This is a genomic window from Sorangiineae bacterium MSr11367 (genome assembly GCA_037157805.1).
GTDB classification, from domain to species: domain Bacteria; phylum Myxococcota_A; class Polyangia; order Polyangiales; family Polyangiaceae; genus Pendulispora; species Pendulispora rubella.
This window is the reverse complement of the sequence record CP089983.1, coordinates 6,168,806-6,226,163: the sequence shown is the minus strand read 5'-3', so window position 1 is coordinate 6,226,163 and position 57,358 is coordinate 6,168,806. Positions and strand designations below refer to the sequence as shown.

50 protein-coding genes (2 of these 50 cut by a window edge) are annotated in these 57,358 nt (G+C 65.4%); 26 read left to right on the top strand and 24 right to left on the bottom strand.

Annotated elements, in window-relative coordinates; translation table 11 throughout:
* Both LVJ94_23805 and LVJ94_23800 read left to right on the top strand, forming a co-directional pair.
* On the top strand, positions 1–434 hold the 3' portion of the coding sequence (locus LVJ94_23805; protein WXB10241.1) for a PspA/IM30 family protein. The gene continues 277 nt to the left of window position 1, outside the view; 434 of the gene's 711 nt are visible here — the last part of the coding sequence; its start codon lies beyond the left edge, outside the window; the stop codon is at positions 432–434.
* Positions 434–1,513, top strand: coding sequence for a hypothetical protein (locus LVJ94_23800; GenBank protein WXB10240.1), 1,080 nt, complete (start codon positions 434–436; stop codon positions 1,511–1,513). The genes LVJ94_23805 and LVJ94_23800 overlap by 1 nt, the downstream gene beginning before the upstream one ends.
* Positions 1,514–1,749: 236 nt before the next feature.
* Here LVJ94_23800 and LVJ94_23795 read toward each other — a convergent pair whose 3' ends face one another.
* Both LVJ94_23795 and obgE read right to left on the bottom strand, forming a co-directional pair.
* Positions 1,750–2,760 (bottom strand): EscU/YscU/HrcU family type III secretion system export apparatus switch protein, encoded by a 1,011-nt coding sequence (locus LVJ94_23795; GenBank protein ID WXB10239.1) that lies wholly within the window; start codon positions 2,758–2,760, stop codon positions 1,750–1,752.
* A 7-nt stretch (positions 2,761–2,767) separates the two neighbouring features.
* Positions 2,768–3,778, bottom strand: coding sequence for a GTPase ObgE (gene obgE / locus LVJ94_23790; protein WXB10238.1), 1,011 nt, complete (start codon positions 3,776–3,778; stop codon positions 2,768–2,770).
* A gap of 455 nt (positions 3,779–4,233) precedes the next feature.
* On the opposite strand from obgE, the gene LVJ94_23785 reads away from it, so the two are divergent.
* The 3 genes from LVJ94_23785 to LVJ94_23775 all read left to right on the top strand — a co-directional run bounded on the left by LVJ94_23785 (position 4,234) and on the right by LVJ94_23775 (position 7,950).
* Positions 4,234–4,773, top strand: coding sequence for a hypothetical protein (locus LVJ94_23785; GenBank protein ID WXB10237.1), 540 nt, complete (start codon positions 4,234–4,236; stop codon positions 4,771–4,773).
* A 51-nt stretch (positions 4,774–4,824) separates the two neighbouring features.
* A complete protein-coding gene (locus tag LVJ94_23780) occupies positions 4,825–5,091 on the top strand; it encodes a GlsB/YeaQ/YmgE family stress response membrane protein (protein WXB10236.1) in 267 nt (88 codons plus the stop codon).
* 267 nt (positions 5,092–5,358) lie between these two features.
* Positions 5,359–7,950, top strand: a complete 2,592-nt coding sequence (locus LVJ94_23775) for a sodium-translocating pyrophosphatase (GenBank protein WXB10235.1) — start codon at positions 5,359–5,361, stop codon at positions 7,948–7,950.
* 228 nt (positions 7,951–8,178) lie between these two features.
* On the opposite strand, the gene LVJ94_23770 is transcribed toward LVJ94_23775, so the two are convergent.
* Both LVJ94_23770 and pheA read right to left on the bottom strand, forming a co-directional pair.
* Positions 8,179–8,634, bottom strand: a complete 456-nt coding sequence (locus LVJ94_23770; GenBank protein ID WXB10234.1) for a hypothetical protein — start codon at positions 8,632–8,634, stop codon at positions 8,179–8,181.
* A gap of 129 nt (positions 8,635–8,763) precedes the next feature.
* Positions 8,764–9,888: a prephenate dehydratase gene (pheA, locus tag LVJ94_23765; protein WXB10233.1), complete on the bottom strand. Its 1,125-nt coding sequence runs from the start codon at positions 9,886–9,888 to the stop codon at positions 8,764–8,766.
* Positions 9,889–10,147: 259 nt separating this feature from the next.
* On the opposite strand from pheA, the gene LVJ94_23760 reads away from it, so the two are divergent.
* The 8 genes from LVJ94_23760 to LVJ94_23725 are packed head-to-tail and all read left to right on the top strand — an operon-like array spanning position 10,148 to position 16,797.
* Positions 10,148–11,236: a thiamine pyrophosphate-dependent dehydrogenase E1 component subunit alpha gene (locus LVJ94_23760; protein WXB10232.1), complete on the top strand. Its 1,089-nt coding sequence runs from the start codon at positions 10,148–10,150 to the stop codon at positions 11,234–11,236.
* On the top strand, positions 11,237–12,295 hold the full coding sequence (locus LVJ94_23755) for an alpha-ketoacid dehydrogenase subunit beta (protein WXB10231.1): 1,059 nt from the start codon (positions 11,237–11,239) through the stop codon (positions 12,293–12,295).
* Positions 12,296–12,333: 38 nt separating this feature from the next.
* A complete protein-coding gene (locus tag LVJ94_23750) occupies positions 12,334–13,443 on the top strand; it encodes a serine/threonine protein kinase (protein ID WXB10230.1) in 1,110 nt (369 codons plus the stop codon).
* A 21-nt stretch (positions 13,444–13,464) separates the two neighbouring features.
* Positions 13,465–13,794: a BolA family transcriptional regulator gene (locus tag LVJ94_23745; GenBank protein WXB10229.1), complete on the top strand. Its 330-nt coding sequence runs from the start codon at positions 13,465–13,467 to the stop codon at positions 13,792–13,794.
* Positions 13,795–13,806: 12 nt separating this feature from the next.
* Complete coding sequence (locus tag LVJ94_23740) at positions 13,807–14,721, top strand: serine/threonine protein kinase (protein ID WXB10228.1); 915 nt, start codon at positions 13,807–13,809, stop codon at positions 14,719–14,721.
* Between the two features lie 14 nt (positions 14,722–14,735).
* Complete coding sequence (locus tag LVJ94_23735; GenBank protein ID WXB10227.1) at positions 14,736–15,578, top strand: thymidylate synthase; 843 nt, start codon at positions 14,736–14,738, stop codon at positions 15,576–15,578.
* Positions 15,578–16,060, top strand: a complete 483-nt coding sequence (locus tag LVJ94_23730) for a dihydrofolate reductase (protein WXB10226.1) — start codon at positions 15,578–15,580, stop codon at positions 16,058–16,060. The genes LVJ94_23735 and LVJ94_23730 overlap by 1 nt, the downstream gene beginning before the upstream one ends.
* Positions 16,061–16,071: 11 nt before the next feature.
* Positions 16,072–16,797 carry a DUF72 domain-containing protein gene (locus LVJ94_23725; protein WXB10225.1) on the top strand — a complete coding sequence of 242 codons (726 nt, stop codon included), beginning with the start codon at positions 16,072–16,074 and terminating at the stop codon, positions 16,795–16,797.
* A 4-nt stretch (positions 16,798–16,801) separates the two neighbouring features.
* Here the strand turns inward: LVJ94_23725 and LVJ94_23720 are convergent, their stop codons facing one another.
* Positions 16,802–17,419, bottom strand: a complete 618-nt coding sequence (locus LVJ94_23720; GenBank protein WXB10224.1) for a Uma2 family endonuclease — start codon at positions 17,417–17,419, stop codon at positions 16,802–16,804.
* Positions 17,420–17,461: 42 nt separating this feature from the next.
* A complete protein-coding gene (ligD, locus tag LVJ94_23715) occupies positions 17,462–20,119 on the bottom strand; it encodes a DNA ligase D (protein ID WXB10223.1) in 2,658 nt (885 codons plus the stop codon).
* Positions 20,120–20,193: 74 nt separating this feature from the next.
* Between ligD and LVJ94_23710 the strand changes: the two genes are divergently transcribed.
* Positions 20,194–21,087, top strand: coding sequence for a Ku protein (locus LVJ94_23710; GenBank protein WXB10222.1), 894 nt, complete (start codon positions 20,194–20,196; stop codon positions 21,085–21,087).
* A gap of 65 nt (positions 21,088–21,152) precedes the next feature.
* Complete coding sequence (kbl, locus tag LVJ94_23705; GenBank protein WXB10221.1) at positions 21,153–22,349, top strand: glycine C-acetyltransferase; 1,197 nt, start codon at positions 21,153–21,155, stop codon at positions 22,347–22,349.
* A gap of 134 nt (positions 22,350–22,483) precedes the next feature.
* On the opposite strand, the gene LVJ94_23700 is transcribed toward kbl, so the two are convergent.
* Positions 22,484–23,683: an NAD(P)-binding domain-containing protein gene (locus LVJ94_23700; GenBank protein WXB10220.1), complete on the bottom strand. Its 1,200-nt coding sequence runs from the start codon at positions 23,681–23,683 to the stop codon at positions 22,484–22,486.
* 85 nt (positions 23,684–23,768) lie between these two features.
* On the opposite strand from LVJ94_23700, the gene LVJ94_23695 reads away from it, so the two are divergent.
* Together LVJ94_23695 and LVJ94_23690 are read left to right on the top strand one after the other, a co-directional pair.
* Positions 23,769–24,398, top strand: a complete 630-nt coding sequence (locus LVJ94_23695) for a hypothetical protein (GenBank protein ID WXB10219.1) — start codon at positions 23,769–23,771, stop codon at positions 24,396–24,398.
* A 46-nt stretch (positions 24,399–24,444) separates the two neighbouring features.
* Positions 24,445–26,145, top strand: a complete 1,701-nt coding sequence (locus tag LVJ94_23690; GenBank protein WXB10218.1) for a M20/M25/M40 family metallo-hydrolase — start codon at positions 24,445–24,447, stop codon at positions 26,143–26,145.
* A gap of 3 nt (positions 26,146–26,148) precedes the next feature.
* Here the strand turns inward: LVJ94_23690 and LVJ94_23685 are convergent, their stop codons facing one another.
* Positions 26,149–26,739, bottom strand: coding sequence for a GNAT family N-acetyltransferase (locus tag LVJ94_23685; GenBank protein WXB10217.1), 591 nt, complete (start codon positions 26,737–26,739; stop codon positions 26,149–26,151).
* A gap of 12 nt (positions 26,740–26,751) precedes the next feature.
* Between LVJ94_23685 and LVJ94_23680 the strand changes: the two genes are divergently transcribed.
* Entirely contained in the window at positions 26,752–30,066 is a 3,315-nt protein-coding gene (locus tag LVJ94_23680) for a PD-(D/E)XK nuclease family protein (GenBank protein WXB10216.1), read from the top strand.
* The gene (locus LVJ94_23675) at positions 30,063–33,569 is read left to right on the top strand and encodes a UvrD-helicase domain-containing protein (protein WXB10215.1); all 3,507 of its coding nucleotides are present in this window, start codon (positions 30,063–30,065) and stop codon (positions 33,567–33,569) included. Before LVJ94_23680 ends, LVJ94_23675 begins: the two co-directional genes overlap by 4 nt.
* A 4-nt stretch (positions 33,570–33,573) precedes the next feature.
* Here LVJ94_23675 and LVJ94_23670 read toward each other — a convergent pair whose 3' ends face one another.
* Positions 33,574–34,041, bottom strand: coding sequence for a DoxX family protein (locus LVJ94_23670; GenBank protein ID WXB10214.1), 468 nt, complete (start codon positions 34,039–34,041; stop codon positions 33,574–33,576).
* A 217-nt stretch (positions 34,042–34,258) separates the two neighbouring features.
* Here LVJ94_23670 and LVJ94_23665 point away from each other — a divergent pair, with 217 nt between their 5' ends.
* The gene (locus tag LVJ94_23665; protein ID WXB10213.1) at positions 34,259–34,558 is read left to right on the top strand and encodes an SEC-C domain-containing protein; all 300 of its coding nucleotides are present in this window, start codon (positions 34,259–34,261) and stop codon (positions 34,556–34,558) included.
* 16 nt (positions 34,559–34,574) lie between these two features.
* Here LVJ94_23665 and LVJ94_23660 read toward each other — a convergent pair whose 3' ends face one another.
* From LVJ94_23660 to LVJ94_23630, 7 genes are all read right to left on the bottom strand, one after another.
* A complete protein-coding gene (locus LVJ94_23660) occupies positions 34,575–36,437 on the bottom strand; it encodes a hypothetical protein (protein WXB10212.1) in 1,863 nt (620 codons plus the stop codon).
* 31 nt (positions 36,438–36,468) lie between these two features.
* The gene (locus LVJ94_23655) at positions 36,469–38,037 is read right to left on the bottom strand and encodes an ABC transporter substrate-binding protein (GenBank protein WXB10211.1); all 1,569 of its coding nucleotides are present in this window, start codon (positions 38,035–38,037) and stop codon (positions 36,469–36,471) included.
* Between the two features lie 6 nt (positions 38,038–38,043).
* Positions 38,044–39,108, bottom strand: coding sequence for a PEGA domain-containing protein (locus LVJ94_23650; protein WXB10210.1), 1,065 nt, complete (start codon positions 39,106–39,108; stop codon positions 38,044–38,046).
* Entirely contained in the window at positions 39,108–40,643 is a 1,536-nt protein-coding gene (locus LVJ94_23645; protein WXB10209.1) for a protein kinase, read from the bottom strand. The genes LVJ94_23650 and LVJ94_23645 overlap by 1 nt, the downstream gene beginning before the upstream one ends.
* A 14-nt stretch (positions 40,644–40,657) precedes the next feature.
* Entirely contained in the window at positions 40,658–41,596 is a 939-nt protein-coding gene (locus tag LVJ94_23640) for an SDR family oxidoreductase (GenBank protein ID WXB10208.1), read from the bottom strand.
* Positions 41,593–42,432 carry an acyltransferase family protein gene (locus LVJ94_23635; protein ID WXB10207.1) on the bottom strand — a complete coding sequence of 280 codons (840 nt, stop codon included), beginning with the start codon at positions 42,430–42,432 and terminating at the stop codon, positions 41,593–41,595. The genes LVJ94_23640 and LVJ94_23635 overlap by 4 nt, the downstream gene beginning before the upstream one ends.
* Before the next feature lie 69 nt (positions 42,433–42,501).
* Positions 42,502–43,242 carry a HAMP domain-containing histidine kinase gene (locus LVJ94_23630; protein ID WXB10206.1) on the bottom strand — a complete coding sequence of 247 codons (741 nt, stop codon included), beginning with the start codon at positions 43,240–43,242 and terminating at the stop codon, positions 42,502–42,504.
* Between LVJ94_23630 and LVJ94_23625 the strand changes: the two genes are divergently transcribed.
* Positions 43,241–43,699 carry an OB-fold putative lipoprotein gene (locus tag LVJ94_23625; protein WXB10205.1) on the top strand — a complete coding sequence of 153 codons (459 nt, stop codon included), beginning with the start codon at positions 43,241–43,243 and terminating at the stop codon, positions 43,697–43,699. The two genes, LVJ94_23630 and LVJ94_23625, sit on opposite strands and share 2 nt — an antisense overlap.
* A 17-nt stretch (positions 43,700–43,716) precedes the next feature.
* Here the strand turns inward: LVJ94_23625 and LVJ94_23620 are convergent, their stop codons facing one another.
* Positions 43,717–44,250: a hypothetical protein gene (locus tag LVJ94_23620; GenBank protein ID WXB10204.1), complete on the bottom strand. Its 534-nt coding sequence runs from the start codon at positions 44,248–44,250 to the stop codon at positions 43,717–43,719.
* A 233-nt stretch (positions 44,251–44,483) separates the two neighbouring features.
* On the opposite strand from LVJ94_23620, the gene LVJ94_23615 reads away from it, so the two are divergent.
* The 3 genes from LVJ94_23615 to LVJ94_23605 all read left to right on the top strand — a co-directional run bounded on the left by LVJ94_23615 (position 44,484) and on the right by LVJ94_23605 (position 50,165).
* Positions 44,484–47,480: a beta-propeller domain-containing protein gene (locus LVJ94_23615; protein WXB10203.1), complete on the top strand. Its 2,997-nt coding sequence runs from the start codon at positions 44,484–44,486 to the stop codon at positions 47,478–47,480.
* A 135-nt stretch (positions 47,481–47,615) separates the two neighbouring features.
* Positions 47,616–49,073 (top strand): serine/threonine protein kinase, encoded by a 1,458-nt coding sequence (locus LVJ94_23610; GenBank protein WXB10202.1) that lies wholly within the window; start codon positions 47,616–47,618, stop codon positions 49,071–49,073.
* Positions 49,074–49,133: 60 nt separating this feature from the next.
* On the top strand, positions 49,134–50,165 hold the full coding sequence (locus tag LVJ94_23605; protein WXB10201.1) for a ketoacyl-ACP synthase III: 1,032 nt from the start codon (positions 49,134–49,136) through the stop codon (positions 50,163–50,165).
* On the opposite strand, the gene LVJ94_23600 is transcribed toward LVJ94_23605, so the two are convergent.
* Together LVJ94_23600 and LVJ94_23595 are read right to left on the bottom strand one after the other, a co-directional pair.
* On the bottom strand, positions 50,134–51,207 hold the full coding sequence (locus LVJ94_23600) for an AI-2E family transporter (protein WXB10200.1): 1,074 nt from the start codon (positions 51,205–51,207) through the stop codon (positions 50,134–50,136). The two genes, LVJ94_23605 and LVJ94_23600, sit on opposite strands and share 32 nt — an antisense overlap.
* 33 nt (positions 51,208–51,240) lie before the next feature.
* Positions 51,241–51,882 (bottom strand): hypothetical protein, encoded by a 642-nt coding sequence (locus LVJ94_23595; GenBank protein ID WXB10199.1) that lies wholly within the window; start codon positions 51,880–51,882, stop codon positions 51,241–51,243.
* 78 nt (positions 51,883–51,960) lie between these two features.
* Between LVJ94_23595 and LVJ94_23590 the strand changes: the two genes are divergently transcribed.
* Positions 51,961–52,359: a nuclear transport factor 2 family protein gene (locus tag LVJ94_23590; GenBank protein WXB10198.1), complete on the top strand. Its 399-nt coding sequence runs from the start codon at positions 51,961–51,963 to the stop codon at positions 52,357–52,359.
* Positions 52,356–52,628, top strand: coding sequence for a hypothetical protein (locus LVJ94_23585; GenBank protein WXB10197.1), 273 nt, complete (start codon positions 52,356–52,358; stop codon positions 52,626–52,628). The genes LVJ94_23590 and LVJ94_23585 overlap by 4 nt, the downstream gene beginning before the upstream one ends.
* On the opposite strand, the gene LVJ94_23580 is transcribed toward LVJ94_23585, so the two are convergent.
* The 5 genes in view from LVJ94_23580 to LVJ94_23560 are tightly spaced (at most 60 nt apart) and all read right to left on the bottom strand, a layout consistent with a single transcriptional unit that may run on beyond the window.
* Positions 52,609–53,379, bottom strand: a complete 771-nt coding sequence (locus LVJ94_23580; protein WXB10196.1) for an alpha/beta hydrolase — start codon at positions 53,377–53,379, stop codon at positions 52,609–52,611. The two genes, LVJ94_23585 and LVJ94_23580, sit on opposite strands and share 20 nt — an antisense overlap.
* A gap of 4 nt (positions 53,380–53,383) precedes the next feature.
* Positions 53,384–55,945 carry a DUF3516 domain-containing protein gene (locus tag LVJ94_23575; protein ID WXB10195.1) on the bottom strand — a complete coding sequence of 854 codons (2,562 nt, stop codon included), beginning with the start codon at positions 55,943–55,945 and terminating at the stop codon, positions 53,384–53,386.
* On the bottom strand, positions 55,932–56,669 hold the full coding sequence (locus tag LVJ94_23570; protein WXB10194.1) for an SGNH/GDSL hydrolase family protein: 738 nt from the start codon (positions 56,667–56,669) through the stop codon (positions 55,932–55,934). Before LVJ94_23570 ends, LVJ94_23575 begins: the two co-directional genes overlap by 14 nt.
* A 33-nt stretch (positions 56,670–56,702) precedes the next feature.
* The gene (gene msrB / locus LVJ94_23565) at positions 56,703–57,095 is read right to left on the bottom strand and encodes a peptide-methionine (R)-S-oxide reductase MsrB (protein WXB10193.1); all 393 of its coding nucleotides are present in this window, start codon (positions 57,093–57,095) and stop codon (positions 56,703–56,705) included.
* 60 nt (positions 57,096–57,155) lie between these two features.
* Positions 57,156–57,358: the end of a DUF2804 domain-containing protein gene (locus tag LVJ94_23560; GenBank protein ID WXB10192.1), read on the bottom strand. Its footprint extends 787 nt past the window's final position; 203 of the gene's 990 nt are visible here — the last part of the coding sequence; its start codon lies off the right edge, out of view; it ends in the stop codon at positions 57,156–57,158.

Sequence of the window (57,358 nt, the reverse complement as noted above, 5' to 3'; positions counted from 1 at the left end):
AGAAGAAGCGCGTCACCGGCGAAGCGGAAAACGTCGAGAGGTCTCGGCAGGAGCAGCAAAATCACGCGCTGGACATGAAGGCCGAGCTCGAGCGGATGGAGCAGAAGCTCGAAGAGATCAAGATGCGCAAGTCGACCATCGCGACGCGCGCCGAGCAGGCACGCTCCGGCACCGAGGGGCTGGGCGCCCGCGGCGGGTCGAACGCCTTCGAGAACTTCCGCCGCATGGAGGAGAAGATCGAGGGGCGCGAGGCGCAGAACAGCGCGATGGCCGAGGTGGAGGAAGCCCTCGGTAACCCGGAGAAAACGCGCGATCTCGAGGCGCGGTTCCGAGACTTGGAGCGATCGGGCGGGGGCGGCGGAAGCGGCGACGGTGCAGGTAAATCCGACATCGACGACGAGCTGGCCGCGTTGAAGAAGCGCATTCGGGTTTGATGTCGGAAAAAATCGTCATTTGCTACCGCATGTCCGCGGTGGGGGCCCGCGTGTACCTTGCGCGTGCGCGCGAGCTGATGCAGCGCGCGGAAGCGCTGGGGGCGACGTTGGTTTCATGGGCGGCGCTCAGCCTTGCCTTCGCGTGGGATTCGGACGCGATCGAAGAGGCGATTCACCTGGCCATCACCGCCGACGAGGACACGGCGCCCGAAGAGGAGACGTGGGCGTGCGGCATCGCGCAAGGCGCGATGGAGCCGCTCGCCGGCTCGTCGTCGAGTGCGCAGCGGTCAGGCCTCGCCTGGGGCGAGCCCCTGGTGATCGCGCTGGCGCTCTCGCGGACCGCGCGGGGAGGGGAGGTGCTCCTGCATGCGAGCGTGCGCGCGGCGCTCGAGGGCCTTTTGAACACGCAGGAACCGAGGCTCGCCACCGAGGCGGGGGTCGAGGTGCTGGGGGTGCCGCTCGATATGGACAACCCGTGGAAACGCGGGAAGGGCGGACAGGTCCCGCCGTCGCGCAGCATGCGCGCGGTGCTGCCGCTGGTGATCCCGCCGGTGACCACGCCGCTTCCGCGATCGGTCCGCGAGGCCGAGCCCGAGGAAATCGAGACCGCCGATGCCGAGTCGCTGGCCGCGCGCTTGACGCAGCTCGCGAAGGAAGCGCTGCTCGGAGGCGATGCGCAGTCGCTCGAGCGATGGAGCGCAGGCCTCAAGGCCACCGGCGAGCGTGATTCGCTGGCGAACCGCATGCACGCGATGGCGCGCCTTTCGCGCGGCAAGGTGGGCGATGCGCTGCGTACGCTCAAACAAGCGCGCCGCGATGCCGACGGTGCCACGCCGCCAACCCCGCAGAAGCGATGCCAGGCGGCGCTCGCCCTGGGCGTGGGCCTCTCGTTCGCGGGGCGCTTCGACGATGCACTGCTCGAGGGGCTCGACGCGCTCGCCCGCGCCCGCGAGACGGACGACGACGAAGCCGTGCGGGCATGCCTCGCGTTTCTGGCGAAGCTGTTTGCACGCGTGAACCGCAGCGACGAAGCGGCGCTCTTCCGCGACTCCGTGCGGGCCTCTCGCCCGGCGATCTAACGCAAAAGTCGATTGAACGTGGCAGATCGACGATTGCCTCGCAGTCGAGCAGCGGCAGCGGGACAACCTCGGCGGGGCCGGCGCCTTGGTCCGTCTCCAAGGAGAGGATCGCCAGGCGGAGTGGCGATCCCGGCGTTCAGCCCCGACACGTCGCGCCGGTTCCGCCGGTTTCCTCTCGCTGCCGCGGTCCCAGCACCAGGCAGGTTCGAGCCTGACACATTCAATCGACCGTTGCCTTAGCGCGTGCGCGCTTGGTGGATCACTTCGGCGGCGGCGTCGTAGAGCGATGCGGGGATCTCGTCGCCCACGGCGACGCTCGACAGGGCGGCTGCGAGCGTGGCTTCCTCGATGACGGGGACGCCGAGTTCGTGCGCGGTCTGGGCGACGGCGTGGGCGCGGGCTCCTTCTTCGCGCGCGATGAGAACCGGGGCGCGGTCCCCTTCGCGGTAGCGCAGGGCCACGGCGAGGGTGCGCCCGACGACGAGCACCGCGGCATCGCGCAGTTCGGCGCGGGTGGCCTGCACCATGCGCTCGTGGTGGGCGCGTGCGCGAGCGGCTTTCCACTCGGGATCGCCCTCGCTTTCCCTGCGTTCGCGGTCGACTTCCGCCTTGGTCATGCGAAGGCGCGAGAGCCAGAGACGCCGGCGCACCACCAAGTCGAGCGCGCCCACGGCGAGGCCCAGGATGGCCGCACTCCGCGCGAGGCGAAGCGCGATGATCGCTCCCGCCGGTGCGATGTGCGGCACGCGCCCCGCCAAGGCGGCGATGTCCGCCGTGTGTGCGCGCAGCCCGGCGTACGCAAACGTCGCAATGAGCGCCGCCGAGAAAAAGGCGCGGCCGACGGTGAAGGCGTGCTCGCGTGAGAAAAGCTGACGCGCCCCCTCGAGCACGTTGATGCGCCGCAGCTCCGGGGCGACCCGCTTCGCGGTGATGACACCTCCGGTCTGAACGACGGTGGCCGTGACCACGGTCCCTGCGGCTGCCGCCAAAAGGGGCACCGCATAGAGGAGCACCGGCCGACCGATCGCCCATGCGTCGAGCGACACCTGCGGATCGAGCTCGCCGGCGCGGCCAATGGCCAGGCGAAGCGCCTCCGCGGCCCAATCTTTCAAGGCGTACGCCGCCGCGGGAACGGTGAGCACCGCGGCCAAAAAGCCTAGGGATCCCGCGGCGTAGGAGCTCGCCCCGCTGTCACCTTCCGCGCGCGCTTTGCGCAGGCGTCTCGGGGTGGGCTCCTCCGTCTTCATTCCACCGTCACTCCGGTTTGATGTCTTTCACCAGCCTGTGCAGCGCAATGAGCACCTCGCGAACACCCTCGCCGGTGGCGGCCGAAACAGGCAGCAAATCGATATTTCGCTCACGGAAATGCTCTTTGGCCGGCCCGAAGGCCTCCTGGACGTGGGGCAAATCCATTTTGCTCATGGCGACGACTGTCGGCCGCTCGGCCAATTCCGGATCGAATTGACGCAATTCATGAAGCAGCGCATCGTAATCCGAAATAGGGTCGCGCCCCTCACCGGGGTCGACGCTAATGAGGTGCAGCAGAGCGCGTGTGCGCTCCACGTGCTTCAAAAAGCGCACCCCGAGCCCGGCACCCTGGGCGGCGCCGGGAATCAAACCGGGAATGTCGGCAATGACGAAATTGGCGTCTTCGCCGATGGACACGACACCCAAGTGGGGCACCAACGTCGTAAAGGGGTAGTCCGACACCTTGGGCCGGGCCCGTGAGCAGGCGCGGATGAACGTCGACTTTCCGACGTTGGGAAAGCCCAAAAGGCCAGCATCTGCGAGGACTTTGAGCTCCAAACGCAGCTCGCGTTCCTCGCCCTCGCCGCCCGGTTCGGCGCGACGCGGCGCACGATCCTGGGGCGTCGTAAAATGGATATTGCCCCGTCCCCCGCGTCCGCCTTTGACAATGACGGTGTGCGTTTGCGGTGTATCCAAATCGAAAAGGCGCTCGCCGGTGACCTTGTCGTAGACCTCGGTCCCCACGGGGACGCGGACGATGAGGTCTTCTCCCCCCCGCCCGTAGCAGTCTTTGCCCTGGCCGTGCTCGCCGTCGTCCGCCTTTAACGTGCGGGCGTAGATCAAGTCGAGCAGGGTCGACAGGCCTTCGTCCGTGACGAACACCACGTCGCCACCCTTGCCGCCGTCGCCGCCCGACGGACCGCCAAACGGGACGAACTTTTCACGACGAAACGCGACGCAGCCATTTCCCCCACGGCCGGCCACCACTTTGACTTCGCAACTATCGACGAACTTCACGCGCGTATACCTAGTCCATGCTGGGGGAAAAGCCCCGTGCCAACCGCGATAGCGCCCATTTTCCCTGATGGATTGCCGCGATGGGGCCCCCGATATGGAGCGCCGGCCGCCTATGGATCGCCGGCATCTTGCCGGCGGTACGCCACCCTCTTGGTGGCCGCCCCCATCGACGAGCCGGCTGACGCCGACTCCTCGAAAACTCGGCTCTTCCCATCGAGGCCGACCGGTCGCTCGTTGCAGTTTTGAAGCATAAACACATACATAAGACTACGCCGACTGTGGACTCCGGAGCTTATGGGTGGTCTCGCCCCCAACCCGGGAGGATCCCTATCAAACCGTCCCCGACCGATCGGCGGACATGATGGCGTCAGTGGAATGATGTACAGCCTGAACGGATCGAACTGCTCGCACAGCCCTCTTTTTCTCGGGGAGGCGGGGCTTATTAATGCGCCCCTATGACAATCGACGCCTTAGCCGCTTGGCTCGTAACGGCGATGACCGCGTGGAATCCTCCCGCGGAACATCGTGAGGGGGAACAGGCCGCTACCGAACGCTACGCCAGTATTGCGCACGACGTAGCCGAGGTGGTTCTCGATTCAAATGAACAGCCGCTGTTCGACGGTCCTCAAGGCCGTGCCCAGACAGCGCTCTTGCTTGCCGCGGTCGCCTCGTACGAATCCGGATTTCGTCGAGAGGTGGACTTGGGAACCATCCGCGGCGACAACGGTCGAAGTTGGTGCATTTTGCAGGTGCAGGTCTTTGGTCGAACCGCCGAACAATGGACGGGCAAAGAGTTGGTGGAGGATCGCACGCGTTGCCTGCGGGCGGGACTGCACAAAATGCATGATTCGTTCGAAGCTTGTAAGAAGCTGCCTCAAGTCCAACGACTATCCGGCTACACGCGTGGCCATTGTGGACCGGATCCCAAAGCCGAGTGGCGTATGCGGCGTGCCCTGAACTGGTGGAAGGCGCACCCGCTGACTGCGGATACCTGAGGCATTGAAGTTGCTCATGACTGGCTCCCCCTTCTGAAAAAGGAGTCGGTCATGAGCATTCTCCTATTTCTGATTTTCGGTTTTATCGTCGGATTACTCGCCCGAGCCATCATGCCTGGCGAGCAAAAGTTGAGCATCTTGATGACCACGCTCGTCGGCGTGGTGGGCTCATTCATAGGAGGCTTCGTCGGAAGCCTGCTCCACGGCGGCGGCGATATGTTCCAATTGCGCACGTCCGGAATCATCGGAAGCGTCATTGGCGCGCTGCTGATTCTCGCGCTGCTCGGCTACATCGGCCGACGCCGCCTCGCACACTGAAAATCGGCGTCTCAACCATGCGGAGACGGCTGAAGCGCATTCGTATATGAAATGAAGGCGCATTTACTTCGAGGTAGCCAACTGGTAATCTTCAAAGGCTACCTCGGTCTGCCGGGGCACCTCGGACAGAGCGAGGCAGACGAGGCGTGCTGAAGCGTCTGAAAGACAGGTCAGACGGCCAACCCCTCGAGAACGAGGCATGTCTTCGACTTTGCTCACGCCCATTGGCGCGTGCCGGGTCAAGCGGCCTTCCCTCGGAGGTTCTGCATGAAATCCGCATGGTTCTCGAAGGATGCGCTGACGAAGGCGCTATCCACGATTAGTGCCGTAGTCACGTTTCTCGCATTACTTTGCAGTTCACCGCTTGCGCTCGCAGCCGCGCAAGAAGGTTCAGCTCCGCAACCATCTCATCATGGTGGCGGTGAAGCGAACCTCATCGTTCCTCGATTGGACGATGTGCACATCGCTTCCTTCTTCGGTTTATCCGGGGCGAGTTTGCTCGCCGTCGGTGTGGGGGTGGCCATCCTTGGCCTGGTCTTTGGTCTGATCGTTTTTACGCAGCTCAAGAATGCAGATGTCCATGTCTCGATGAGGGACATCTCGGAGCTCATCTACGAGACGTGCAAGACGTACCTCATCACGCAGATGAAGTTCATCCTCATCCTCGAGGCCTTCATCGGCGCGATCATCGTCGTCTACTTCGGCGTCATGCAGAACTACTTCGCCGACGGGAAGACGCTGCAGGTCCTCGTTATCCTGCTGTTTTCCATCGTCGGCATTGCGGGTAGCTCGGCCGTTGCATGGTTCGGCATCCGGGTGAACACCTTCGCCAACTCGCGCACGGCCTTCGCGGCGCTGCGCGGCAAGCCGTTTCCCTGCTACGCCATTCCGCTCAAGGCCGGCATGAGCATCGGCATGTTGCTCATCAGTGTCGAGCTTCTGATCATGCTCGGCATCCTCCTGGTCATCCCGGGGGACTACGCCGGCCCATGTTTCATCGGCTTCGCCATCGGTGAATCGCTCGGCGCCTCGGCGCTCCGCATCGCCGGCGGCATTTTCACGAAAATTGCCGACATCGGTTCGGACTTGATGAAGATCGTCTTCAAGATCAAAGAAGACGACGCGCGCAATCCCGGCGTCATCGCCGACTGCACAGGCGACAACGCAGGCGACTCGGTCGGTCCCAGCGCCGACGGCTTCGAGACCTACGGCGTCACCGGCGTCGCGCTCATCTCGTTCATCCTCCTCGCCGTCAAAGACCCGACCGGCCAGCATGCGAACGTGCCCGTTCAAGTGCAGCTCTTGGTGTGGATCTTCGCCATGCGCATCGTCATGGTCGTGGCCAGCGTGGTGTCGTACTTCATCAACGACGCCATCGCCAAAGGGCGCTACGCCACCGCCGACAAGATGAACTTCGAGCATCCGTTGACCATGTTGGTGTGGATCACCTCCATCGTCAGCGTGCTTCTCACCTTCGTCGTGTCAAACGCGCTCATCCCGAACTTGGGCGATGGGACGTTGTGGTGGAAGCTTTCGATCATCATCACGTGCGGCACGCTCGCCGGCGCCATCATTCCGGAGTTCGTGAAGGTCTTCACGTCGACGGAATCGGGGCACGTGCGCGAGGTGGTGACGGCATCCCGCGAGGGTGGCCCGTCGCTCAACATCCTGGCGGGTCTCACGGCGGGTAACTACAGCGCATACTGGCTCGGGTTCGTGTTGGTCGCGCTCATGGGCACGGCCTGGTGGGTCAGCATGCAGGGCCTCGGTGCGCTCATGACCATCGGCGCGGTGGATGCGTCGGCGGTCTTCGCGTTCGGGCTCGTGGCCTTCGGCTTCTTGGGCATGGGGCCGGTCACCATCGCGGTCGACTCGTACGGTCCGGTGACGGACAACGCGCAGTCGGTCTACGAGCTGTCGGTCATCGAGCAGATTCCGGACATCCAAGACGAAGTGAAGAAGAAGTTCGGGTTCGACGTTCAATTCGAGAAGGCCAAGCACTTCCTCGAGGAGAACGATGGCGCGGGCAACACCTTCAAGGCGACGGCCAAGCCCGTGCTCATCGGCACAGCGGTGGTCGGTGCCACGACGATGATCTTCTCCGTCGTCGTGGTCCTCACGACGAACGTCACCACGGGCGTCCCGCTGTCGGCGAATCTGGACAAGCTTTCGCTGCTGCACCCCCCGTTCTTGCTCGGGCTCATCGCCGGCGGCGCGATGATCTACTGGTTCACCGGCGCGTCCACGCAGGCGGTGACCACGGGCGCGTACCGCGCGGTGGAGTTCATCAAGGCGAACATCAAGCTAGAAGGTGTCGAGAAAGCCTCGATCACCGATAGCAAGAAGGTCGTCGAGATTTGCACGGTGTACGCGCAGAAAGGCATGTTCAACATCTTCTTGACCGTGTTCTTCGGCACCCTGGCGTTTGCCTGCGCCGAGTCGTTCTTCTTCATCGGGTATCTGATCTCGATTGCGCTCTTCGGTTTGTTCCAAGCGCTCTTCATGGCCAATGCCGGCGGCGCCTGGGACAATGCCAAGAAGGTGGTCGAGGTCGAGTTGAAGGAGAAGGGCTCTGCCCTGCATGACGCCACGGTCGTCGGCGACACCGTGGGCGATCCCTTCAAGGACACGAGCTCGGTGGCCATGAACCCGGTCATCAAGTTCACCACGCTCTTCGGGCTTCTCGCCGTGGAGCTCGCCGAGCAAATCGGCTCGCAATCGACGCGCCTCGCCATTGCGGGCGTGTTCTTCATCATCTCGATGTTCTTCGTGCACCGCTCCTTCTACGGCATGCGCATCAACGCAGCCGCCCGCCCCGCACAGCCGTCGACCAAAGACGCGCCCGCCCCCGCGGAGTAGCGCGCATCCTCGCAGCAACCCGAACCCCCTGTTCCCTATCGCGGGACGGGGGGTTCGCGTTTTGTCGGAGGAGAGGATTCACAGGAAGACGGGAAGACGGGAAGGGCGATCAACAGGCGCGGCGCGGAACGCTTTTTTTAGGGTTTCCAGTTGGGCCCATTGGGCTGATTTGAAAACCTCAAAACCTTCCCGTCTTCCCGTCTTCCCGTCTTCCTGTGAATTTCTCTTCTACTTCTTCTTGCCCTTTGCGGGGGCTTCGGCGCTCTTGGTCGGCGTTTCGTTGGCGGCGCCGACGGTGAGGACGAGGATGGTCTTGCCCACGCTGTCGGCGGCGGCGCCCTCGTTTTCGTTGACCATGATGGTCACGCGGTGCTTGTCCGTCGTGTAGGTGAGCATGTTGGCGATGGCCATGCGCTCGCCGTCGGCGGGGATCTTCGAGTTGTAAAATTCGACGACTTTGGCGACGGGGTCGTTGGTCGTCAATGTGACGGAGAATGCGTCTTGGCCGGAGGCCGCGGCGGCCATCACCTTGGCCCCGGGGTAGACGGGGACGTCGGCGGGGAAATTTTCCGGCATCTTCTGCGTCGTGCCGAAGGTGACCTCTTCACCGGGCTTGCTGCCCTTGAAGGTGAACGTCTTGCCTTGGTCGTCGCCCTCGACCTTCTCGACGCCGGCTTTTTCCATGGCCTTTTCCTCGATCGATTGCTTCAACTTTTTGCAACCCGCGAGGGGCATGCAAAGCGCGCAAGCAACGAGCGTGGCAAGAGCAATCCTAGAAGAGCGCCGGCGTTGGTCGAACATCCGCGTATTCTGTCACGGGATGGAGGTGAGGCGGATGGGATCTCTCCGCGCGTAGCTGCCGAGCACCTTCACCATGTCGCACGAGCTGCGGAGGTTCTCCAGCGCGCGCTGCACGGTTTCGTCGGTGCGGTGGCCTTCGAGGTCTACGAGAAAGACGTAGTCCCACGGTTTCTGCTGGCTCGGGCGCGATTCGAGGCGGCTCAGATTAACGCCTTCGTCCTCGAAGGCCGACAGCACGCGTCGAAGCGCGCCGCGCTGGTCCTTCACCGAGAACGCGAGCGACGTGCGATCGCGGCCGGTGCGCGGCGCGTCCTCTTTGCCGAGCACCACGAAGCGCGTCGCGTTCTCGGTGCGATCCTGAATGCGCTCGCGCAAGATCTGAAGCCCGTGAAGCTCGGCGGCGAGGGGACTCGCCACGGCGGCGCCTGCGGTGTCGAGCAGTGCCTGCCGCGCCGCGGCCGTCGTCGATGCCGTCTGCACGAGCTGCGCGCCGGGCAAGTTCTTCGTGAGCCACCCGCGGCACTGCGCCAGCGCCTGCGGATGCGAATACACGCGCTGCACGGAGGAGAAGGGGACGCTGTCGCGTGCGAGCAGCGCATGCTCGATGAGCAGCACCAGCTCTTCGCGCACGACCACGTTTCCCTCGATGAGCAAGTCCGCCGTCAGGGTGACGCTGCCCTCCGTCGAGTTCTCGATGGCCACCACCCCGAGCGCCGCGTCGCCCGTGCGCACCGCGTCGAAGACGCCCTCGATGGTGGCCGCCTCGCGGTACTGCGCCGAAAGGCCGAAGAGGTAGCGCGCGGCCATCTGCGTGAAGGTTCCCTCGGGACCAAGGAAGGCAACGTGCAGTGGCTGCTCGAGCGACAGGCAGCCGCTCATGATCTCGCGAAACACGGCGCGCACGGCCTGCTGCGGAAATTGCCCCTTCGCCAGCGCGGCGAGCCGGTCGAGCACTGCCCGCTCGCGCTCGGGATCGCGCAGCAGCTTCTCGGCGCCCTGCTTGTTGTCGGCGCCCGGTGCATGCGCCGCACGCTTGGCATGCCCGATGGCCACGGCCAAGGTGGCGCGTTCGTTCAACAGCTCGAGGATCCGTTCATCCGTGGCATCTATCTGTGCCCGCAGCGCTTCGATCGACATGGGACTGAAACGTTAGCCCCAATGCGAGGCGTGCGGGATGCCACTTCGCGTCATTATTTTCACGCGCGTTCTCCACGCGCGTTCTCTCGGGGGTGTGGGGCGGCGGAGCCCCCCACAAACCAGAAGGCGCGATGCAGCACGAAACGCGACGCCGCGTTCGGTTAATTTCGATCGGCGCCCGCATTGCCTTCTCGCGGTTTACGACCAGGGTTACTACATACTAGTGTCGCAGCGCCTCCCCGTAGGTCCGGAGTGAAATGTGAGCACGACGCCAATCCAAGAACACTTCTATCCCGATACCAAGCTGTCTCCCGACGTGCTCATCCGCTTGCACGAGCTGATGTTGCGTTCGCGCCTGCTGGAAGAGCGGTTAATCCGCATGCAGAAGCAGGGCGACGGCTATTTTTGGATCGGCGGTCCAGGCGAAGAGGCCTTCAACGTGTCCCTCGGCCTTCTGGTCGATAAGGGGCGCGGCCCGGCGCACGACTACCTGCACCTGCACTACCGATCCAGCGCCACGATGGTGGCCATGGGCATCGACCCGGCCGACGCAATGCGGCAGATGAAGAACACCGCCACCGACCCGTATTCGGGCGGCCGCAACTTCGTGAACCACTACTCGATCCCCGAGTGGAACGTGGTCCCCGTCTCCTCGCCCATCGAGGTGCAATTCTCCATGGCGCCCGGCACCGCGCTCGTTCAAAAGCGCTTCGGTGGTCGCGGTATCACCATCGTGCAGGGCGGCGACGCCGGCACGGCCGAGGGGGACTTTGCCAGCTGCCTCATTTGGAGCACCCGCCCGGGGATGGAATTGCCCGTCCTCATGATCGTCACCAACAACGAGTTCGGCATCTCCACACCGGCGGCCGAGCAACACGGCGAGAAGCGCATCGCGGACCGAGGCAAGGCTTTCGGCATGCAAACCGCGGTGGTCGACGGCAACGATCCCGAGACGGCGTACGCGGCCATCAAGCAAGCGATGGACTACGTGCGCACCGAGCGCAGGCCGTTCTTGCTCGAGGCCAAGGTCTCCCGTCTTTACGGGCACTCTTCGTCCTCGGGCGCCAACTTCGTCACGGGCGACGTGGATTGTTTGGCCCGTTTCGAGAAGCGGCTCGAGGAACGCGGCATTTTGAGCCGAGCGAAGATGGACGAGCTACGTGTTCAGGAGACGCAGGCACTTCTCGAAATGTCCAAGCGTGTCCGCGTCGAGCCGCAGCCCAAAGGTCCGACCATTTACGATCACGTCTTTGCCCCGACCGAGGTCGGCGGCGAGGCGAGAGCCCGCCAAGATGCCATGTGCGCCGTGGGAAAGACGGCCGAGATCAACAACAAGGAACAATCGTAAATGGCCACCATGGTGCAAGCCATCCGCATGGCGCTCCACGTCGGTGAAGAGCGCCTCGGGGTGACGGACGTCTTCGGTCAGGATCTCGGCCCGCCGCTCGGCGGCGTGTTCACGCAGTCGCAGGGCATCAAGTGCTCGTGGAACTCGCCGCTCGACGAGCGCGGCATCATCGGTTGCGCCATCGGCCTCGCCCTCGCGGGCGCGCGGCCCGTGTGCGAGATTCAGTTCTGCGACTACGTGTACAACATCATCGACCTGCTCAAGCTCGGTGGCGGCATGTACTGGTCGTCCAACGGGCAGTGGAATCTCCCGCTGGTGATGATGACGCCCGTGGGCTCGGGCATCCACGGCAGCATCTACCACTCGCACTCGTTCGACGCGACGGCGACGCACATCCCGGGCTGGAAGATCGTGATGCCGTCCAATCCGCGCGACGCGTACGGGTTGATGCTCAGCGCCATCGCCGATCCGAACCCTGTCATGTTCCTCGCGCCCAAGGCGCTGCTCCGCGCGAAGGCCCTGCCGGGCGAGGAGATCCCCGGGGAGCCGGACGAGCGCGCCCTGAGCAAGATGATCGACGCGCCGCTGGGCGACCGCAGCAAGTGGACGCCGAGCTGGCCGGCCACGCCGGACTTGTTCATTCCGATTGGCAAGGCATCCACGGTTCGCCCCGGGCGCGACGTGACGTGCGTCACGTACGGCCGCATGGTGCCGCTCTGCAAAAAGGCGGCGGACGAATTGGCGAGCGACGGCGTCGACGTGGAGGTCATCGACCTGCGCACGTTGATCCCGTACGACTGGGAGCATCTGAAAGAGAGCATCTCACGCACCGGCCGCGTGCTCTTCGTGAACGAGGACACCGAGGTGACGAACTTCGGCGAGCACCTGCTTCGCCGCACGGTGGAGGAGCTCTTCTACCAGCTGCTCGCGCCGCCGCGTCTTCTGGCCGGTGCATTCGTTCCGGGCGTCGGCCTGGCCGACGCACTGGATACGGCGAGCGTGCCGCAGAAGACCGAGATTTCGAGCGTGCTGCGCGAGCTTGCCGGGCACCAGCCGTAGGCCATCAAAAACGGGGTAGACAGGGTGGGGATCCCACGATGTTTCTGGCCGGCGACACGTTCCACCGCTATCGCATCGAGGAAAAAATCGGTGAAGGCGGCCTGGGATTCGTGTACCGGGCGTACGATCCGATTCTTCATCGCGAAATCGCGCTGAAGATCGTGCGCCCGGAGGTGGCCCGTACGCCATCGGGGCAGCTGTCGGAGGCGGCCCTTCGCTTGATGCGCGAGGGCCGCGCGGTGGCGTCGTTGAACCACCGCAACGCCGTGGGGATTTTCGATGTCGGCGAGATCGATGGCACGCCGTACATCGCGATGGAGCTCGCGCCGGGCAAGTTGCTGAGCACCTACGTCGGGGACGACGACGTTCCGATCCGGCTTCGAATCGGGTGGCTCGCCCAGATTGCGTGCGGTCTCGACGCGGCGCACAAGGAAGGGCTCGTTCACCGCGATGTGAAGCCGGAAAACGTGATGGTCTGCGACAATGGCGAGGTCAAACTGTTCGACTTCGGTGTGGTCAAGCGCGTGACCGCACCGGTGCTGGACGACTCGGAGCCGAACTCGGAGCCGGTGGCGACACGCGTCGGCGCGGTCATGGGCACGCCCCTCTACATGGCGCCCGAGCAGGCGCTGGGCGAGGCGGTCGACGGGCGAAGCGACCAATTTGCGTGGGCTACCTTGGCGTACGAGCTGCTCAGCGGAGGTGTGCACCCCATCTTGGGGAAGAATCCGCGGGGCGTGCCCATCGTGATTTCATGGTTTCAACCGGGGGCGGGGCCGAAGCGGCTGGCCGACGTGGCGCTGGAGCTGCCCGCGGGCGTTTCGGATATCGTGATGAAGGCGCTCTCGAAGCTTCCCGCCGACCGATTTGCCAGCATGGGCGAGATCGTGGCGGCGCTCGAGGCCATCGGCAAGGCGATGGATGCGGCGGAGCAAGCCGGCGACGCGGAGATCGCGGCCGCGCCCACCATGTGGCAGCCCATGCCGATCATGGACGCGATGAGCGGGGGCACGTCGCGGCCGCGGTTGCTCTCCCGGAAGGCGAAGGCGTGGGCGTGGGCGCTGGCGGGGGTGCTCGTGGTCTCGGTTGCCGTACTGGGCTACCGCTTCGGGCCTTGGGGGCGACGGCACGTGGCGCAGCATCACTGAGTCTCGTGCTAAAATGGCCGTATGGCTCGAATGGCGGACCGCATCCGGGAAAAGCTGCGCGACAACTTGGCGCCCAGCGTGCTCGATGTCATCGACGAGAGTCGCATGCACAGCGTCCCGAAGGACGCGGAGACGCACTTCAAGGTGGTGGTCGTCTCGCAGGCCTTCGACGGTCTGGGCCGCGTGCAGCGCCACCAGGCCGTGTACCGCATCTTGAAGGACGAGCTCGCGCAGGGCGTGCACGCGCTGTCCATCATTTCCAAGAGCCCCGCGGAATGGGAGGCGGAAGCCGCCGTGCCCGCGTCCCCGCCTTGCTTGGGTGGGTCGAAGAGCGAATCGCAGGGCAACTAGAGGCGCCGCGCGGTGCGCATCGGCAAATACGAGCTGGGTGAGCGCATCGCCGTGGGCGGCATGGCGGAGGTGTACCTTGCGCGGCTTCCACTCGGCGGCAACCGCATGGTGGCGCTCAAGGTGCTGCGCGAGAGCCTTTCGGACGATCCGACGTACGTGACCATGTTCATCGACGAGGCCAACCTGCTGGCCAAGTTGGCGCACCCGAACATGGTGCAGGTCTACGAATCGGGAGAGCATGCGGGGCGGTATTTCCTCGCGATGGAGCTGCTCATCGGCGACTCGCTGCAGCGCGTGTGGGACGCGTTTCAGGACCACGGCATGCGCATTCCCTACGCCGTGTCCGCGTGGACGGCGGCGCGCGTGGCGGAGGGGCTGCACCACGCGCACGAGCTGCGCGACGAAGCCGGCAAGTTGGAGAACGTGGTGCACCGCGACGTGAACCCGAGCAACATCCAGGTGACCTTCGACGGGCGCATCAAGGTGCTCGACTTCGGGTTGGCGCGCTCCGAGTCGCGGGCCTCGAAGACCGCGGCGGGCGTGGTCAAGGGCAAGCTCGCGTACCTGTCGCCGGAGCAGATCGATGGGCACCCGCCCGATCGCCGCGCGGACATTTTCGCGTTGGCCACGACGCTCTGGGAAATCACGGTGGACCGGCGTCTTTTCAAGCGCGAGAACGATTTGGATACGGTGCGGGCCATCGCCAAGTGCGACGTGCCGGATCCGCGGACGTTGGTCGAGGGCTACCCGGAGGCGCTATGGAAGATCGTGGCGCGGGCGCTGGCGCGCGATCCGGCGAAGCGGCACGCGACGGCGGCCGAGTTCGCGGCGGAGCTCGATGCCGTGGTCCCGAAGCTCGGCGAGGAGCCGGTGACGAGCGCGACGATCTCCAAGCTGATGGGGCAGATGTGTTCCTGGGCGAAATGAACTAAAAGAAGCTCATGAAGGCGTATTTGGAGCTGCTGCGAAGGGCGCTGGATCAAGGCGACGAGCGCGGTGATCGGACGGGGACGGGGACGCTCGGCGTGTTCGGGCATCAAATGCGCTTTCGGCTGCAAGACGGCTTTCCGCTTTTGACCACGAAGAAGCTGCACCTCAAGTCGATCATCCACGAGCTTCTTTGGTTCCTCAGCGGCGAGACGCATGTCGAACCCTTGCAGGCGCAAGGTGTTCGCATCTGGAACGAATGGGCGACCGCGGAAGCGTGCGCCAAGTTCGGCCGCCAAGAAGGGGACCTGGGGCCGGTTTACGGGCATCAGTGGCGCAACTTCGGGGCGACCAAGCTTGCCGATGGTTCGTACGCCAAGGACGGCGTCGATCAGATCCGCCGCGTGCTCGACGGCATCGCGAACAACCCGACGAGTCGGCGTCTCATCGTGTCGGGGTGGAACCCGAAAGAGGCCGACGACGTGGCCCTTCCGCCGTGCCACACGATGTTCCAGTTCCACGTCGCGGGTGGCGCGCTCTCGTGCCAATTGTACCAGCGCAGCGGGGACATCTTTCTCGGCGTGCCGTTCAACATCGCCAGCTACGCGCTGCTCACCATGATGATCGCGCACGTCACGGGTTTGCGCCCTGGCGACTTCGTTCACACCTTGGGCGATGCGCATCTGTACAAGAACCACCTTGAGCAAGCGCGCGAGCAGCTCACACGCGCACCGCGGCCGCTGCCGCGCATGGTGCTCAATCCGGCGGTGAAGGATCTGTTCGCATTCCGATACGAGGATTTCCAGCTCGAAGGCTACGATCCGCATCCGCACATCAAGGCCGAGGTCTCGGTGTGATGGAGCCTTTGGCATTGATCGCGGCCGTTGCGCGGGACGGCATCATTGGCAAAGACGGCGGGCTGCCCTGGCGCATTTCCGAGGACATGCGCCATTTCAAGCGCACGACCTTGGGCCATGCGGTGATCGTGGGGCGCAAGACGTACGAGAGCTTCGGCAAGCCGCTGGTGGATCGGCGCAACATCGTGGTGACGCGCCAGCGCGATCTCGCGATTCCGGGTTGCGAGGTCGTGGCGTCGCTCGAGGAAGCCATTGCGTTGGCGCGCGCGTCCGATCCCGAGCCGATGATCATCGGCGGTGGCGAGATTTATCGTCTGGCCATGCCGCGGATCACGCGCATGGTGCTTACCTACATCGATCGTGCCGCCGACGGCGACGTGCGCTTCCCCGATTACGATGCGAATGATTTTCGCGAGCTGGAGCGGCGCGTTGGAGAGGCGCCCGACGTCACTTTCGTGACCTTGGAACGGATCCCGCGCTAGCCTTCGAGTCGATGCGCATTTTCGTCGGGACGAGTGGCTACAGTTACAAGGAGTGGCGCGGGGACTTCTATCCCGAGGATACGAAGCCCGATGGGTATTTGACGTATTATGCATCGCGCCTGTCGACGGTGGAGATCAACAATACGTTCTATCGATTTCCGTCGACGAAGCTGCTGGAGGGCTGGGCCGCGCAGGTGCCTGTGGATTTCACCTTTGCGGTGAAGGCGCCGGGGCAGATTACCCATCAAAAGCGGCTCAAGGGAGTAGGGGAGCTGGTGCGCGATCTGTTCGTGAATTTGCGCACGATGGGCAGCAAATTGGGGCCCGTCGATTTCCAACTTCCGCCGAACTTCAAGAAGGACATGCCGCGGCTTCGCGATTTTCTGGCGGCCGTTCCGCGGGACGCCAAGACGGTGATGGAGTTTCGCCATCCCTCGTGGTTCGACGACGAGGTGTATGCCACGTTGAAGGAATTTGGCGTGGCCTTGTGCATTGCCGAATCCGAAGAGCTGGAGGCCGCGGGCGCCGACAAAGACGATTTGTCCGCACCGTTGGTCGCGACGGCCAATTGGGGGTACCTGCGCCTGCGCCGGCCAGACTACGGCGAGGCCGAGTTGAGGGCCTGGGGTGAGCGGGTGCGCTCGCAAGCCTGGGAGCAGGTGCACGTGTTCATCAAGCACGAGGCGGTGCAATCGCCGTTGCTGGCGGTGAAGTTGAAAGAGTTGCTCGCGGGTTGACGAGCTATGGCGCTTCGGGCGCCAACAAGGCCAGGCGCGCCCAGAGCTTATCGAGATCGAGTTCGAACCCAGGGCATCCTGGAACGGATTCGATTCGGCCCTCCGTTTGCGCAAGCGCACGGACGTATTGACCCTGCGAGCCAAGCTCGAAGATCTCTAGTGTTCCGATGGCGGGGTCCAGAAGCCAATAGTAACGGACGCCAATGCTCTCGTATTCGCGCATCTTCTCGACGCGATCGCGGCGTACGTCGCGTGGTGTTGGCGTTACAATCTCCACGAGGATGTCAGGCGCCTTCGTAAGTACACCGTGCCGCGGTGGCGGCGAGCTTCCTGGTAGGTAGACCACCAAGTCCGCTTTCCGCCCGCGTTTTGGACCGATTCGAACCTTGACCTCCGAACCGAATACGAATCCCGGACCCTCGCCCAACCAGAGCAGGAACTGATGGATGAGCCACGCGACGGCGAGCTCGTGCACTGGATCGGGCATCTCTTCCTCCACGAGGTAGCCGTCGACCAACTCACCATCTTCGTCCTCGTCGAGGCTGGCCCATTCGTCCAACGTGAGGGCACGTCTGGCGACGGCAGGTGGTGGCGTCCAGATTGGCTCCCAAGAGGACTGCATGGCGTTAGCTTATCAAGAATGGAAGATGCGGCAAACGCGCCGCTAAGTCACCGTTGGAAGCGTTTGCGTTGGCGCGAGGCAGGGCGCGTAGAGGTCGCCGTATCGTTCGATGCGGGCGCGCATCGTGCGGAGGTTGAAGGCGCGCGGATCGAGCGCGTTGGTGACTTCTTCCCAACGCAACGGTGCGGAGACGGGGGCGGCGTCGGCGGCGCGTAAGGTGTACGGGCACACGATGGTGCGGCCGCCGCCGTTTTGGCCGTAGTCGACGTAAAGGCGGCCTCGCCGCTTGTCCTTGATGCGCTCGACCGTGGCGATGGACGGCATCACCTTGGCGACTGCCCGCGCCACCTGTTCGGCGAAGTGCACCGCGTCGTCGTGTGAAGGACCGCGGGCGAGGGGAATGACGATGTGCAGACCGCGTTTGCCACTGGTCTTGACGACGCTGGTGAGAGAGAGCGCGTCGAGCAAGGTGCGCACGGCGTGGGCCACTTGGATGATCTCTTCCCAGCGCGTGGCTTCGCCCGGGTCCAGATCGATGACGACGTAGTCTGCCTGCGCGAGCGCGTTGTGCACTTGGGTCGTGGTCGTCGCCTCCGGCGGTGCGTGGCTTGCCCATTGATGCAGGGTGAGCGCGGCCAGGTTGGCGAGCCACTGCAGGGTCTCCAGGTTGTCGACGACGATGCGCTCCTTGATGGCACCCTTTTCGTTCAGCTTGTACCAAGGCGCCTTGTCGCGAAGAAAGGCGATGCGCCGAACGAAATCCGGCGCCTTGGGCGGGAGCCGGTGCTGGAACCACTCTTCGTCGTCGATGCCATGCGGCCAGCGTTGCATGTGAATCGGCCGGCCCTGAAGGTGCGGAAGCATCGCCGGTGCAATGTCCGTGTAGTAGTCGAAGACGTCTTGCTTGGTGATCCCGTCACGCGGGTAGAGAATCTTGCTCGGGTTTGCGAGCTTGACGCTCGTCTCCTTCACCTCGCGCACTTCGCGCACTTCGCGCACGGGCGGCGGGGCAGGGGACGTGTGGCCGATCGCGTCCTCCCGAAGGCACTCCTCGGGCGACTTGTCTTCGCGCATCGCGATGAAACGCGGAAAGCGCATGATCCGCTCGCTCGTCCATTCGCCGAGGCCCACCTCGCAGACGAGCCGCGGCTCGCAGAATCGCGGCTTGGGAAGCTTCGGCACATTCAGCATTTTCGGCGCGGCCACACGCATCGCGTCGAGCTGCTCGGCCAAGCGCGCGCGGGTCCGGTCGTCGAAGCCCGTGCCGACGCGGCCCGCGTACAACAAGTCGCCGCCCTTCGAATCGTAGACGGCGACCAACAGAGCGCCCACCACCTCGGCGCCCTTCAGCGGAAGGTACCCGCAGATCACCGCGTCCTGCCGCTGCTCGAACTTCAGCTTCACCCAGTTGGCATTCGTCCCCTGCGTATAGACCGACCCTTTGCGCTTCGCGATGAGCCCCTCGAGGCCGGCCCGCTTGGCCGCAGCCAGCAATTCCGAAGCCTTGCCCTCCAGGGCCGACGAGAACGATAGCGGCGGCTTCGCCCCGGCGAGCAACGCCTTCAGCAGCTCGCGCCGCTCCTCGATGGGGGCCTTTCGCAGATCGCGCCCGTCGAGCCACAGCAGATCGAACGCTGCAAATGCAATTTGCGCACTCTTGGTGTCGCCCCCCAGCCACCGCTGCAGTGCCTCGAACGACGGGCGCCCTTCGTCGTCCACCGCGCAAGCTTCCCCATCGATGACGACCTCCCGCGCCGGAAGCCGCCCGATGGCCGACGCGATCAGCGTAAATCGGTCCGTCCAGTCATTGGTCTTGCGCGAAAACAGGCGCACGTCATTTCCGGCTTTTCCCGCCAACAGGCGGTACCCGTCGAACTTCACCTCGAACAGGTACAGCGACCCGTCGCCCATCAGCGGCCCGTTCGTCGCCTTCGATACCTCGCCGATCGCGAGCAAGAGCTCCCGCGCACTTTGAGCTACCGACGACGACGTTGCCCGCAGCGGCCCGCGCGTCGCGCGAAGGCCGCTCACCACCGATTCGGGGCGGCTCGTCACGACGTCCAAATCGGGATTGGCCATCTCGTCGTGCGCCTTGAAAAAGAGCCACTGCGGCTTGCTCTCCTCTCGCCGCTTCGTGCGCACCAGGTGCCACCCGCCATGAAGCTTTTCCCCGGAAAAGCGCAGGTGAAAGTGTCCCTTCTCGCGCATCCACGCCAGAAGCGCGGCTGGATCGCCCTTGATCGCGGCCGGAACGCCGTTCATCGGCGCCGGCTCGTACGTCCCCCGGTCCCAGATGAGGACGTCGCCGGCCCCATAATTGCCGTCCGGAATGCGACCTTCGAAGTCGTTGTACTCCATCGGGTGGTCCTCCACCTCGACGGCCAACCGCTTCGCGTTGGGGTCGTACGAAGGGCCCTTGGGGACGGCCCAGCTCATCATCGTACCCCCCAGTTCGATACGCAGATCGTAATGAAGGCGCCGCGCGTCGTGCTTCTGAATGACAAAAACGCCACCCGCCCACGTAGGGGGTGTCGGAACCGGCTGGGGCCGAACGTCCTTGCTTCGAGATGAGGTTGTTTTCTTTACGGGAGACCGCGACCGATGGGACGATGACTGCTCACTGCCATCTGGCTCGGGCGTAACCTCGAAATTTCGCTTCTTGCGGTACTTTTCGAGCTTATCGAACGACTTATCACCCACAGCCTTTATATTCCTTCTAAGCTCCCGGGCCGCATCGAGTGAGGCGGCGCCGGTCCCACTGGAGAGACGAACCCATGCGTGCGATGTGGTCCGGTGAAATTGCCTTCGGTCTCGTCACCATTCCCGCCAAGCTCTATTCGGCGACCAAGGATTTGACGCCGAGTTTTCATCAGCTCCATACCGAGTGCGGCTCCCGTATTTCGATGGTACGTCGGTGCCCCAAGTGCAACCGCGACATTGAATGGGGGGAAATCGGAAAAGGGTACGAGGTTTCGAAGGGCGAATATGCGCTCTTTTCGAAAGAAGAGCTCGCGAAAATGGAGGGGGACGAAAGCCCCGGCGGCATCGATATCGTCGAGTTCATCGACCCGGAAGACGTCGACAACGTCTACTTCAGTAAGAGCTATTGGGTCGGCCCCGGCGGCAAGAGTGCCCGCGGCTTCTCCCTGCTGCGCGAAGCCCTGGTCTCGACCAAACGCGCTGCGTTATGCAAGGTGCGCATCCGCACCCGCACGCAGCTGGCCATGCTGCGCCCGCGCGGAAATCTGTTTGCGCTGGATATGCTTCGGTTTGCCGACGAGATCGTCCCCGGCGACGAGATCGTCCTCCCCGACGTGAAGGAGCCGAGCGAGCGCGAGCTCCAGCTGGCACTGAACTTGGTCGAGCAGTTGAACGGGGACTTCGACGTGAAGAAGCACCCCGACGAATACCGCGCTGCGGTGGAGGCTGCCGCTGCCGAGAAGGTCGAGCGCGACGAGGTGGCCCGCGATGCCGGTGGCGCCGAAGAGCGTGCGGCTGCAGGGGTGGGCGGCAAGGTCATCGACTTGGCCGACCTTCTGGCGCGGTCGCTTCGGGTGGCGCCGGCCAACGCCCCGGCCAAGCCGCTGAAGAAGACCGAGCCGCAGGAGGTTGCAGAAGAGAAGGAAGAGAAGAAGCCGAAGAAGAAGGCCGCCGGCAAACGCGGGTAGTCGTAACGGCTGCCTTGAACTAGGCTCCCGCGCCAACTCAAACCAAACTGAGACGGGAGCATGCCATGTACGGCAAGGCCAAAGAGATCTATGGCGCAGCGCTAAAGGAGATTCGCGAAGCAGGGTTGGAGAAGAAGGAGCGGTACATCCTCTCGCCGCAGTCCGCGGAGATCCGCGTGGGCGAGAAGAAGGAGCCGGTCCTCAACTTTTGCGCGAACAACTACCTGGGGCTCTCGTCCCACCCCAAGGTCATCGAGGCGGCGCACGCGGCGATCGACACGCACGGCTTCGGCCTGTCGTCGGTGCGCTTCATCTGCGGCACGCAGGATGCGCACAAAACGCTGGAAAAGAAGATCTCGGACTTCGTCGGCACCGAAGACGCCATCCTCTACTCCTCGTGCTTCGACGCGAACGGCGGCTTGTTCGAGACCTTGCTCGGCGACGACGACGCGATCATCAGCGACGCGTTGAACCACGCCTCGATCATCGACGGAGTCCGCCTTTGCAAGGCCGAGCGCCATCGCTACCCCAACGGTGACCTGGAGGCCCTCGAGAAGGCGCTCCGCGCGACGCAGACGAAGCGCCTGCGCCTCATCGCGACGGACGGCGCGTTCTCCATGGACGGCTACCTCGCCAAGCTCGATCGGATCGTCGAGCTCGCCGAGAAGTACCAGGCCATGGTCATGGTCGACGACAGCCACGCCACGGGCTTCATCGGCAAGACCGGCCGCGGCACCCCGGAGCACTGCGGCGTCATGGGCAAGGTGGACATCATCACCTCGACCCTCGGCAAGGCCCTGGGCGGCGCCGCCGGTGGCTTCACCGCCGCACGCCAGGAGATCGTCGACCTTCTCCGCCAGCGTTCGCGCCCGTACCTGTTCTCGAACACCTTGGCACCCGCCATCGTGGGCGCATCCATTGCGGTGCTCGACCTTCTCTCGTCCACGACGGAGCTTCGCGATCGCTTGGCGGAGAACACCGCCGCCTTCCGCTCGAAGATCGCCGCCGCGGGCTTCCAGACGAAAGAGGGCGTGCACCCCATCGTTCCCATCATGCTGGGCGATGCCCGCCTCGCCCAGGACATGGCCGCCGCCATGCTGGACGAGGGCATCTACGTCATTGGCTTCTCGTACCCGGTCGTCCCCAAGGGCGAAGCGCGCATCCGCGTGCAGCTCTCCGCCGGCCACACCCCCGAGCAAGTCGACCGCGCCGTCGCAGCCTTCACCCGCGTGGGCAAAAAGCTCGGCGTGATCAAGGGATAGAGAAATTCACAAGAAGACGGGAAGGTCAGAGAATTTTTTTGGTTTCCCACGCGCGCACGGGCCAACTGGAAATCCAAAAACCTTCCCGCCTTCCCGTCTTCCTGTTCAATCAAATCAGGTGGCCGGACAACGGGTCAGAACGGCTTGACCGTCACCTGGATGATTTGGTCCTTTAGGTCCTCGATTTCCGTGGTCATCGCCAAGGGCGGGGCCGAGGCGAGGCGGATGGTGGCCACGGCGGCCTTGGCGCCGGCGAAGATGGTGTTGGTCATCTCCTCGACGTTGAGGCCGTACTTGCGGACGATGGCCAGCACCGATGCGAGCACGCCGACCCGGTCGTAGTGGCGCACGATGAGCTGCACCTTGGCGGGGGAGGCGCGTTCGATGTTTACCGCGTTTTGCGGCTGCCCCAGCTTGATGAACTCGCGGCAGATGCGCACCGCCTCCGCGGCGATCGCGTTCTGGGCTTGCTCGGTGCTCGCCCCGATGTGGTGCGTGCCGACGAAGCCCGGCAGCTTGCACAGCGGATGATCGAAGCTGGCCGTGCCGCCCTCCGGCTCGGGGTTGTAGACATCGAGCCCCACGCGCAGGTTTCGCTCGCGCATCGCTTTTTCCAGGGCGGCCGTATCGTGCAGGCTTCCGCGGCTGGTGTTCACGAAGCTTGCGCCGTGCTTCATGCGCGCGAAAAACGCGTCCCCGAAGAGCCCGCGGTTTTCCGCGGTGCCAGGGATATGCACCGACACGACGTCGCTTCGTTCCGCGAGCTCGAACAAGGTCGCACAGGGCACGATGCCCAAGGACTGCGCGAGCTCCAGGTGCGGTGAGCGCGTGTAGCCGACCAGGTTCATTTCGAACGCAGCGGCCCGCCGCGCGACCGCCTGGCCGATGGAGCCCAGGCCAACGAGGCCCAAGGTCTTGCCTTTGAGGCCGTCCGCCTTGCTGTATTCCTTCTTGTTCCACTGACCTTCGCGAAGGTCGGCGGTGTTTTGCGGGATGCGCCGGTCCAGGGCGAGGATCAACCCCACCGTGAGCTCGGCCACGGCCACGCTGTTCTTTCCGGGACAGTTGGTTACATAAATGCCGCGGGCGCTGGCAGCATCCACATCGATGGTATCGATGCCGGCGCCGGCGCGGATCACGAGCTGGAGGCGGCTGGCCGCCTCGATGGTCTCGCGGGTGACTTTCGTGCTGCGCACGACGAGGATTTCGCAGTCGCCGGCAATGGCCGGTAATTCGGTGGCCGAAGCCTCCGGGCGGTACTCGACCTCGAGACCGAGGGAACGAAACTCGAGGAGGTAGTTTTCTGGAAATTTGTCGGCAATGACGACGCGCATGGCTGCGATGATATCGGCACGACGGGCGCCTGGCGCGAAACTTGTGATGGCAAGGAAGCGCCCTTACCAAGTAGCATGCGGGACAATGCGCACTTCGATGGCATGTGTCCTTCTCCTCGGGTTGGCCTCGTGCGAACAGGCCCCCGCACGCAAACCTCCGGCAGAAGTTCCGATCTCGGAGTACCGGGTCGAAGGTCCTGCTCCCGAAGCGCCCCCGCCCGAGGGGAAGGACGATGCCGGATCGACGCCGCCGCTCGCCACCAGCGGGCTTGAGGGAAAGACCGAAGGGTCGACGACCCCGGCCACCAAGTTGGATGCAAAGAATGGATTCGCCGGTGTCCAACTGGGCGCGGCCTTCAAGTCGTTCCGCAATTTGAAGGAGTCGGAGCGAAGCGGCGATCACATCACGTACAAGATGCTGCGCGGCACGCCTTCCTACGGCGGCATTGCGCTGAAAGATGTGTCCTACACCTTCAACAAGGGAAAGCTCGACACCATCGTGTTCTCCGTGAAGGCGAACAAAGATTGCAAAGCGATGAAGGAGTCGCTCGAGCGCGAATTGGGCGCACCGCAATCGACGTCGGCGCAGGCCCAGGTCTGGAAGGGCGAAAAAGTCGGTTTGCGTTTCGCCATCTCGCCGAACAGCTCCTGCGGCGGCTCGGTGGTGAGCCGCGAGCTCGCCGACGCGATCAGCTGGGCCGGCCTGCAGCCGTAAGCGCGGTCGCGACGTTGCGACCGGGGGGTGTGTTACGCCTGCGATCATGAAGCGCATGGCGTTGTGGGTGTGGGCTTTGGCCGTGCTTTCGGCGTGTGCGCCGGCGGTGACGCGCCCGACGGGCGTAACGGCGGCAACGGTGGGGGCGTACACGCCGCCGGACATTCGTCGCGAGGCCGTGTCGGCGCACGTGCGGTTTCTCGCGCACGATCTGCTCGAGGGCCGCGGAACCGGGGAACGAGGGCACGCGATTGCGTCGGCCTACCTGGCAACGCAGCTCCAGGGCATGGGTGCCGCGCCGATGGGCGACAAGGGGAGCTATTTCCAAGAGGTACCGCTGCTCGGTGCGCGGGGCACGTCGGCGAGCTTTTCGGTGGCCAAGCAAAATGGCCTGTCGCGCCCCTTCGTCTTCGAGCAGGACTTCTGGATGTCGCCCGCCTTCGTGCAGGGCGATTTCCAGGTGGAGGCGCCGCTCACCTTCGTGGGTTACGGCATCGAGGCACCCGAGTACCACTACGACGATTTGCACGCCGTCGACGTGCGCGGGAAAATCGCGGTGGTCATGTACGGAGCTCCACTGGGGCGGCGCGCGGACTTCTTCCCCGATCTACCGTCGTCGGTGCTCGGGGACCTGCGGCAGAAGATCGTGCGGCTGCAGGAACTTGGCGCGGTGGCCGTCGTGGCGGTGCACCCGCCGCAGGTCGAGAAGGTGGTTCCTTGGGACGACTTCATCAAGGAACGGCGCACCGAATTGCTGACGTTACGGCTGGACCCGCCCGATGCAAAACCGGGGGATCCGCACCGCGTCCTTCCGGGGGTCGAGCGCCCGCGGGGGGCCATTCCAGGTCGGGTGTTCGACGAAATGCTCATGGCGACAGGTCGTTCCGAGCGCCTCGCGAGCCTGGTGGCCGCGGCCGACTCGGGCAAGCCCATCACCTTCGACCTTGGCCTGACGGCGCGCATCGCCGTTCGATCCACGGTGCGCAGCTTTTCCTCGCAGAACGTCGTTGCCCGCATCACGAAGGATCCGTCGTCGCCGTTGGCTGAAGAAGCCGTGGTGGTCTCGGCGCACGTGGACCATTTGGGGATTCGCGAGCCCGTGGGTGGGGATGCCATTTACAATGGGGCTGCGGACGACGCGGGAGGCTGTGCGGCAGTTCTCGAAGTCGCCCGCGCCTTCGCGCAAGGTCCGGTGCGTCCGCGTCGATCGATCCTCGTCGCCTTCTTCACGGGCGAGGAGCGGGGGTTGCTCGGCTCGGAGTACTTTGCAATGCATCCGCCCGTGCCCATCGAGCGCATGGCCGCCATCGTGCAGACGGATACGGATTATCCCATTTCGCCGCTGCGCAACATCGAGGTACTCGGCCCCGAACATAGCTCCGTGGCCGTGAACGTGCGCGATGCGGAGCGTGCGCTCGGCAGCATCAAGGTATGGTCGGATTCCCAGCCCGCGGAGACGTTCTTCACGCGCTCCGACCACTATTCGCTGGTCAAGCGCGGCGTTCCTGCCGTGTTTCCCATCATTGGCTTCGCAGGCCAGACCGCACAGGAGGCGGCCGCGCGTCGGGCGTGGCAGAAGTCGCGCTACCACAAGCCCACCGACGAGTGGGAGCCGCAGCGCGACTACCAGCCGCTCGCCGACTTTGCGAAGTTTCAATACCTGGTCGCGTTGTCCGTGGCCGATCGCCCCGAGCGCCCTCGTTGGAACAAGGGCGACTTTTTCGAGACACACGCGTTTCGGAAATAGCTTCTAGAGCAGCTCTTTCGCGCGTCGCTCGAAAATGGTGAGCTCGCCGAGCATCTCGTGCTCGCGCGAGCCGATGCGCACCATCTTGCATTTCTCGATGACCCGCAGCGAGGCGCGGTGCCATTGGAAGGTGGTCGCCTGCACGGCGCGCACGCCGGGCTGGGCGAGCGCCCACTCGAGCGAGCGCTCGACGGCCTCGGTGGCGAAGCCTTGGCCTTGCCACTCGTCCTCCACGCCGTAGCCGACTTCGGCGATGCCGTCGGGACCGGGGCGGCCGTGGAAAATGACACTGCCGACGATGCGCCGCTCCTTCGTGCGCAGGATCATCAGGCGGTCGCCCCAGAGCCGCCTGTCGGGATCTTTGCGGATCTCGCAGAGGGAAGCGGGGAAGGCGCGCTCGATGAGGGCCCGTCCATGGAAGCGGCGCGGGAGGGGCGCGTTGACCAGCGCCTCGATCTTGTTGCGATCGCTCTCCAGGACGGCTTCCACCACGGGGAGGGTGAGCGGAACCAGCTCGAGACGTTCGGTGAGGAGCAGACCCACGGGATGGATGATAATTTCTCCCGCGCCTGCGAAACAGAACGAAACCGACATGACCCACCCAGAATGAGCCAGCTTGCCCTCCTCTCCCCGCGCAGCACCGAACCCCGGCGGATCGTTGTCGGATCGTCGCGCGCGGAGCTCCGCATTGCACGCGCTGTGTCGTGGCTTGCGTCACGCGGGAACACGACGCGACTCGTCATCCTCGGCCCCACGTTGGAGGTCGCGCTGGAGATCGGGCGCGAAGCCGGAGCGCAGGTTCGTCAAAGTTTCGGCTGGGAGCGGACCACGTTGTCCCGCCTGGCGGCTACCTTGGCCGCGCCCGCGCTGGCCGAGCGCGGGCTGGTGCCTTCGGGCCGCCTCACGCTGGAGGCCCTGGCCACGCGCGTGGTGCATCGGCTCGGGGAAAGCGAGAAAAACGAGCTCGGGCGCTTTTCGGCGGTGGCCGATCGGCCGGGCCTTCCGCGCGCGCTGGCGCGCACCTTCGACGAGCTGCGCATGGCCAAGATCGCGCCGCGCAGCATCGGCGAGGACGACTTGCAACGGCTGTGCGACGCCTTCGAAACGGAGCTCGAGGCCGATCAAATCGCCGACCGGGCGCTCGTGTTCGAGCTGGCGGTCGCGGCCGCACGCGATCGAACGACGCAGCACCCATGGCTGGACGTGCCCCTCGTCCTGGTCGACGTGCCGATGCGCACCGCCAGGGAAGCGGAACTTCTCGCGGCGCTGTCCGCCCGCGCGGAGTGCGTGCTGGCGACGTACCCGGAGGGCGACGAGCGCGCGCAGCAGCACCTCGAGGCGGCGCTGGGCGTGGGCGCGGTGCGCCTCATGGATCGCGCCGAAAGGCCGGATTCGCTCACGCGGTTGCAGCGCGGCCTGTTTTCGCCGACCACGGAGCCCGGCGAGCCCGATGACGCGGTGGAAATGCTCTCGGCCCCCGGCGAGAGCCGCGAAAGCATCGAAATCGCGCGCCGCATTTTGCGCGAGGCCGGGCGCGGTGTGCCGTTCGATCGCATGGCCATCGTTCTGCGCGCCCCGGGCGCCTACCGCGCGCACCTCGTCGAGGCGCTTCGGCGCGCGGGAATACCCGCGTACTTCGCCCGCGGGACGGTGCGGCCGGATTCGGCGGGTCGCGCGTTTTTGGCCCTGCTGCGGTGCGCGACGGAGAAGCTCTCCGCGCGCCGCTTCTCCGAGTACCTGTCGCTGAGCGAGGTGCCCGATTCCGACGAGACGGGGCGTCCGCCGCCGGCCCTCGAGGGCAGCGAACGCTGGGTCGTTCCCGATGAAGACTTCCTGCCCGGCGTTCTCGAGCGCACCGCGGAGCTCGAGGAGCCCGAGGACGAAGCCGATGTGGCGGCGCACGGCCCCACGTCGACGGCGGTCATCGGTGGCTCGCTCCGTGCGCCGTATCGATGGGAGAGGCTCATCGTCGACGCGGCGGTCATCGGCGGCCGGGCGCGCTGGGAACGGCGACTCTCGGGCCGCGCGAAGGGGCTCGAACGCGAGCTGACCATCTACCCGAGCGACCACGCCCGCGCGATCGCCATCCGCCGCGAGCTCGCGGACCTGGCCAGCTTGCAGAGCTACGCCTTGCCCTTGCTCGACGATCTCGCCGAGCTCCCCGAGAAGGCGCTTTGGGGCGAGTTCATCGACCGCCTCGGGGCCATGGCCACGCGCGCACTGCGCCGCCCCGAGCGGGTGCTCTCCGTGCTGGCCGAGCTGGAACCGCTGCGCCGCGTGGGCCCGGTGTCGCTGTCCGAGGTGCGCCTCGTGCTCGAGCGGCGCCTCACGGAGCTCACCGTGCCGCCGCGCGGGCGCCGCTATGGCTGCGTGTTCATTGCCTCCACCGAAGAAGTGCGCGGCCTGGCCTTCGACGTCGTGTTCATTCCCGGCCTCGCCGAGCGCATTTTTCCGCAAAAGGTCATCGACGACCCGATTTTGCCGGACCGGATCCGCTTGGGGAAGGACACGGACCTGATCACGAACCGCGTGCGCTCCGAGGAAGAGCGCCTCGCGCTTCGCGTGGCGGTGGGGGCGGCGAACGCGCGCCTCGTTCTGTCCTATCCGCGCCTCGACGTGGAGCAGTCGCGCCCGCGCACGCCGTCGTTCTACGGGCTGGAAGTGCTGCGCGCGGCCGAGGGGCGGCTACCCGGGTTCGACGAGCTGGCCCGCCGCGCCGAGCGCGTGGGCGATGCGCGCATCGGATGGCCCGCGCCCGCCCAGGCCCGCGACGCGGTGGACGCCGCGGAGCACGATCTGTCGCTGCTCGAGTCCATTCTGAAAAAGCCGGAGGGCGAGACCGTCGGCACGGCGCGCTACCTCTTGTCGACGAACCCGCATCTGGCACGCGCACTGCGAACGCGTGCGCGGCGGTGGCACCCCAAGTGGTGGCCGGCCGACGGCCTTTTGCACGTGACCGGCGAAGCGCGCGAGGCGCTCGATGCGCACAACCTGACGGCGCGCTCGTTCTCGCCCACGGCGCTGCAGCACTTCTCGGCGTGCCCGTACCGCTTCGTCCTGCAGGCCATCCATCGGCTCGGCCCGCGCGAAGAGCCTGCGCCCATCGAGGAACTTTCCCCGCTCGAACGCGGCTCGCTCGTGCACGACGTGCAGTACGAGCTTTACGTGGGGCTGCGCGAAAAAGGGATGCTCCCGGTGACCCGCGAGAACCGCCGCGCGGTGGAGGCGGAGCTCGATCGCGTGCTCGCCACCGTCGCCGCGCGCTACGAGGACGACTTGGCGCCGGCCATCGACCGCGTCTGGAAGGACGGCATCGAGTCGATCGCCGCCGACCTGCGCGAGATGCTCCGCCGCGATGCCGAGGACGACGAATGGTCGCCGACGCACTTCGAGCTGTCGTTCGGCCTGCAGGACAAGGGCGCCCGCGATCCCGTCAGCGTGGACGCTCCGCTGGCGCTCGACGAGGGCATTCTCCTGCGCGGATCCATCGACTGCGTGGAGCAGAGCACGAGCGGGTTGCTTCGTGCGACCGACTACAAGACCGGCAAGGTGCGTGCGACCGCGACGACGAAGATTGGCGGCGGGCAGACCCTGCAGCCGATTTTCTACGCCCTCGCGCTGGAAAAGCTCTTCGAAGGGAAAAACGTCGACGGAGGCCGCCTTTATTACTGCACCACCACCGGCGAGTTCAAAGAGGTATCCATCGCGCTGGACGATACGGCGCGCGCCGAGGCCAAGACGGTGGTGAGCGTGGTGGGCAACGCCATTGCCAAGGGGGCGCTGCCCGCGGCGCCGGACGAGGGGGCGTGCCAGTACTGCGACTACCTGCGCGTGTGCGGCCCGTACGAAGAGTTGCGAACGCGCAAGGTGAAGGACCAAGCGCCCCTGGCGCCGCTCGTGGCCCTGCGGAGGCGCGCATGAGCGACCTTTTCGGCACACTGCGCAAGCCGCTCACCGACGCGACGGCGCGCCAGCGCATCCGCGAGGATCTGGACACGACGTTGGTCGTGGAGGCGGCGGCGGGAACGGGGAAAACGACGGAGCTCGTGGGGCGGGTGCTCGCCCTGGTGCGAAAAGGCCGGGCGCGGCTTTCGGGCATCGTGGCCGTCACCTTCACCGAGAAGGCGGCCGGCGAGATGAAGCTGCGGCTGCGCACGGAAATCGAGAACGCGCGGCGCAGCGAAGCGGTGACCGACGTGGAGCGGGCCAACCTGGACGGATCGCTGGCCGAGCTGGAGGCCGCGCACATCGGGACGATCCACGGCTTTTGCGCGGATCTTCTGCGCGAGCGGCCCGTGGAAGCGTGCGTCGATCCGCTGTTCGAGGTGGCCGACGACGATGGCAAACAGCGCATCCTGCGCGATTGCTTCGAGCCATGGTTCGAGCGCCAATTGGCCTCGCCCATGCCATCGGTGGAGCGCGTGCTGCGCCGGCGCACGCGCGATCGCGACGCCGTGGGCCCGCGCCACGTGCTCTCCAACGCCGTCTCGGCGCTCATCGAGCAGCGCGACTTCGACACGCCGTGGGAGCACGTGCCGTTCGAGCGACGCACGGCCATCGACGAGATCCTCGTGGAGCTGCGCGCCCTGGGGGATCTCGCACCGCGTGCAGACTACAAGGATTCCTGGCTGGCCAAAAGCTTCGCCGAGATCGCCCGGTACGTGGGCGAAGCCGATCGCCGCGAGGCGGTGCGGGGTGAGCGCGACTACGACGGCCTCGAGGCCGAGCTGCGCACCCTGAGCCGGCAAAAGCTCTGGGGCTGGAAGGGCAGCGGCAGGTGGTACACCAAGGGCCTCGAGCGCCAGCACGTGCTCGACGATCGCGCGCGCACGCACGAGAAGCTGAAGGCCGTCCTCGAGCGCGCCGATGCGGATCTCGCAGCAGGTTTGCGCGAGGAGCTCTGGCCGCTCGTCGCCGAGTACGAGGTGCGCAAGCGAAGCGCGGGGAAGCTCGATTTTCTCGATTTGCTGCTCCTGACGCGAAACCTTCTGCGCGATCACCTGGACGTGCGCCAAGAGCTGCAGTCGCGCTTTTCGCACCTCTTGGTGGACGAATTTCAGGACACCGATCCGCTGCAAGCGGAGATCTTGTTGCTCTTGGCGGCGGACGATCCGGCCGAGAGCGAGCCGATGCGGGTCAAACCGGTGCCGGGCAAGCTGTTCGTGGTCGGCGATCCCAAGCAATCGATCTACCGATTCCGGCGCGCGGACGTGGCGCTCTACGAGAGCATCAAGCGGCGCCTCGCCGAGGCGGGCGCCGACGTGCTGCACTTGTCGACGAGCTTTCGCAGCGTGCCCTCGATTCAACGGGCCATCAACGCGACGTTCGCCCCGCTCATGCAAGGCAATGCGCGCGGCTCGCAGGCGACGTACGTGGCGCTGGAGCCGTTTCGCGAGGACAACAAGAAGGCCCCGATGCCCGGCGTGGTGGCGTTGCCGGTGCCGCGGCCCTGGGGCGACTACGGGAAGATCGTCAATTTTCGAATCGACGATTCGTTCCCCGATGCCGTGGCCGCGTTCATCGACCACTTGCTGAACGACAGCGGGTGGAGCATCGCCGAGAAGGAGGGCGGGCGCGCGGTGCCGCTGGAGGCGCGGCACGTGTGCCTTCTGTTCAAGCGGCTGCAGAACTTCGGCTCCGATGTCACGCGGCCGTACGTGCGGGCGCTGGAGGCGCGGCGCATTCCGCACGTGCTCGTGGGAGGCCGCTCGTACCACGCGCGCGAAGAGGTGGTGGCCATCGTGAATGCGCTTTGCGCGATCGAATGGCCGGACGACGAGCTGTCGGTGTTCGCGACCTTGCGCGGGCCGTTTTTCTCGCTGGGTGACGATGCCTTGCTCTCGTTCCGGCACCGCATTCGGGGCGACTTGAATCCATTTCGGCGGGTCGAGCCCGAGCTGCTGACGGATCTGACGCGGCCGGTGCGTGATGCGATGTTGCTCTTGGCGCACCTTCACCGCCGGCGCAACCGGCGCCCCATCGCGGACACCATCGTGCACGTGCTGGAGGCGACGCGTGCCCACGCCGGAATTGCCATTTGGCCGACGGGCGAGCAGGCGCTGGCCAACGTGCTGCGCGTGCTGGACATTGCGCGGCGGTTCGAATCGCGCGGGGCGACGTCGTTTCGCTCATTTGTAGAATACATGAAAGACGAGGCCGAGCGCGGCGGCGTCTCCGAGGCGCCGGTGGTGGAAGAGGGCACCGACGGGGTGCGCATCATGACGGTGCACCGTGCGAAGGGGCTGGAGTTCCCGGTGGTCATCCTGGCGGATCCGACGGCCAAGCCGACGTTGTCCGAACCGTCACGCTTCGTCGATACCTCGCGCCGTCTGTGGGCGATGCCGCTCGCGGGGGCGTCCCCGCACGAGCTCTTGGTGAACCGCGACGAGGTGCTCGAGCAAGACGGGGAGGAGGCGATGCGGCTGTTGTACGTGGCGGCGACGCGCGCGCGGGAGATGCTCGTGGTGCCGGTGCTCGGCGACGAGGTGCCGGGCGACTTTTGGACGAGCGCATTGAACCCGGCGATTTATCCCCCGGAAGACGCGCGACGTCATCCCGAGGTGGCGCCGGGCTGCCCGGACTTCGGGCCCGACAGCGTGCGCGAGCGCCCCGACAGCTCGCGCCGTGACGTGCACGAGGCGGTGAAGCCAGGTTTGCATCGGCCGATGGCCGGGGAGCACTCCGTGGTGTGGTGGGATCCGAATGCGCTGGGGCTCGACAAGCACCACGACGTGGGGCTGCGGCAGCAACGCATCTTGGAGGCCGACAAAGAGGGCGTCGTCGCGGAAGCGGGCGAACGGCTGCACACGCTATGGCGGCGCGAGAGGGATGAGGCCATCGCCAAGGGCAAGACGCCGTCGCGGGTGGTGCGAACCGTGACGGAGGTCTCGCACAGCGAAGAAGCGGCCAAGCGCCCGAGCACGCCGAACGAGGAGCGCGTCGAGGTCGTGGTGACCACGGGGGGCAGGCGAGAAGGTCGCCCCCGCGGAAAGAGGTTTGGCGTGTTGGTGCACGCGACCTTGGCCGCCGTGGACTTGCACGCCGGGCCCGACGCGGTGGCGAAGGTCGCGCGGATCCACGCGCGGCTCGTCGGGGCCAGCGGCGCGGAGATCGAAGCGGCAACGGTGGCCGTGGTGGCCGCCCTCGCGCACCCGATCTTCGATCGGGCGCGCGCAGCCACGGAATGCCGGCGAGAATCGCCGATCCTTTGCCACATGGACGACGGCGCCGTGCTCGAGGGCGTGCTCGACCTGGCCATGCGCGAGCGCGACGAGCACGGCCACATCTGGACCGTGGTCGACTACAAAACCGACGCCGAAATCGCCGAGCGCGTCCGCGAGTACGAGGCCCAGGTGCTCCTCTACGCCAACGCCATCGCCGAATCGACCGGCGAACGCGCCCGCGGCGTATTGCTCTCGGTGTAGCTCTCTACACGTGGTGGTGGCGTGGGACGGTGGGGATGTCGTGTTCGTGCTTCTTCAGGCGCTCGTCGACCGAGAGTGGCCCGCCGCCGACCACGGTGATGAGCGACAGGATGAAGAGCACCAGCAACGCGAGCTCGAGGGTTTGCTGCGGCTGGAAGAGACCCTCGTGCCAGTGGACGAAGAACACGGCGCCCAGCAGCACGGGGATGTTCACGGCGGCGGCGATGCGGGTGAGGACGCCAAAAATGAGCATGATTCCGCCCGCGGCGTGCGCGACCACGATGTAGTGGGCGAGCAGTGCGGGCGCGAAGGCCCCGTCCTTGATGGGCATGGTCTCGATGAAGGCCGACATGTGCTGCATGAAGGCAATCGCCTTCGCCAACAGCGCAAAGCCCATGTAGATGCGCAACAGGTCGAGCCAAACATCACGGTGTTGCTCGATCCATGTCCGGAGCCTGAGAATCTGATCCATGGCGCCACCTCGCTCGAAACGTGGTGCAGCGCTCTGCTTTCGTCAGCCCTGGAGGGGGGATTCGATCCGGGGGATTCGATCGGAGCAAGAGCGCCGCCGAAAATGGACTTGACGGACCAAAGCTTTCCACGATCCACGCGCGGTGCAACGTCTTGGCGCGTCGCACGGCCTGTCTTTTCATTGACCGATGAACCGCTGAATCGTACACAATGTGCTTGTGACGGCCACCAAGCTCGGAAGAAACGACCCGTGCCACTGCGGCTCGGGAAACAAATACAAGAAGTGCCACCTCCCGACGGACGAGGCAGCGCGCTCGGCGGAGCTCGCAGCCGCCGCGGCTGCAGCCGCCGCAGCCGCCGCAGCAGCGGCCGAGGCGGAGGGCGAGGGCGAAGAGGACGGCGCCAAGGATGCCGAGGCGGGCTTCCGTGGACAGCAGCCCCGAACGCCGGGTGGCGCCCCCAAGCGTCCCGCCCAGGGGCATTCGTCGGCGCCGATGTTCCGCCGCAAGGCAGTTTAGCCCCGCGCACTACTGCCTACTGTCCAAGCATCCCCCACGTCGAAGCGGTGCCCTGACCGGGCAACGTCCCCACCCCCGGCAGGCCAAAGGCCTGCTGGAAGGTGAAGAAGAACGTGAGCGGCGCCACGCCGGCCGGGCGGTCGAGGGGAAAGCCAAAGTCGCCTCGAAAGACGATGCGGTCGACCTGCGGAAACAGGACGCGGAAGCCTGCGCCCGCGGATTGGTGCATCTTCACGTGGTCGAAGTCTTCGAAGGCGCTGCCCACGTCGTAGAACAGCGCGCCTGCGAGCTGGACGGAGAAGACCGCGATGGGGCGCGTGCGGAACTCGACGTTGGACACGAAGAGGTCCTGCCCGTCGAAGTACGAGCTGGGAAAGCCTCGCAACCGCGTATCGCCGCCGAGGAACGTCCTTCGATTCAGGTAATTGCGGTACCGATTGAGCACGACCGAGTCGAAGACCAGCCGCCCGAAGCCGAAATGCGGCGTCGAGATGCGAAGGTCGAGCTCGACCGAAGCATCGCTGATGCGGTCCGACTGGAACTCGTTGGTCGCCTCCACGGCCGCGCGCACCAAGCCGTCGCCCCAGGGAATCGTGTATTGCGCCGCCGCGTACACGCCGAGAAAGCTGCGCGACGAGCCCAGGCCGCTGGAAACCGGGTAAACGCGCAGCCAGAGATCGTGGCCGAGCCGGTAGTCCTCTTGCAGGGACAGCGACTCGAAGTCGAGCACCCGATGAAAGCGGTTGGTGTAGCCGTGCCACTGCAGGAAGGGACCAACCCGGGTATCGCTGCGGGGCATGAAGCGCCGCTCGAACTCGGCCACGGCCTCGGGCGCAAACACGGGACGCGGCGCACCGTCGGGGAGGTCGGCATCGAAGGCCGTGCGGTAGGCGCGGAGGTTCATCTCCGCGCCGATGGTGAAGTCGTTCTTGATGTCGAGGCCGAAGGAACGCGTGATCGAGTGCGTCGAGGTGTAGCGGCGGCCCCGGTACTGGTACGGGATGGCGTCGTTCACGCCCGGCGTGGCGTCCGCGTTGAAGCGGGCCACCTTGATCCCGATGTAGCGGCGCAGCACCTCGTCGCGCCACGCGACCTGCGAACCCCAGGACCACTCGGTGTACTTCGAATAGAGCGGGCGCGAGGCGGAGACGATGCCGTACGAACCCTCGGGCGTGCCGCGTTCGCGGTTCACGACGATGTTTGCGTCCATGTTCAACGCGAGCCATAGGCCCTGCACGCGCGGAACACGGTAGGCCGTGCCGAGCGAGAAGGAGTTGGGCCGGTAGGTGAATCGCCCGAGCACGAGCTGCTGGGTGCCCGCCATGTTCGACTCGGTGGGCTCGAGCAAGAGCGACTCCAGGCCCGAGGAGCTCAGACCGATGTCGAAACCCATGCGAAGCGACCAGACGTCCTTGGTGATGACCAAGAGCCGCACGCGATCGGGCGAGCTGCCCTGCAGCGGGACGACGATGACCAGCGACAACTGCGGGAGCCGCCGCAGGTTGCGTTGCGTTTCGTCGGCGAGATCTTGCCGGTATGGCTGTCCCTCGCGCAGGAGCACCTCCCGCGCGATCACCGGCTCTTTGGTCAACGTGTGGAAGACGTTGAGGAAGAGCGGCACCGGATCGCGCTTCTCGAAGACGTCGATTCGGGCAATGTCGATGCGCTCGATGGTCTTTCCATCGGGCGCCGCATCGACGGCCACCGCCTGACCGGGACGGACCGACGGCGACTTGGCCGCCATGTCCTCCAGCACCTGGTCGATGGTCTGCTGCTCGTACTTCGAGTAGGTGTCGGCCCGAGAAACGCGGGCGACGAAGAAAAGGGAGGAGAAGGAGAGCGCGCAGAGCGCCCAAGCAAGACGAGGCAAAGCCGGCACGAGGGCGGTAGACTACACCACGTTTCGTTCGTCAAAACCCGCAGAACGCACGAATCTCGGGCAGGCCTCCGACCAGCTTCCCCTCGGCGGCGCTGAAATACACCGGCGCAATGCGCGGTTCCGAGTCCCGCTGCATACACCAAAGTAAGATATCGGACGGTGCTTCGCCCGTCGTGCGATCGAAATCGAGCGGCCCCGAGGCCCCGTCGTAGTCGAACGAGGCCCCCGCCAGGAGAAGGTCGAAGGCCGCGTTGAGGTTGGCCGAGCCTGGTGAAATACGTTGCCCGGAGACCAGCCGCTCGAGGCCCCGCGCCAGGTTCGGCCCCCGCAGGGGGTCGGCTCCTGCGGCGACGATGGAGAAGGCCACGGTGTAGAGCGCATCGTAGGCGTTGACGGCCCACGTGGCGGCCGGTGAGGTGCCATCGTGCACGCGCGAGAGGTACGTAGACTTGAAGGCCTCGAACTTCGGACCCACCGTGCCCGGTTTGGTCCCGAGCATGCGCCTGCGCGTTTCATCCGGGGCGCGGGCCAGGTAGGCGGACAGCTCGGGGACGGCGCTGCCATCGCCCATCACGTAAAAGGGCCGATACCCCAGCGACGTGTGCCACGTGGCCTCCGTCTGCGCGATGAGCGGCTCCACGGTCTCCGTCGTTCCATAGAGGAAGACGACGTGCGGCTCGAAGGCGACGACGTTCCGCACCGCGGCCGCGTAGTCCGGCGGCGCTGCGGAGTCTTGAGGGTCGCCGTAGTCGAGGCGCAGGAAGTGGCCGCTGTCGACTTGATCGAGCGCGTTGGCCTCGTTGAAGACCAGCTTCGGGCTCAGGGCTTCGGCGAGTCCACGCCCGTAAAGATCGCCCTTGTGGAGGACGGCCACCTTGATCTTTTCCGCGCCGGTGGCGAGCTTCGCGTCGCGCTCGAGGTGGGGCATCAGCGCGAGGTGGGCCTCGGCTTGGATCACGTCGGACGGGCACGTACGCCACACCAGGCCGTTGTCCGTGAGGCGCGTGAGCGTCGGGCTCGTCGACGACGGCGAGACGAGAAGGACGCTTCTCGGAATGGTGACTTGGTTGGCCACCTGCAGGGTGACGTTGCTGAAGGCCGAGCCGATGATCGCGGGGATGCCTAGGTCGTTGACCAGGTGCTGCGCCGCCCGCACCGCCGTCGGGCCGTCGCCCTGGTCGTTGCACGCGACGAGCACCAGGGGACGTCGCCGCGTTTCGCCCGGCACCGGGGGAAGTTCCACACTGCGAAACTCTTCGAGGGCGACCTCCACGCCATTTTCGATGGGCGCCCCGGAGCTCTGCTCGAAGGGAAACAGCGAGCCGATGAAGATGGCCTCGTCGCTCGCGGCGTCACCGAGGACCCGGGTGCATTCGGCGGACCGAATTCGCGCACACCGGCGGGTGGACGCGGGGCACATGCCATCGTCACCGAAGGCGCGCCGGCAGTCGTCGTTCTTGGTGCAGGCGAAGCCAGTATCGTCCGTGCCTTCGCCCACGCGGTACTTCGAGGCATCGAGCAGCACATTGCATCCGGCGGCGTAGGCTGCGCCGACGACGAGTGCGACGGATGCGAAGGCCACAGCGAGGCGCGTGCGCATGGCCGCTCAGAAGCGCCCCTGCCACGACACCGACGTGGGGCCGATACAGAGTCCGCTCGCGCGCTTCGACGCCGACGACGTGGACGCCGACGGCTCGGTCAAAAGAAGCACCCCGCCGGCGGCGAGGGACACCCCCGCGGCCGCGAACCCCACGGTGGCGAGCGTGCTCTGCGTCTTCAACGCCGAGATGTCATCCTGCTGGTTCGCCGGGCACACCTTGGTGGGGCCGCACGCATCGTCGAGTTGGCGCTTCGTGTCGAGCGCCATCAGGCCGAAGACGCCGCCGAACACGAACGCCGCCCCCGATGCACCCAGCAGCACCAGGCCCGCCGTGTGGCGCGCACTCGACGGCTCCGCGTCGGTCGCGACGGCGGGGTGCGGCTGCGGCTTGGCCACGGGCTCCGGAGCGCGCGGGGCCGGGGGCGGCTCGGCGGCGGGCGGAGGCGGCTCCGGTGCGGGCTCCGGCTCCGGCGTCAACGTGAGCGTCACCTCGGCGCGATCGCCATCGCCCAGGGTGACCGTGCTGCTCGCATCGGCATGGCCTTCCGACGTGGCCGTGAGCGTGTGCACACCGGGATCGATGGGCCGATCGATATCCATCCATTCGGCACCGAGCGCATCGCCATCGAGCGCGACGCGTACCGCGGCCGGTGTGACGTTGGGCGGCGCCTCGACGCGAAGGTGCAGCTTGGCGATGCGCGGCAGCACCTCGTCGAGCACGCGTTTCGCGCGGTGCTTCGCATGGACGAACGCCGAGGGCGCGCTCTGCGGGAGCTGCTCGCGCACGACCCGCTGCAGGATCTCGCTGCCGAGCACGAGTTTGCCCAGCGCAATCTGGCATTCGCCAAGGCGTCCCAACGTGGTCGGCGCATGATGAAGCACCTCCGCGCGTTCCAACTTGGGGACGGCTTCGGAGCAATTGCCGGCGTCGGCGAGCTTCACGCCCTCGACACCGAGGCTGCGCGCGGCGGCGATGGCCGACGGATCGTCAGGCTGTTGGGCCCGTGCCGGAGAAGCGATGAACGAGAACGCCACGAGCGGCGCCAAGGCGAAGTGGACGTACGTGCGCATCAGTAACCGAGATCGGGCTCGCCTCCGTCGGCGCTGGACACTCCAGGCCCCGCTTTGGGGGCCGCTCCTAAAGGCGGGTCGTTCAACCGAGGGCGCCCGCGGCGTTTGGCACTCGCGGTGGCCGCCGGTGCGGAGGGTACGGGAAGCTCCGCGGACGCGGGCGCGACGTTCACCTTCGGCGGCTCCGCGGCGGCCGTCAAAAGATGCGTGGCCGGCGCCATGACGGCCTCCCCAGGCCCCGCTTGGGGAACCGCGCTGACCGGCGCCGGGGCGCGCTCGGCGTCGCCCGGCCGCGGATGCATCGTCAAAAGCCCGATGGCCAGGCCCGATGCCACGATGCCCGCGCCCGCCGCGACCGTGAGCAAGGTGCGCGTGCGCCTCTCCACGGCGGCGCGCTTCGCGAGCTCCGCGCTCACGTCGGGCATCGTTGGCGCCTCGCGCGAAATCACTGCCGGAAACGACGCCGACGAGATCGCCGGACCCGTCGACGCGAGCGACGACGGCGGATGGATCGACGTGGGCACCTTGAAGTCCGCCCGCGATAGTCCGGCGGCGCGGATCACCGACGCCGAACGCTCCGCCGAGATGCGCGCCCTGCGTGGCGCGAAGGGCAAGAGCGCAATGGCCAACTCCGCCACGTTCGCGAAGCGCAAGTCGGGATCCTTCTCCAGGCAGCGCTCGATCACGTGAGAGAGGCCCGGCGGTGCATCGCGGCGCAACTCTTCGAGCAGCGGCGTCTTGCCCTTCAAGATGGCTTGCGTCACCTCGCGCACGCTCGCACCGTCCCACGCGTAGTGCGCCGTGAGCAGCTCGTAGAGCACCACGCCGAGCGACCAGATGTCCGAACGGCCATCGATCGTCTCGAGCTGCTGCATCTGCTCCGGCGACATGTAATGGGGCGTTCCCATCATCCGTGTTTCGCGGACGTTTCCCGGGCGGAAGTCTTGCGAGCGCGGTGCGGGGATCGCCTTGGAAATACCGAAGTCGAGCAGCTTGATGGAGTTCCACCCCTCCATCTGGTTCACCATGAAGAGGTTTTCCGGCTTGATGTCGCGGTGCACGATGCCGATGGCATGCGCTTGCGCGAGCGCCTCGCACGCCTGCACGACGTATTCGACGGCCTCGGCGATGGGCAGCGGTCCCGACTCGTGCAGCGCCGTGCCGAGATCGATCCCCTCGAGGTACTCCATCACCATGAAGGGGGTGCCGTCGCCGCGCATACCGACGTCGTGCACGCGCGCCACGTATTCGCTTTTGATGCGTACACACGCCTTCGCTTCGCGCGAGAAGCGTTCGACGATCTCCGGATCGGCCGCGAGCTCGGGCCGCAGAAGCTTCAGTGCGAATTGTTCTTCCAACACCAAGTGCGTCGCGAGCACGACGACGCCCATGCCGCCCTGACCGAGCACACGATCGACACGGAACTTGCCGGCGATGATCTCACCGACGACAAGAGTCCCTTTTGCCCCTTGTTTTTCAGGGGTTCGGTCGCCGTCGGGGGTCTCGTCGAGACTCTCGGGTTTCTTGGCGCTCAAGGCGGCCTAGAGTATCACGCGTCTCGGGGCACCGGCGGAGGGAAAGCAGAACGAAACGCGGCGAGTGTCTTTACTTCATCATACAGATGACGAAAGCCCGTCGCTTTGCGGAATGCACTCGAGTCCAACACCACGGGATATTTGACGTGACCAAGTGCGCCGCGTGGCAGGCGCGGCAAGCCCCATCGTCCGAGCGTCCGATCGATGAGAAACTCCGGCAATGGAAGGCGTTTTCGCCCCGTCTCGCGGACGATCACCGAGAAGGGAACCGGCGGCGGACCGGCGACATTGAAAATACCCCGTATGCGACGTTCGAGCGCGAGCGCAATGGACGTCACAACGTCATCCTCGTGCATGAATTGAAATAGCGGATCAAAACCGAGCAAACTCGGAACGGTCCTTCCGCGCAAATACGTTGCCAACGTGCCATGACCCGTCGGGCCGAGTGTGTAACATACACGTAATACCGTGGTGACGAGCTCGGGGAATCGCCAGAGTGCAGTTGCGGCAAAAAGATCGGCCGCAACGAGATCGGCGAGCTCGGGGAATGTGGAGAGCGCCATGGGCGGCTCGTCCTCTGTATGGAAGAGAGGGGAGTCGGCGGCGGCTCCATAGAACGTATGACGCCCTACGAAGATGCAGTGCTTTGCGCCATACGCGCGGCAGTGGTCGAACACGGCACGCGTGCCGCCGAGGTTGATGCGGTGGCGCTCTTCGCCGCGCATCATCAACGACGTGACGGTGGCCATGTGCACCACCGCCTCCGGGCGCACCCGACGAAAGACGTCTTCCGCGGCGCGCTTGCGGATGTCCACGCGATGCACGGTGATTTCCTTGGGTGCATCGGTCCAAGGCCGCACGTCGATGCCGACCACGTCGTGGCCGTTGGCCAGAAGGTGCAAGGCGAGCTTCTGCCCGACGCCTCCCGAGATACCGGGTATGACGATCTTCATCGGATATCGCGATCCTCGTCGCCGAAGCGCACGGAGGCGGTGGGCTCTCCGCGTCGCAGGCACAAACCGTGGTGAATGAGGCGCTTGATGCTCGCCTTCACTTCGTCCACGTAGCCCAAGATGACCTCGTCGTCTTCGCTTCCCGTACCCTCGAAGACCAAGGGCGCGCCGTAGTGGATCTCGAGCTTCACGGGCAGCGGCACCGGGGGCCAATACGGCACGATGGGGATGTACGGGACGCCGAGGCGCTTGCCGAGTTTGTACGCGTTGCTCACGGTGGGCAGCGCATCGCCGCCGCCGAGGAAGCCGAAGGGAATGATGGGCGTCTTCGTCTTCAGCGCGAGCCGGACGAAGCCCGTGCCGAAGTCGACGAGCGAATGGCGCTCGCGAAAAAGCTTGGCCGTGCCGCGCGCGCCCTCGGGAAAGACCATGAGCAGCCGGTCTTCTTCGAGCAGGCGCTCGGCGTGCTCGGGCAGGCCGGTGAAATGCCCCACCTTGCTCGACCAGAGCGAGGCGAAGGGCATCTTGTTGATGAACTTCTCCGCCATGCCCTGCGCGAGGCGCGGTGGATCCATCTCGAAGAACATCGAGGCGTAGACCATCGCCGCATCGATGGCGATGCCGCCCGAGTGATTGCCCACGAGCATGGCCCGCCCGCGCGGCGGCACGTTCACCAGACCGTGTGTCTCCACGGAAAAGTAGTGTCGGTAGAAGAACCTCGCCGCCGTGAGGATGCGTATCAGGTGCCGTTTCGACACACCGTAGGGGTCGATCCCGTAGGCACTAAACGGGATTTGCAGCCGCTCCACACGCTCGGCGATCGAATCTTTTGGCAAAGCTCGATCACGGTATCACCTCGGTGATGCGTTGGGGGAGGGGAGAAGATCGGGCGGGAGAACGTACTCCTACACGTGCTCGTGCACCGGCTCGTGCTCCGGCACCGGCTCGATCTTCTTCTTCTCGTTGGGCAGCGTGAACCGAAACGTCGTCCCCCGTCCGAGAGCGCTTTCGCACCAGATTTTGCCGCCGTGGGCGTGCACGATGGCCTTGGAAACAGTGAGGCCCAAGCCTTCTCCCTTGCGGCTCGGATCCTTCCATCCTTCGCGAAAGAGGTAGGGCCATGCTCGTGGATCGAGCCCGGTGCCTTCGTCCCGTACGGAGATGACCACGCCGTTTTCGATGGGGCGGGCATCGACGACCACCTGCCCGTGCTCCTTGCAGGCGCCGATGGCGTTTTCGATCAGATGAAGCAGCACCTTGAGGATGCGCTCGGGATCGCACGGGGCGGCGAGGGCCTCGTCCACGTCGTTTTGGAGCGAAAGGCCGCGCCGGCGCGCCTCCTTGCCGAGCCGTGCGAAGGCCGCGTCGGCCAGCGCACGAAGGGCTTCCTGTTTGCGGGCCAAGGGAATGGCCCCCGCGCTCAAACGTTCCGCCTCGTACACGTCGCGAAACACGCGGCTGACATGGCCAACGGGGGTATTGCGGCCGGCTTGTCCCGGCGGCGCCTGGCGGCGAGGCAGGGAAGGGGGCCCCTTCGAGCGACCACGTACGGCAGCAAAGGTCCTCTCGAGCATGTCGAAATTTACATTGAGCGAAGACTCCTCCACCGCAAGTGCTTTCAATTCGAATAGACTCGCGGCCAACATGGGGAATCCGCGCCCACGGTATGCCTGGCTGATGCTCGTCGCGTCGTTCGTTTCCGTTGCGGGGTGCGACGGCTGCGAGGACAAGAAAGCGGGCTTGGGCGCAGCCAAGGCGCTGGCGGCCGCGTCCGCCCACGGCGCCGTCGACAAAGCCTTCGATCGGGCGGCGGCGCCGCAGCTCGATATGATGGAGTTCATTAAGGACTTCACGGACGACCCGGGAAAGGCGAATGCCAAGTACACGGGGCAGCTTTTCAAAGTGATGGGGATCGTGCGGGAAGTAGCGGGTGAGCGCGTGGTGCTGCACGACCGATTGGGCGCAGTGGTCTGCACGCTTCCGCCAGAGCAGGCCGGCAATCTCATCGTCGGGCAGCCGGCCACGGTCACCGGCTTCGTCACCCCGGCCGGCGGTCATGTCGCGGCGCGTCTTCAGTCGTGCGAGCTACTGCCCCGTCCGTGAGCACCTACTCACAACGCCTACTCACAGCCCGTGTGGATATCGACGTCGAGCCTCACGTCGGCCTTCACCGTGGTTTCCTGATCCGGACGTGAGCCGCTCGCCTGGGTGGTGATGCTCATTTGGGGGGCCACCACGTAGGGCTTCAACTCCACGCCGGGATCGACCGACACCTGCAGCGACGAGGCACCCTTCGGTACCGTGTCGAGGTGCGCGATGCGCACGCGCGGGTGCCCGCTGGCCTCCGCGTAGAACGCGACCGATTGGAGAAAGTCGAACGTCTGACCCGGCGGCGCGGGAATGCTCAGTTCGAACGACTTCACGCGGACCGAGTCGACGTCATCCTTCGACGCGCCTTGGTTCTTGAAGCTCTGCGAGAAGTCGATGTTGTTGAACCCCCCCAGGTCGAAGTTGGACAGCAGCTTCTCCAGCGGCGTCGCCGCCGGGATCGTGCCTTGGCCTTCCGCATCGACGTCGATGTTGTCGAGGTTCGAGCACGTGGCCAACCCGACGCACGCGATGATCATGGCCCACTGCCGAATTCGCGCCTTCATCTTGGAATTCTTAGCGCATCGTCGCCGATCCGGCTCCCGCTCCCGAGGTTCCAGAGGAGCCGGGAGGGAGCAGAACGAGATGTGCCATCTGGCACAGATCGGGTTGCCGTGCCCCGCCTCCGCCAGAACCCCGGCCGGGAAAATAGGCTTCAAACCACGTTCCGATGCGTGCGGCACACACCGTGCTCTTACCGATCGGTATGCGTCCTACCCGTTCCCGCCCCTTTCTTCCTTTGGCTTCCTTGCTTGCCCTCGTCGGCGGCGCCGTCGCCGTGCCGGCGTGTTCCTCCTCGAGCCATTCGGGACCGGAGGAGGACCGGAACCCGGGGCAATCCGACTTCATCTCGGCCCCACCCGGCGCCAGCGGTACCTTTGGGTCTCCCAGCGGCAGCGTGGACGCGGGGGCACCCACGAGCGACCAGGGCGGCGGGAAAGGCGGCGAGGCGTCCAACCCGCCGCGCAAGGTGGAGGAGACGGATCTCTACCGCGTCGAGGGCGATCGCCTTTACTACCTCAATGCCTACCGCGGGCTCATGGTCTTCGACGTCAGCAACGTCGACCAGCCGCGGCTCGTCGGGCGCAGCAGCATCCACGGCAGCCCCGTCGAGATGTTCATCCGCAATGGCATCGCGACCATCGTCGTCGCCGACTGGTACGGAACCATGGAGGATGGCTCGCCGTTCCACGGATCCATCGTTCGCGGTCTCGACGCGACCAATCCGGGCGATATCAAGGTTCTCGGCGAGGCGAAGCTCGGCGGCTGGGTGCGCGATACGCGCATCGTCGGCGATGTGCTCTACGCGGTCAGCGAGGACTACGGCTGGTACTACGGTTGGGACGCCGTTGGAGCGTCGACCACCTCGAGCCACGGGCCCAAGGTCGTGGTCAGCAGCGTGAACTTTGCCGGAGGTGTCATCTCGCAAAAGGGTTCGCACACGTTCGACGGCTACAGCTCGGTCTTCAATGTCACCGACAGCAGCATCATGCTAGCGCACGACATCCCGTCCGACCCTTCGCAGCCGTGGAGCCAGCCCACGGGCCGCAGCGAGCTCGTTTACCTCGATATCTCGGATCCCCTCGGCACCATCGGCGTGCGCGGACGCATCGAGGTGAACGGCTCGGTGCAGGGATGGGGCGCCGACAACGGGCGCTGGAACATCGACTTTGCCGACAAGCGCTATGCCCACTTGCTCGGATGCGGCGGTGCGTACTGCGGAGGTCAGGACGGCCGCTACGTGCTCTCCACCGTGGACTTCCAGAATCCCGACGTGCCGGTTCGTGCGTCGGAGCTAACCATCCCTTCGACGGGATGGTCGGTGACCGCGCGCTTCGACGGCGCGCGCATGTACCTGTCGCCGGGCAGCTACTACTATTACGGAAACAACGGCACGACGCCGTTTCAGATCTACGATATCTCGAACCCCTCCGCACCCAAGTTGGCCGGGCAAACCTCGGTGCAGGGCGGGATTTGGAACTTCATTCCATCGGGCGATCGGCTTTTCGCGTTGGGCAACGAATACGGTTCCAATTCGAACAAGGTGGCACTCCAGTATTTCAATGTGAGCAATCCCGCGGCCCCGACGCTGATCGGCAAATCGACGTTTGGCGACGGCTGGGCGTGGACGCCGGCGGCGGGCACCTTCAAGGCGTTCGTCAAGGATGCCGACAAAGGCCTGGTCGTGCTGCCCTTCAGCGGGTGGAGCTCGCAGGGCTACGAATACCGCAACGGGCTTCAACTCATCGAGTTCACCGCCGACTCGATCCGGACCGCGGGTGCGGCGCGATCGCACGGATGGGTGGAGCGCGGCATCTTCGTCAAAGGTCGCCTCGTGTCGTTGAGCGATCAGTCGCTGAGCGTGGTCGACTACGCGAACAAGGCGAACCCGCAGGTCGTCAAGGAAGTGACCCTCGCGCGCAACGTCGTGGATGCGCGGCCGGATGGCAACACCGTGGCCGAAGTCTCCACGGACTGGTGGGGGTACGACGACCGCCAGTCGGAGATTCGCATGCTGCCCATGGACAACGCCGACGAGCGCTCGGACGCCTCGGGCGCCGTCACCGTGAAGATCGACGGCAACAATGCGCGCGTCTTCCGCAATGGTCCTTTGAGCTACGTGGTGACCAACGTGCGCAAGGAAATCGACTGCGGCGATGGCCGCGGCAACCCGGCGCCGACGCCCGACGGCAAGCCCAGCTCGGGAGCCTGCTACGCGTACGTGCCGCAGGTGCAGGTCGTGGAGTTCGCCCATGAAACGGCCACACTGCGCGGCAAGGTGACCTTGCCCACGGACTCGGGCAATAGCTACTACTACGGAGGCTGGGGCTGGGGGGGCTGCTACTGGTACGACTGGTTCGGCGGTTCCGACGTCGTGCAGGTCGAGGGCAATGCGCTGGCCTTCCGCCGCTTCTATCCCAAGGTGAAGTCCGACGGCACCTGGGATGCAAACCAGACGCTGTACGTGGTCGACATCACCAACCCGGATGCGCCGAACCTGACGTCGACGGACATCACGTCGGACCGACGTTCCTGGTGGGGGAACATGCGGGCCGTCGGCGACAAGCTCTATACGAGCCACTACGAGTGGATCTCCTGGCCGGTCTACGATCCGCAAACGGGTCGCAGCAGCAACGGCACGGTGCGATACTACCTCGATCAGATCGATCTGAGCGACCGTGCGCACCCGAGGGTGGGCTCGCGCATCAACGTGCCCGGGTTGCTCGTGGGCGCGTCGGAGACCGATCCGTCGCTCCTCTACTTCACCGACTACCGGTGGTGGAACGGGACGACCCGCGACGATCTCTCCGTGGCCCGCATCGTCGGCCGCAAGGCATATCTGCAGAGCAGCACGGTGCTCGATGGTTATGTAGGCAACGTTTTCGTGCGCGGCAGCAAGGCCTACGCCTCCGTGCAGCGCTACGACTACCAGACAGGCTCGGATTCACAGGTCACCTTGCACGAATTCGACTTGACCGATCCGCGCCGCCCGATCGATCGCCGGGCTCCCGCGCAGCGCGGGTGGGGCTGGCTTCTTGGCGTCGAAGGCGACCGCGCCATCGTCACCTCGGGGTGGGGGAGTGGTATCGACATTTACCGGTTGCAGCCCAATGCCGCCCCCACCTACGACCGCTTCGTGCGGGCCCAGGGGTGGCCGGGGAGCATCTCGCGGCAAAACGACACGCTTTTCCTGGCGAGCGGATACTGGGGGATCCAGTCCATCCAGCTGCACTGAGCAACCCGAGCCCCAGGTCAATCCCTGCCCCTGCCCGCGTCCGTGACCCCGAAAAGCGGGCAGCCACGGGAAGATCGGGCAAGGGCATGGGCACGGGCACGTCGACGCGGTAATCTTCCCAGCCTGGGCTAGCAGGTGGCAGAAGAAAACCGTGGATATGGCCGGGCGGGACGCATCGGCAAAATCATCAAGGGGAAGTGGCGCGTCGACGCACGCCTTGGTGAGGGGGCAACGGCCACGGTGTATGCGGCGACCCATCGCAACGGCCATCGCGTCGCCCTGAAGGTGCTTCACCCGCAATTCCTCCGCGATGCCCAGATTCGCACGCGGTTCATGCGGGAGGCTTACGTCGGCAATGCCATTTCGCACCCGGGTGTGGTGCGCGTGGTCGACGACGACGTGACCGAGGATGGCGCTGTCTTTCTCGTCATGGAGCTCCTCGAGGGCGAGTCGTTCGAGCGGCGCGCAGAGCGCCTCGGCGGAAGGCTTGCGGTGGCCGAGGTGGTGTGGATGCTCGACACCTTGCTCGACGTGCTGAGCGCTGCCCACAACCGCAACATCGTTCACCGCGACATCAAGCCGGACAACCTTTTTCTCACGCGCGATGGCCGCATCAAGGTGCTCGACTTCGGCTTTGCGCGCATGAAGGAAGAAGTCGAGCGCGGGGCGGCTAGCGAAGGCGCCACCTCGTTGACCAAGACGGGCTTCATCCTGGGCACGCCCGACTTCATGTCGCCCGAGCAAGCCGGGGGCCGCAACAAATCCGTCGACGGCCGTTCGGATCTCTGGTCCGCGGCGGCGACAGCGTTCTGCCTCATCACCGGGCAGCGTGTGCATCCGGGGGCGGTCACCTTGCACCAGCACCTTTTACTCACCGCCACGGCCCGCGCACGGTCGCTCGGGTCGATTGCGCCCGATCTGCCGAGCGGCCTAATCGCGGTGATCGATCGCGCGCTCATGCTCGAGCCCGACCGGCGATGGACCGATGCCACCGCGATGCGCACGGCGCTGCGTGCGGCCGTGGGCTCGTTCGATGGGCCGCCCAGTGCGTTGTCGCACGATGGAGACACCACGGCGGTTTACCGCGGCCTCCCGGCGCCCCCCATCAAGGAAGGGGCCCAGGAAGTACGGCTGGACGAGAGCGTCATCTTCGTGAGCTCGCAGGAACTACTGCCTTCGATCGCGACGGGGCACCATGCGCCGTACACGGCCCCGCCCATTGCCGATTTGCCCGTCCCATCGATGGCGCGCTCCGCGGTGCCCGTGTTCGCGGCACCCGATGTCGACGGCTTGATGCGGCCGCCGGAGATCTCGCGCTCGAGCATCACCGCGCGGCGCATCAGGCCGTCGGCCTTCGACCCGTACTTCTCCAAGTGGATCTTCTTCCTGGTGATCGTCACGATCTCGGCGGTCGTCTTCATCATCGGGCTGCGACGGAAGAAGCATCTCGACCGTCATCCCATTTCCTTTTCGGCGCAGACAGGGACGGTCCCCCAAGCGGGACCTGGGGCGGTTCCGTCCGTGTTGCCGCAAGGCGCCACACCGGCCGCAACGCTGGCTCCGAGGCCTGCGAGCACTACACCGCGCAAGTAAGGCGTGCACGACTCGTAATATTCTTTCCGGAGCTGGGTGGGCTAAAGTACGCTGTTTTTCATGCCCAATGCATTCATCTCCGGTACCGGCTTCTACGTCCCGCCGCGGGTCGTGACCAACGACGACCTCAAAACGCAATACGGGATTGACACGAGCCATGAATGGATCGTGCAGAGGACCGGCATCCAGGAGCGGCGCTTCGCCGAGGACGGCGTGGGCACCGCCGATCTCGCGCTTCCCGCATCTCGTGCCGCCATCCAGGCCGCCGGTCTCGAGCCGCACGATCTCGATATGATCATCCTGGCCACGCTCTCGCCCGACGCGTGCTTTCCCGGTAGCGGCATCTACCTGCAGCGAAAGCTCGGCCTGTGCGAAGGGCCGAAGGCGCGGTTCGTTCCCGCGCTCGACGTGCGCAACCAGTGCAGCGGCTTTTTGTATTCGCTCGGCACGGCCACCGCGATGGTCAAGTCCGGGGCGTGCAAGCACGTGCTCGTCGTCGGCGCCGAGACGCATTCCGCCGCGCTCGATCTCTCCACGCGCGGCCGCGCCGTGGCGTCACTCTTCGGCGACGGCGCCGGTGCCGTGATCGTGAGCGCCACGGAAGAAGACCGCGGCGTGCGCAGCTGGCATCTCGGCGCCGATGGGCGCTACGCGGACGTGCTCGCGCAGAAGGTTTGGGACATCTCCAAGCGCCCCTTCATTCCGGTGGACGACAAGGGCGTGGGCCAAGTGCAGCCCGAGATGATGTGGGCCCAGATGGACGGCAAAGTCGTCTTCAAGAACGCCGTCGAGCGCATGATTGGCGCCATGATGGAGCTTTGCATGGCCAACAACGTGACGGGCAACGACATCGACCTGTTCGTGTTCCACCAGGCCAACCTGCGCATCAACGAGTACATCGCCGATCACGTGGGCATCCCCAAGGAGAAGCTGGTGAGCAACATCCAGCGCTATGGAAACACCACGGCGGCGACCATCCCCATCTTGCTCGCCGAGGCCGAGCAGAGTGGCCGCTTGAAGCGCGGGATGAAGGTCGCGATGGTGGCGTTCGGATCGGGATTTACCTGGGGATCCGCGCTCGTCGACTGGTGAGTGCGGGATCGAGGCTGCCGCGGCTCACCGCGGCCAGCTCGTCCTCGTCCTCGTCGCGGAACTCGGCTCGGATCTTCCCCGCGACGAACAGCGCGGGGAAGGAGAGGAATAGCCCGGCGAAGCCGAACAGGTGCTCGAAGATGACCAGGCTCACCACGAGCACGAAGCCGGGCAGCGGCACGTGGCGCGCCGTGAGGTGCGGATTGAGGTAATACGACTCGATCTTGTGGAGCAAAAAGGTGAGCGACACCATGAGCCCCACACCGAGCCAGTGCTTCGTCTGGTACGCGAAGAAGATGAGCACCGCGCCCGATGCCAAGTTGCCGATGACCGGCACCAGGCCGCTCACGAAGATGAGCACCATGAGCATGGCCACGTGCGGAATGCCCAGCAAGAGCAGCAGGGGCAAGGTGAGGAGCGTGTTGCACGCCGCCACCACGAGTTGAAGCTGGATGGTCAGGCTTACCGCGTCGGCCGCGTGCGCGCACCAGCGCAGCAGGGTGCCGAGAAAGCTCTTGGGATCGACCGATCCGCGGAATTCCGTGAGCCGTTCGCGCTCGAGGTGGAACACGATGGCGAAGATGAAGCCGATGATCGTGTACGCCACGATGTGTCCGACCTGCGAGACGTAGTGCAGGGCGCTGCCCGCGTAGTGCTTTCCCTGCTCCACCAAGGCGTCGGTGTCGGTGACCTGCTCGTGCAGCCGTTTGACCAGCGGGTGCTCACGGATCTCGCCGATGCGCTCGGGCAGATCGTGCGCCTCGCGCACCGCCCGCACGATGCGCCCCGCGCCCACGGCCAGGCCGGTGCCCACCAGCGCGAGCACCACGGCCACCACGCCGAGGACCGCGCCCTTGCGCGGCATGCGCGTTCTCTCGACGAGGAAATCGGCCGCCCCACCGAGCCCGCGCTCGAAGGCCACGAAGAAGACGAGAAGCGGCAACAGCTGCCGAAACGTCGCGAGCAGGAGCAAGAAGGCCAACAGCGTCAGCGCCCGCCGGGGTGTTCGCTCCGCAAGGAAAGCTCCGACGCGATCGTGCATGGTCGCGAAGATTAGAACACGATGCGCGGCGCCTTACTTCGATTCTGCGAGTGCGGCCTCCGCTTCGGCGAGTGCGGAACGAACCAGCGCATGGGCGGCCCACTTCATCACCGCCGTGGCTTCCTCGCGGTCGAGCCCGCAGGCGTCGCGTGTGACGATCATGGCCTCTAGGCCGTAGACGAGCATCAACGCGTGGGTCAGCCTTTCCAGAAGGGCCGCGGGAAGGCGCTCCTTCAACGGCTCCAGAGACCACCGCGTGACCTTCGCGCGCGTCTCCCCGCGCACCGGGGCGCGTTGTTCCTCCGGCACGTTGACTTGCATCAGCCAGCGCTCCAACGTGGCGTGAAGCACGGCGCGCCATAGCGGCTCGTCGTCGAACTGGAAGCGCGAGATCTTCTCGATGGCGTAGGTTAGCCGCTCGAAAGGGTCGTCCGAGGCGAGGTCGGTGAGCTCGTCCACCCTCGGAACTTGGAGGGCGCGCGGCCCGACCTCGACCCAGAGCGATTGCGGATTGGGAAAGTAGCGGTAGGCCGTGGCCGTCGAGACCAGGGCCGCCGCGGCGACCTCTGTGATGACCAGTGGTCGCCCACTTTGAGCGATCGGAATGGCGGCGTCGATCAACGCCTGCCGGGTTCGATGCTTCTGATTTTCGCGGCCTTTTCGAGGGTCGTCCATAAGAAGTTGTTCTTGACGTGAGAATCGATTCTCATCATCATACACGAGTCTCGTCGGAGGAGGCACCTTATGGGGCACATGAGTCGAGAAGACATGGACGCGGTGCTGGCCGCTCACATCACGGCTGAGGCTGCTCACGATATGGAGGGCATCCTGGCGACCCTCTGCGATGACGCCGTTCACCAGCTAACTGGCGTTCCCGGTGGCCTCATTCAAGGCCGCGAGGCCATCCGCGAGCGCTATGCGGGCGCCTTCGCCGAGTTCGAAGGAGGCGATCTGCAGCCCGTTCATCGCACGCACGGGGACGACTACCTGATCGACGAAGGCCTCTGGCATGCGCGCCACGTGGCGAGCGGCCGGGCCGTCGTCATTCGCCTCCTGCATGTCTGCGAGTTTCGCGATCGTCGCATCAGCAAGGAGATCGTGTGGATGGACACGGCCGCCTTGGCCGCGCAACTCGGCGCCCCCGCGCCATGAAGAGGGCTCACGGTGCAGCGTCGACTCTGTCGTCGGCGCCGTGGGCCGCGTCGTTCTTGCTGGCCTTCGTCGGCGGTGTCTTGGGCGGCGCCCTCGGCGGTGGAACGCTCGTGGTCGACCAGCGGATCGCCTCGTCCGGCGCGCCGTCCTGGATCACCTGTCTGGCCCTGGTCAGCGTCACGTCGTGCGCCGTCGCCGCGTTCGCGGGGGCGCTCTGGTTCGTTCACTCGGTGATGCGCCGGGCCGTCGTCACGACTTCCGATACATGAAGCGCAACGCCGCGGGAAAGCGGCGACGCCAGTGGCGCTCGCCGTGGGCGCCGCGTGGATCGAGCACGAGTTTCAGCGTGTCGGGGCCGTAGCCGCGCATGCTCAGAAGCTCCCCCATGCGGGCCACGAGCTGCGCCATGTTGCCGCCGCCTTCGCGCAGACCGCCGTCGAGGTAGATGCGCGAGAAGTGGGGCGTGGGCTGCTTCCCGATGAAGGCGAAGAGCGCGCGCTGCCCGAACCAGAACGAGGGCGACATGGAGATGACGCCGCCGAAGAGATCCGGCCGGCGAAAGTGCGCATACATCGCCGCGAGGCCGCCCATGGACGAGCCCCCGATGCAGACGCCCACGGGGCCTTCCACGATGGGGAAGCGCGCGCGAACGTCGGGCAAGAGCGTTGCGCCGATCCACTCGAGGAGCACGTCGGCCTTGCCTCCGCGCGCGGAGCCGCCTCCGGGCAGCCCTTTGGGGGCGGGCGCCTCGAAGGGCCCGAGCTCGTCGATGCGTTGCTCGCCGCCATGGTCGATGGCCACGACGACGGGTACGTGGTGCCGCTCGGGCGACAGCTTGTCGACGGAAGCGTGCACGTGCCACCCGCCGGAGAACGACGGCTCGTCGTCGAAGACGTTCTGCCCATCGAACAAGAGGAGCAGCGGCCTCGGTCCGCGGAGTTTGCGGGAGGGGGAGTGCATCCGAACGAGCCGCTCCCCACCTAGCCCCGGGACCGTGTACCGACCGAAGATCTCCGGCATGGCGCTACGTTCCCAGATGCTCGAGCGTCAGCACCACGCGTCCCTCCTGGCGCGCGCGCTCCAAGTCGACGGTGCACACCACGATCCAGTCGTTGTTCCCCTCGGGGTCGAGCAGCGTCTGCTCGATGCGCCAACGCGTTTCGCTTCGGTCGATTTTGTAAAGCGCCGGCCGCCGCGCCTCGGGGTCCACGCGAAGGATCGCGTGCTCTTCGAAGTACGGCGCCAGCTTCTCTTTGAGCTCCAACACCGAAACGGGGGCCACGATCTCCGCCGCGGTCTCGTAATCCCTTTTGGCGAGCGCCCGCAGAAAACGGTACATCTCGTTTCGCAAAAGGACGGTGAACGCACGCTCGTCGCGCGTGATGTCCTTGGGGCCCTCCGGCTCCTGAACCTCGTCCCGAGTCCGTGCGGCCGCCGCCTCGACCCGCGACGGATCCCGCATCTTCTCCCACTCATCGAGCAAGCTCGAGTCGACCTGCCGCACGATGGCGCCGAAGTACACGGCGATGTCGTCCAGCTCGTCGGTTTTGGCATAACGAGGTACGGTTTCGACCAATACCTTGTACACGTCGGACAGATACCGAAGGAGCAATCCCTCCGAGCGCTCCAATCCGTATTCGTTCACGTATTCGCGAAAAGACATGTACGTCTCGTACATGTCGCGCGCCACCGACTTGGGCCGAATGTTGTCCTGCCCCACCCAAGGGTGCTTCGCCGCAAAGGCATTGAACGTATTGTAAATGAAATCGCGATTCGGCTTGGGGTAGTCGAGCTTGGCCAGCTCCTCCATCCGGTCGTCGTATTCCATGCCGGCGGCCTTCATTTCGGCCATCTTTTTCGTCTTGATGGCATCGAGCTGCCGCATCAAAACGACCTCGGGATTCTCGAGGATGGACTCCACCAAGGTCAAAACGTCCAGCGCGTACGTTTCCGCATCCGCTTCCGGATCGATTCGGTCCAGCGTGTCCAAGAGGTATAGCGAGAGGGCGTGGTGCAGGGAGAAGTCTTCCTGCAAATCGGCATTCACCACCACGGTGCGCCCTTGCACTTCGATGACGCCGGCGTCGACCAGCGAGCGAAAAAGCATGGCCGTCGTTTTTCCGTGAATGCGCTTTTGCGCGCGCCGTTCGTGCGACTGCCAAATGAGGCGCGCCATGGCGCGGCAGCCGCCGTGCTCGCGTTCGAGCACCTGCATGAGCATCCCGTGCGACACCGAAAAGCGGGAAACGAGCGGCTCGGGCGGTGACTCGATGAGCTTCGTGAACGTGTTCTTGTCCCAGTGCACGTAGCCCTTTTCCGGCGGCTTCTTTTTGACGATTTTGCGGCGCTTGGCCGGGTCGTTGCCCGCCTTGGCCTCCAGCCGAATGTTCTCCACGACGTGTTCCGGGGCTTGCACGACCACGCTTCCGCGATCGTCGAATCCTTTTCGGCCTGCGCGCCCGCTGATCTGCTGAAAGTCGCGGACGCTCAAGATGCCGGTCTTCTCACCATCGAACTTGCACAACTTGGTGAACACCACGGTGCGAATGGGAATGTTCACCCCGACGCCCAACGTGTCCGTTCCGCAGATCACCTTGAGATGGCCTTTTTGGGCCAACGTTTCCACCAGGAGACGGTATTTGGGCAATAGCCCTGCGTGGTGCACGCCAATGCCGTGGCGGAGGTATTTCTGAATGTCCTTTCCGTACGGCGAATCGAAGCGGGCGCCCGCCATGGCGGCGGCGATTGCCTTCTTTTCGTCCTTCGTGCAAAGGTCGACGCTCATGAGGTTCTGCGCTTCTTCGGCGCAGGCCCGCTGGGTGAAGTGCACCAGGTAGAGCGGTATTTTGCCGGCCTTGGCCATGTCGGCCACGGTCTCGTGCAGCGGTGTCTCGCGGTATTCGAAGTCGAGTGGCACGGGGCGATCGGTGCCGCGCACCACCGCGGTTTCGATGCCGGTGAGATCGTTCAAATAGCGCTCGAACGGCGCGGTGTCGCCGAAGGTGGCCGACATGAGGAGAAACGTTGCCTGCGGCAGCGTGAGCAGCGGGATCTGCCAAGAGACTCCGCGGTCCTTGTCGGAGTAATAATGAAACTCGTCCATGATGACGTAATCGACGTCGGCCTGTCCGCCGTCGCGAAGCGCCAAGTTGGCCAGAATTTCCTGGGTGCAGCAGATGATGGGCGCATCGCGGTTGACCGCAGCATCGCCGGTCATCATCCCCACGCGATCGGGGCCGAATTCGCGGCACAGGGCGAAGAACTTCTCGCTGACCAAGGCCTTGATGGGGCAGGTGTAAAACGAGCGCCGGCCCTCGGCGGTGGCCAGAAAGTGCATCGCGGTGGCGACCAGCGATTTTCCGGAGCCGGTGGGCGTATTCAGAATGACATTCTTGCCGGAGAAGATCTCCAGCAGCGCCTCTTCTTGCGCTGGATAGAGCGAAAGCCCAATCTCCGTGGTGTAGTCGATGAAGGCGTCGAGGAGCTGTTGCCGGTCGATGATGTCGTCCGGGTGCGGCAGGCGGCGGCCTAGGCGCGTGTCCGCCTGCGGGTCGAGGCGCTCGTCGGAGATGTCATCGCTTTGCATGGGTTGCCTTGGTGTCGACGTACGGGCCCTTTTCGTTGGTGTCCACGTGGTGGGAGGCCTCGTCGTCGAAGATGAAGTGCCATACCGCGTCGGCCCAGACTTCTCCACCGCGATCGGTGGGGTGAATGTGGTCCGTCTGCCGTTCCAGCACCAGGCGGCTCGTGTCGAAGAATTTGCAGGGCTCGATGTTTTCCGCGATCACGCGCCGAATGCCTTTGTCTCGCTGGACGGCTTTGATGGGCAGGGGAGGGCCTAGCCAATAGCACGCGGCGGGCTGCATTTTCTTGACGATCGAGCGGATGTTGCCCGCGAGCACCTCCGGATTGGGATTGAGCACGTTGTTGCTTCCCAAGTTCAGGATGATGATGTCGGGCTTGGCTTTTTGAATGAGCTTGCCCAGGCGCTCGTCCTCGTCGAACGATTTGACCTGCGCGCTCGTCAACGAGTTGGAAAAGAACTTGGCGGAGCTTTCCTTTTTGAAGCGCTGCTCCAGCGCCAAGGTGAGGCCACGGCGAAAGCCGACCATGGAGTCACCCAGGTGCAAGACGGCGTGGACGTCTTTGGGGGTAAGGCGGGGGGATGGCGGCTCGGGCGCCGGGGCCTCCGGGGCAGGCTCCACGGGCATGGGCACGGGCACGTTGACGGGTGCCGGGGCCGGAGGAGGGGGCTCCTCCTTCCGGCACCCGAGGAGGGCCAGGGAAATGAGAACGAACCGCAGCTTCAAGCCGCCAAAATACGTCGTGAAGCGCGCGGGGGCCTACTTTTTCTCGAGCTTCAGCGAGGCGGAATTGATGCAGTAGCGCAGGCCCGTGGGGCCCGGACCGTCGGGGAAGACGTGACCCAGGTGGGCGCCGCAGGCGTGGCACGTGACCTCGGTGCGGGTCATGAAGTGCGACGTGTCCTTGTGCTCCTCGACGTTGCCCTCCTCGACGGGCGACGTGAAGCTCGGCCAACCCGAGCCGGAGTCGTACTTCGTGTCCGAGGAAAAGAGCGCCTCACCGCAGCAGACGCAGCGGTAGGTGCCCGGATCGTGGCAGTCGTAGTACTCGCCCGTGAAGGCGCGTTCGGTGCCCTTCTGCCGGGCGATGGCGAACTGTTCCGGCGTGAGCTGCTTGGACCACTCGGCTTCGGTCTTTTCGATTTTTGCCATGGTTAGCCCTGCGTTGAAAGTCGGCCGCCAAAATCGGCGGACCTCCGGCAACTGAGCAACCTACCACACGACGTCCTGATCCTCGGTGACGCCGGCGAGGTGCTCGACGTGGTAGCTACGCCCGTGAGCCTCGATGGTTCCGGAGAAGTGCCCGACGGGCTGAGCGAAATGGCTGCGCACGATGCCCAAGTTGCGATCCTCGCGGTGCGCACCGATGGGCTCGAAGGTGAGGTCCAGCGCGGCGTCGTTCGTCGGCTCGGTGG

What these genes read in the sequence shown, in the direction of transcription:
- LVJ94_23800 (WXB10240.1), top strand. Translation starts at nt 434, where the DNA reads ATGTCGGAAAAAATCGTCATTTGCTACCGCATGTCCGCGGTGGGGGCC.
- LVJ94_23795 (WXB10239.1), bottom strand. Translation starts at nt 2,760, where the DNA reads ATGAAGACGGAGGAGCCCACCCCGAGACGCCTGCGCAAAGCGCGCGCG.
- LVJ94_23785 (WXB10237.1), top strand. Translation starts at nt 4,234, where the DNA reads ATGACAATCGACGCCTTAGCCGCTTGGCTCGTAACGGCGATGACCGCG.
- LVJ94_23780 (WXB10236.1), top strand. Translation starts at nt 4,825, where the DNA reads ATGAGCATTCTCCTATTTCTGATTTTCGGTTTTATCGTCGGATTACTC.
- LVJ94_23775 (WXB10235.1), top strand. Translation starts at nt 5,359, where the DNA reads ATGAAATCCGCATGGTTCTCGAAGGATGCGCTGACGAAGGCGCTATCC.
- LVJ94_23770 (WXB10234.1), bottom strand. Translation starts at nt 8,634, where the DNA reads ATGGAAAAAGCCGGCGTCGAGAAGGTCGAGGGCGACGACCAAGGCAAG.
- pheA (WXB10233.1), bottom strand. Translation starts at nt 9,888, where the DNA reads ATGTCGATCGAAGCGCTGCGGGCACAGATAGATGCCACGGATGAACGG.
- LVJ94_23755 (WXB10231.1), top strand. Translation starts at nt 11,237, where the DNA reads ATGGCCACCATGGTGCAAGCCATCCGCATGGCGCTCCACGTCGGTGAA.
- LVJ94_23750 (WXB10230.1), top strand. Translation starts at nt 12,334, where the DNA reads ATGTTTCTGGCCGGCGACACGTTCCACCGCTATCGCATCGAGGAAAAA.
- LVJ94_23745 (WXB10229.1), top strand. Translation starts at nt 13,465, where the DNA reads ATGGCTCGAATGGCGGACCGCATCCGGGAAAAGCTGCGCGACAACTTG.
- LVJ94_23735 (WXB10227.1), top strand. Translation starts at nt 14,736, where the DNA reads ATGAAGGCGTATTTGGAGCTGCTGCGAAGGGCGCTGGATCAAGGCGAC.
- LVJ94_23730 (WXB10226.1), top strand. Translation starts at nt 15,578, where the DNA reads ATGGAGCCTTTGGCATTGATCGCGGCCGTTGCGCGGGACGGCATCATT.
- LVJ94_23725 (WXB10225.1), top strand. Translation starts at nt 16,072, where the DNA reads ATGCGCATTTTCGTCGGGACGAGTGGCTACAGTTACAAGGAGTGGCGC.
- LVJ94_23720 (WXB10224.1), bottom strand. Translation starts at nt 17,419, where the DNA reads ATGCAGTCCTCTTGGGAGCCAATCTGGACGCCACCACCTGCCGTCGCC.
- LVJ94_23710 (WXB10222.1), top strand. Translation starts at nt 20,194, where the DNA reads ATGCGTGCGATGTGGTCCGGTGAAATTGCCTTCGGTCTCGTCACCATT.
- kbl (WXB10221.1), top strand. Translation starts at nt 21,153, where the DNA reads ATGTACGGCAAGGCCAAAGAGATCTATGGCGCAGCGCTAAAGGAGATT.
- LVJ94_23700 (WXB10220.1), bottom strand. Translation starts at nt 23,683, where the DNA reads ATGCGCGTCGTCATTGCCGACAAATTTCCAGAAAACTACCTCCTCGAG.
- LVJ94_23695 (WXB10219.1), top strand. Translation starts at nt 23,769, where the DNA reads ATGCGCACTTCGATGGCATGTGTCCTTCTCCTCGGGTTGGCCTCGTGC.
- LVJ94_23690 (WXB10218.1), top strand. Translation starts at nt 24,445, where the DNA reads ATGAAGCGCATGGCGTTGTGGGTGTGGGCTTTGGCCGTGCTTTCGGCG.
- LVJ94_23685 (WXB10217.1), bottom strand. Translation starts at nt 26,739, where the DNA reads ATGTCGGTTTCGTTCTGTTTCGCAGGCGCGGGAGAAATTATCATCCAT.
- LVJ94_23680 (WXB10216.1), top strand. Translation starts at nt 26,752, where the DNA reads ATGAGCCAGCTTGCCCTCCTCTCCCCGCGCAGCACCGAACCCCGGCGG.
- LVJ94_23675 (WXB10215.1), top strand. Translation starts at nt 30,063, where the DNA reads ATGAGCGACCTTTTCGGCACACTGCGCAAGCCGCTCACCGACGCGACG.
- LVJ94_23670 (WXB10214.1), bottom strand. Translation starts at nt 34,041, where the DNA reads ATGGATCAGATTCTCAGGCTCCGGACATGGATCGAGCAACACCGTGAT.
- LVJ94_23655 (WXB10211.1), bottom strand. Translation starts at nt 38,037, where the DNA reads ATGCGCACGCGCCTCGCTGTGGCCTTCGCATCCGTCGCACTCGTCGTC.
- LVJ94_23650 (WXB10210.1), bottom strand. Translation starts at nt 39,108, where the DNA reads ATGCGCACGTACGTCCACTTCGCCTTGGCGCCGCTCGTGGCGTTCTCG.
- LVJ94_23640 (WXB10208.1), bottom strand. Translation starts at nt 41,596, where the DNA reads ATGAAGATCGTCATACCCGGTATCTCGGGAGGCGTCGGGCAGAAGCTC.
- LVJ94_23625 (WXB10205.1), top strand. Translation starts at nt 43,241, where the DNA reads ATGGGGAATCCGCGCCCACGGTATGCCTGGCTGATGCTCGTCGCGTCG.
- LVJ94_23630 (WXB10206.1), bottom strand. Translation starts at nt 43,242, where the DNA reads ATGTTGGCCGCGAGTCTATTCGAATTGAAAGCACTTGCGGTGGAGGAG.
- LVJ94_23620 (WXB10204.1), bottom strand. Translation starts at nt 44,250, where the DNA reads ATGAAGGCGCGAATTCGGCAGTGGGCCATGATCATCGCGTGCGTCGGG.
- LVJ94_23605 (WXB10201.1), top strand. Translation starts at nt 49,134, where the DNA reads ATGCCCAATGCATTCATCTCCGGTACCGGCTTCTACGTCCCGCCGCGG.
- LVJ94_23600 (WXB10200.1), bottom strand. Translation starts at nt 51,207, where the DNA reads ATGCACGATCGCGTCGGAGCTTTCCTTGCGGAGCGAACACCCCGGCGG.
- LVJ94_23595 (WXB10199.1), bottom strand. Translation starts at nt 51,882, where the DNA reads ATGGACGACCCTCGAAAAGGCCGCGAAAATCAGAAGCATCGAACCCGG.
- LVJ94_23590 (WXB10198.1), top strand. Translation starts at nt 51,961, where the DNA reads ATGAGTCGAGAAGACATGGACGCGGTGCTGGCCGCTCACATCACGGCT.
- LVJ94_23585 (WXB10197.1), top strand. Translation starts at nt 52,356, where the DNA reads ATGAAGAGGGCTCACGGTGCAGCGTCGACTCTGTCGTCGGCGCCGTGG.
- LVJ94_23580 (WXB10196.1), bottom strand. Translation starts at nt 53,379, where the DNA reads ATGCCGGAGATCTTCGGTCGGTACACGGTCCCGGGGCTAGGTGGGGAG.
- LVJ94_23575 (WXB10195.1), bottom strand. Translation starts at nt 55,945, where the DNA reads ATGCAAAGCGATGACATCTCCGACGAGCGCCTCGACCCGCAGGCGGAC.
- msrB (WXB10193.1), bottom strand. Translation starts at nt 57,095, where the DNA reads ATGGCAAAAATCGAAAAGACCGAAGCCGAGTGGTCCAAGCAGCTCACG.